We start from the raw sequence: 57,671 nt of genomic DNA, 5'->3' as shown, positions 1-57,671 counted from the left end.
TGGGAACTTGTCGGGCCAGGCACCGCAGGAGGGTTCGAAGGCACCATCAGGATCCGGCGTCGGTGCGTCGGCATTGGTACCGTGAACGCATGATTCGCGAACTGACGCCGAACGAACGCGAAGCGGCGCTGCTCATGATTCGCCGCGCCACCGCGTCCCCTGACGAGACCGATTACGCGAGCTTCACCGAGGAACAGCGTGAGGTGTGGGACCCGCCAGAGCCCATCAGAGACGAACAGCGGCGGCTCTGGGAGGACAACCTCGCCGAGGTGGTCGTGACGAACGAGTGCACATGCGGCTCCTGCCCGAGCATCGGCATGCGTCCTCGGTCGCGTGCAGACGATGAGAGTCGCGACGATGTCGGCGGCGAAGGTGACTGGTCGAAGCGCATCGTCCTCGATGCCGGCACGTCCGGCGCGATGCTTCTGCTCTTCATCGACGATGACAGCCCCGGCTACCTCGAATTGGCACCGATCGAGGATGGCGGCACCTTCGCCGAGTTCCCGCGCGCCGAGGATATGGACTTCTGAGCCCAAACGGACATGATGGCGATTAGGCTCGGATGATGGCGTACTTCGATGACCGCGGTCGGGCGGAATCCTTCGGCCAGGTGGCCGAGGACTATGACCGGTTCCGGCCGCGCTATCCCGCATCCCTCATCGCGGCGATCCTCGAGGCCGGTTAGGGTGCTCCAGTCGAACCTCCTCGGCGAGAGGTCCTGCGCATTCTCGATGTCGGCTCCGGAACCGGAATCCTCGCAACGCAGCTCGCCGCTGCCGGTGCCGACGTCCTCGCCGTCGAGCCCGATGATCAGATGGCGGCCATCGCCGCAGCCAAGGGTCTGCCCGTCGAGATCAGCACCTTCGAGCAGTGGCAGGCGGTGGGCCGGACCTTCGACCTCGTGACCTTCGGGCAATCCTTCCACTGGGTCAACCCCGCAATAGCCCTGCCACGTATCCGCGAAATCCTAGCCTCAGGCGGAAGATTGGCCCTGACCTGGAACGACGTTCAGGCTCTCGGAGAGGTGAGCGAGCGCCTGACCGCGATCGCCGATCGCTTTCATCCCGAGGGAGGAACCGCCACGCTCGGGCACGCCGCGGATTCGCAGGCAGACGAAAGCTCCTCCGGACCGGACCGCTTCGCCCCGGTCGACCACCCGGCGCTCGAGGACCTTCACAGGCACGGGTTCACCGCGAGTGTGCGTCATTTCGACGAGGCGCTGCACTTCACCGCGGACGCGTGGCTGTCGATGATCTTCACCCACTCGGCACAGCTGACCATGCCGGACCCCAGCAGGACGGCGATGCGCACCGAGCTGGCCGCGGCGATCCCGGAGTCCGGGGTTGAGGCACGCAATCATGCCCTGCTCATCCTCGCCGAGCCGCTGCACACCCCTCGCTGAGCGGTTGCGCACCCCTCGCCGAACCGCTGCGCACCCCTCAGCGAAGCTGACACACCTAGAACTGACACAACCTACAGGTGCTTCGGTAGGTTGTGTCAGTCTCACGTCGTTGTGCCGTTCTTACGTCGTTGTGCCGTTCTTACGTCGTTCAGCCAGTCTCACGTCGTTGTGCCGACATCTCGCAGTCTGACCCGCGCGGACTGCGCCGAAGACAGCGAGCGTAAGGTGTCCTGGTCAGGTCGTCGATCCCTCACCCCTGAGGCATCACCCCGAGGCGATCGCCGAATCACCTCCGAGCACAGTCAGGAGCAGCCGTGTCAGCACAGCCTGCCGAGGCCACCATCCGCGAAATCACCGAACTCATCGGATTCGATACGACCAGCCGGGACACGAACCTCCCGCTCATCGATCATGTCGAAGCCCGCCTCGAAGCGGCGGGACTGAGCTCGCAGCACATCCCCAATGCCGAAGGCACGAAGGCGAACCTCCTGGCCACGATTCCCGCCGCCGACGGCTCCACCTCCGGGGGCATCGTCCTCTCCGGTCACACGGACGTCGTCCCCATCGACGGCCAGGACTGGTCGAGTCAGCCGTTCACCCCCGACACCCGCGACGGCAAGCTCTATGCCCGCGGCAGCGCAGACATGAAGTCCTTCATCGGCGTCATCCTCGCCAAGCTTCCCGAGCTCACCTCCGCGAAGCTCGCCGAACCCATCCATCTCGCCTTCTCCTACGACGAGGAGATCGGCTGCGTCGGCGCCATCGACCTCGTCGACACGATCACCGAGAAAGGCCTGGCCCCGCGCGGCTGTATCGTCGGCGAGCCTTCGAGCATGCGCGTCATCCGCGGCCACAAGTCGATGAACGTCTTCCGCGTCGACTTCCACGGCGTCGCCGCCCATTCCTCGCTGACCCCGGAGGGCGTGAATGCGATCGCCTACGCCGCCGAGTTCGTCGCCTTCGTCCACGCCGTAGCCGCCGAATTCCGGACCGACGGACCCTTCGACGACGCCTATGTCGTGCCCTTCACGACGGTCACCGCGAACACGATCACCGGCGGAATCGCCATCAACACCATCCCCGCCGAGGCGAGCGTCGAGTTCGAATTCCGGTCCTTGGGTGCCGTCGACCAGCAGGCCCTCATCGCCCGCTTCCGCGCCGAGGCCGAGCGCTTGGGCAGGCAGATGGCTGCCGAGAACGAGGCCGCCGGCGTCGACTTCACGGTCACCGCTGCCGCCCCCGGCTGCGAGACCCCGGCCGATGCAGAAATCGTGTCCTTGGCTGCCAGCTGGGGCGGCATCGCCACCGATGACAAGGTCACCTACGGCACCGAGGCGGGCCTGTTCTCCAACGCCGGCATCCCGACCGTCGTCTGCGGCCCCGGAGACATCGCCCAGGCCCACGCCCCCGACGAGTTCATCGAACTGAGCCAGATCGCCGCCTGCGAATCCTTCATCGACTCCCTCGTCACCGATCTCAGCAGGAGCTGAGGCAAGCACGACCGCCTCGGCACGGCCCGAATCTCCTGAGCTCAGCTCCGGTCGACCGGTGCAGCACCGCCTCGGCGCCGGTGTGACCCGGGCGATCACCCCGCGAAGACACCGACGACGAGGTTGATCGCCGTGGCCAAGATGACCGCATTGAAGACGTAGGAGAGCAGGCTGTGGCGCAGCACCACGGCTCGGATCTCGGTGGTCGACACGCTCGTGTCGGTGACGCCGAAGGTCATCCCCACGGCGAAGCCGAAGTAGAGGAAGTCCTGGTAGTTCGGGGTGGTGCCCGTGTTGAAGTCGATCCCCGATGGCGTGGGGCGGTCGAAGTAGAGGAACGCATAGCGGGCCGAATAGAGCAGCTGCAGACCCGCCCAGGACATGAACACGCCGAGGAGGGCGATCGCGGCCGGCCACGCACCGGCATCCGATCCGCCCAGGATCAGCAGGCCGACGATGCCGCCGATGCCCAGCAGCTGAGCCACGGTGATGACGACCTCGTCGACGACGGGCCGGAAGTCCTCACGTTTCGCATTGGACCGGGTCGCCTCGGCGTCCATCGGCCACAGCACCACGGTGCCGAGGACGACGAACACCGTCGTGACCACGGTGATGCCGACCAAGGCGCCCAGGGCTGCTCCGGCCCCGAATCCGACGAGGATTCCGGCGATCACACCGAGAACGATCGAGGCGATCAGCCGATTGGTGGCGCTGATGAACAGCCTTCCCATGGGTGCTCCGTTCGTTCGTGCAAGGGCGACTCGGGCCCGGAAATGTCGCGTCATCCACTGTTGCACACCCGCCTGTCGACCGTAACCCCGGCCAACGATGTACACTGATTTCGCTGAAGCCTTAGGTAAGGCTAAATTCATGCAATTTATCTTGATCAATGGAACACCGAGGCGACACATCCCTGCCACCTCGGCGAACAGACAGAAGAAGGTCGGATGTTCGTCGCGAATCTCCTCATCGCCCTGCGTGAGGGCCTTGAGGCCACTCTCGTCATCGGCATCCTCGTCGGCTACCTCGTCAAGACCGACCGCCGGGATGTGCTGCCCAAGCTCTGGCTGGCCGTGGGCCTGGCCGCCCTGATCCCGCTGACCATCGGTGCCCTGCTGACCTGGGGTCCGAAGACGCTGACCTTCCAGGCGCAGGAGATCATCGGCGGCAGCCTCTCCATCGTCACCGTCGCTCTGGTCACGGGCATGATCTTCTGGATGGGCAAACACTCCCGGCATCTCAAGGGCGAACTCGAATCCTCGCTGGCCGGGTCCCTGTCGAAGCGATTCTCCGGGTGGGGAATCGTCGGGTTGGCCGTCCTCGCCGTGGGCCGCGAAGGCGCGGAGACGGCACTGTTCATCTGGGCCACGGTCCGCTCCTCGGTGGAGAACAGCGTCCTGGCCACCACCGCCGGGGTCATCGTCGGGCTGATCCTGGCCGTCGTCCTCGGCTGGATCATCTACCGCGGCTCCCGACGCATCAACATGAAGCTCTTCTTCTCGGTCACCGGCTACTTACTCATCCTCGTCGCCGCCGGCATCTTCTCCTACGGGATCGGCGACCTCCAGGAGGCGGGAGTGCTGCCGGGCATCATGAACCATGCCTGGGACTTCAGCGGCGCCCTGCCCGGTCCGGGCTCCCCGATCTACTGGCTCTACGTGCTCGGCCAGGCGATCTTCCAGGTCAACGTGCAACCGACAGTGCTGCAGACCATCGGATGGATTGTCTACATCGTCCCGGTCGTCGTCCTCTTCGCCCGCCAGGTGCACGGGCGCACGCGCCCCGCCGGCACCTCGGCGCCCGGTTCGACCTCTTCCTCGACTTCTCGTCCGACGTCCTCCTCGACCCCTCGCTCAACCACCTCCTCGACCCCCACCTCGGCGGGGGAATCGAGCACACAGACTTCTCCCTCACTCGCCACAAGCGAGAGCCGCGAGAGCCCGGTGACACCCTCGGCCGGCCCTCCGGACACCGGAGAGCCCCGACGGTGACCCGTCCGCCCCATCAGTCAATGCCCCACCACACCACTCAAGGATGACAATGAAACGTCACACCGCTCTGCTCGCCCTCCCGACAGCCACGCTCATGGCTCTCTCCCTGGCGGCCTGCACCGACAATCCCCAGAATCAGAAGTCCGCTTCCGGCGACGGAGACGGGGACGGTGTCACGGTGACCATCACCGACGACTCCTGCGATGTCTCCCCGGCCGAGTTCCCGTCCGGCAAAGTGACGTTCACGGTGACCAACAACGGCACCAAGCCCAACGAGTTCGAAGTCCTCGCCGAGAACAAGCTGCAGATCGAATCGGAACGGGAAAACATCGGCCCCGGCACGACCGCCACGCTGACCACGGCGCTGGACGAAGGCACCTACTACACGGCCTGCAAGCCGAACATGGTCGGCGACTTCGTCGGACTGGCCGAACTCGCCGTGACCAAAGGCCAAGAGGTTACGGTCTCCGATGACGTCCAGGCAGCCGAAGACGAGGCGATCACGAACTACACCGGCTACGTCAAGGACCAGGTCGGGCAGCTCGTCGATGCGACGAAGGAGTTCACCGACGCCTACACCTCGGGCGACACCGAGAAGGCCAAGGCCCTGTTCCCACTCGCGAGGCAGCACTACGAGCGCATCGAGCCGACCGCCGAATCCTTCGGCGTCAAGGAGGCCGGTGACCTCGATGGTGCATTGGACGCACGCGTGCAGGACCTGTCGGCCGACGCCGGCAAGAAGCCGAACGACCCCGAGGTCCTCAAGGACTGGACCGGTTGGCACCGCATCGAGGCCGATCTCTTCGCCGGGAAGTCCGAAGGGTTCGCCTTCGAATCCGAGGCCGACCGGAAGAAGGTCGCCGATCAGCTGGGCGAGGACACCCAGACGCTCTACGACCTCGTCTACGGCAAGGTCGACGGGGCCAGCGGCAAGTTCGAGCTCAAGCTCTCCGATGTCGCCACCGGTGCCTCCGACCTCATGGAAGAGGTGGCCCTGTCGAAGATCGGCGGCGAGGAGGAGACCTTCTCCCACACCGACCTCTACGACTTCAAGGCGAACGTCGAAGGCGCCGAGGTGGCCTACGGCAACGTGGAGAAGCTCGTCGAGGAGCAGGATCCGGATCTCGCGAAGCGCATCACCCACAACCTCGACAAGGTCAACGAGCTGCTCGAGAAGCAGACGGACGGCAAGGACGACGACGGCAACGTCCTCTACAAGGACTACTCGAAGGTCGCCAGCGTGCAGAAGGACGCCGGCGAAGCTCCGAAGGACACCGACTACACGAAGACCCAGCAGGAGTTCTCCGATGCGGTCAACGCCCTGAGCGAACCCCTGTCGAAGGTCAGCGGAACGGTCCTGCACTGAGGTCGAGAAGCGAATGACGAACAGCGACAAGTCCGACGAGGCGGAATCTGCGGGTTCCGCCTCGGCGGAGACCGCCGGACCCTCTGAGTCGGCCGAAGGACGGTTCCGCGGCATCGGTCGCAGGCGCCTCTTCGCCCTCGGCGGGGCCGCCGGAGCCCTCGGCATCGCCGGGGTCGGCGGTAGTGCCGTCGGGTACGGCGTGCGGGCCTCTCAGGAGCACAAACGCTCCGCGACGCAGCTGAGCTACCCTTTCCGGCAGGCGGTGCAGCAGGGAATCCTCACGCCGGCTCAGGACAATATGTACACGGCGGCCTTCGACATCGTCGACGAGGACATCGACTCCCTGACGTTCCTCCTCGAGGACTGGACCGTCGCGGCCGAGCAGATGACGGCGGGCGACCTCGTCGGCGGCACTCCGGACGCGAACACCGAACTCCCGCCGAAGGACTCGGGCGAGGTGTGGGGCTACCCGCCCAGTGGGCTGACGATCACCTTCGGGTTCGGACGCACCCTCTTCGAGTCGAAGTCGGGCAGGGACCGGTTCGGACTGAAGTCGAAGATGCCTGCCATCCTCGGCGATGGGGTGCCGAAATTCGCGAACGAGGCGCTGCGATCCGACGAATCCGACGGCGACCTCCTCGTTCAGGTCTGTGCGAATGATCCGCAGGTCTGCGTCCACGCCATCCGCAATCTCACTCGGATCGCCTTCGGCACGGCGAAGCTGCGGTGGGGCCAGATCGGGTACGGACGCACCTCCTCGACCTCGACGTCGCAGGAGACGCCGCGCAATCTCTTCGGCTTCAAGGACGGGACGAACAACCTCAAACGCGAGGACGCGCAGAAACAGCTCGCGGAGCATCTGTGGGTCCAGTCCGGCGACGATCCGGCCTCCGACGGGTGGATGGCCGGAGGCACCTACTTCATGGCGCGCAAGATCCACATGTTCCTCGAGATCTGGGATCGCGTCTCCCTGGGCGAGCAGGAGGACATCATCGGTCGCGACAAGCGCTACGGGGCGCCGCAGTCAGTGGCGGCACCGGACGCCGACGAGGAGTTCACCCCGCTCGATTTCGCCGTGAAAGACGCCGAGGGCGAACCGGCCATCGACCCCCGAGCCCATGTCTCGATCGTCGCCCCCGAGCACAACGACGGACGGTTCATGCTTCGTCGCGGATACAACTACACCGATGGAAATGATTCGCTCGGCCGCCTCGACGCCGGCTTGTTCTTCATCGCCTATGTGCGCGATCCACGGACGAACTTCTACCCGATCCTGAAGAAGATGGCGCAGAAGGACCTGCTCACCGAATACCTGCAGCATCAGGGCTCGGCGCTCTTCGCGATCCCACCCGGGGTGGCCGAGGGCGACACGATGATCGGTCAGAAGCTCTTCGCCTGAGGCCCACGTGCTTGGGCACTGGCACGTGCCCGGGTGCAAGTGTCTGACGCTGGCACATAACGCGTGCCGTAGCGTCCCGGCGCGCATCCCACGCGCCGTCGCGTACCGGGCGCGCATTACGTCCTACACTGCGTGACACAACGCCCCGTCCCTCCGGTAGGACGTGTCACTCCTGCGCCGATGTGTCACTCCCTGTAGGACGTAGCGCTCGAGCCCCGCGAGACGCTCACGTCACACCCCCCACGCCCACACGCCCCGCCCGAAAACTCCCACCCACACAGAAACGCCGAGGCGGCACCCTCATGGGGTACCGCCTCGGCGTTGTATAGCTGTTGATCACTGGGACGCAGCCCGGTGAGCAGACCCGATCGCTCGGGCCCACTCAGCCGATCCGGTGGATCAGGCCTTGCCGATGACCTCGAACTTGGCGTTCGCGGTGATCGAGTCGTTGACGCGGACGACAGCGGTGTAGCTGCCGGGCGCCTTGACGTGACCGGTCAGGGCGACCTGACGACGATCGAAGTCGTGTCCGGTCGCGGCCTGCAGGGCTTCGGCGACGAGGGCCGGGGTGACGGCGCCGAACAGGCGACCGTTCTTGCCGGACTTCATCTCGATGCGAGCGGAGCTGGACTCCAGCTCGCCCTTGACCTTGACGGCCTCGTCGTGGTCGGCGATCTGCTTGGCCTGACGAGCCTTGCGGAGAGCATTGATGTGCTTCTCTGCGCCCTCAGACCAAGCGGATGCCCAGCCACGGGGCAGCAGCAGGTTGCGTGCGTATCCGGCACGAACCTCGACGACATCGCCGGCGGCACCGAGGCCGTCGACTTCCTGGTTCAGAATCACTTTGCGGTTAGGCATGTTTCTCTCCCTTCGATCAGCGAGCTGAGCTCGAGTAGGGCAGAAGTGCCATCTCGCGGGCGTTCTTCACAGCCTTTGCGATGACGCGCTGTTCCTGCACGGTCACGCCGGTGACGCGACGAGCACGGATCTTGCCGCGGTCGGAAATGAACTTACGGAGCGTAGCGGTGTCCTTGTAGTGGATCGTCGCCGCTTCGCCCTTCTTGAGCGGATTAGCCTTCTTCTTGATAGGCTTCCGGATCTCTGGCTTTGCCATGAGTATCTCCTGTTTACGAAATGTCTAAGAACGTGGTCAGAACGGGGGTTCATCGGCGCCCGGGTTGCCCCAGCCGCCGTTGTCGTTCTGTGGACTCGATGATGCCCACGGGTCGTTCGCCGGTCCGTTGTTGCCCTGGCTGTAACCACCCTGGCGGCCGCCGCCCTGCTGCTGGCCGCCCTGAGGGCCGCCCTGCTGCGGGTTGCTGCCCCAGCCGGGGGACTGCTGCTGGAAGCCGCCCTGCTGGGAGCCACCACCCTGTCCTCCGCCGAAGTTGCCGCCATAGGAGTTGCCGCCTCCGCCACTCTGGTTCTTCGTCACCTGGGCGGTTGCGCGTCGCAGGCTGGGGCCGACTTCGTCGACGTCCAGTTCCATGACGGTGCGCTTTTCGCCTTCCTTGGTTTCGAAGGACCGTGACTTCAGCCGGCCCTGCACGATGACCCGGGTACCCCGCTGCAGGGATTCGGCGACGTTCTCTCCCATTTCACGCCAGACCGAGCAGCGCAGGAACAGGGTTTCCCCGTCCTTGAACTCGTTGGCCTGACGGTCGAAGATACGCGGCGTCGAGGCCACGGTGAAGTTTGCGACAGCAGCACCGTTGGGTGTGAAGCGCAGTTCGGGATCGCTTGTCAGGTTCCCGACGACCGTGATGACTGTTTCGCCTGCCATTGAATGCTCCTTGAAGCGAGGTAGCGTGACGCCTTACTTGGCGTCGGGGCGGAGGATCTTGGTGCGCAGGACGGACTCGTTGAGTCCGAGCTGGCGATCGAGTTCCTTGGTCGTTGCAGGCTCGGCGTGGAAATCAACCACGACGTAGTAGCCCTCGGACTTCTTCTGGATGTCGTAGGCGAAGCGCCGACGTCCCCAGATGTCCACGTTGTCGACGGTTCCGTTCTCAGCCGGGACAACCTTGATCAGCTTGTCCACGGTCTCAGCCAACGTCCGCTCTTCGAGTTCGTTGTCAAGAATGAGCATGAGCTCGTAATGACGCATGTGTCACCCACCTCCTCTGGTCTTTGCGGCCATGGTCGTTCCATGGCAGGAGGGTATATGCATGTCCGCTCCGTCCCCCGCGGTAGGCGCGAAATGGGAACAGACCTGCCTAGTCTAGTCGAATTCGGTCCGGCCTGTCATGTCCGATTCCCGTGCCCTTGCCCACCTCGGACGGCGTCGGCATCGTGGGCGCCGGTCTCGTCCGGGTCGCCGGCCACGGTCGCCGCAGATCCCCGCCGAGGCGGTTCGTCCGGGGACAGCCGATCACCGGGGAATGCGACGTCGGGGTGGGTTTCGCCGTCCCTGCGCCGAGGTGGTCCCACCGGGCGCAGGCAACCGCGGATCCGCCGTCGGTAGAGGTTCTCACCGGCGAAGATGACGACGAGGACCAGGGCGAGGAGGCGGAGCAGGGTGAAGAGGGCGACGAACGCCGGTTCGAGTCCCTTGTCGGTGTCGAAGCCGATGATGTCTCCGAGCTGGATTCCGATCGCGAAGACGGTCTCCGCGCACGCCCAGACGATGAGCACCCACCAGCGGTGGACGGCGAGGACGAGAAAGGGCAGGAGCCACAGACTGTCCCAGGGCATCAGGCCCGGGGCCAGAAGCAGGCAGCCGCCGATGAGCAGGCAGGCCGAGACTGCTGGGTCCAGCCCGGACCTGCGGACCATGAACAGTGAGATCGCGACCGCGGCCACCACACCGAGGCTGCCGATGATCCACACCGGTGCCCACACCTCGGCGTCGCCGAGCTGTGCCATGAGCAGGATCGCGGCGAAGGAGCCCCCGTCGACGGCGTCGGAGAGCCAGTGGATGACCCGGTCGATGGCGTCGCCGTTGAGGACGAGCAGGATCGCCGAGGTGATCGTTGCCGCCGCGAGCATCATCCGCGGGCTGCGCGGTGCGAGACGGCCAGCCGGGTGCGGACCCGACAGGGTCAGGGCGAGGAGGACGAGGAGTGCCAGCGGGTTGATGAAGGCCGCTACGGCGAGGAGCAGACCCGACAGCCAGGGACGAGGTCGCAGGGGCGGGGAGCCTGCGAAGAGCGCCATCGCCCACACTGCCAGCGCCAGAGCGACCGGGTCGAGGGTGGAGCCGAGGGTGAAGAGGATGAGCGGGGAGGCGAAGATCCCCACCAGCCAGGCGCGGCTCCGAGCGAGCACGAGGAGACCGGCGCCGAGCGCGGCGATGCCGAGGACGTTGAGCAGAAGGACGGCGACCATGAACACCGACACGTCGTCGGTCATCAGCCGCATGAGGTCGGCCAGTCGTGCCTCGAGGACCGAGAGACCGGCCATGCCGCCATGGGAGCGGCCGTCGACCTCGGGGTTGACGTGGCCGAGGAACGCTGTGGACAGCGGTCCCGCGCACATCCTCGCCGAGGCGGCCGGCTGTTCGTATCCCGAGCTCAGGCACGGACCCTGCAGGGCGAGGGCGAGGAAGGTCGTCAGGCCGAGCAGGCCGGCGAGGACATAGGCCTGTCCGCGGCGGAATCCGGCTCCGGCAGCAGCGAGGTGAATGCCGTCCGGACCGCCGAGCAGTGGCTCGGCGATCCGGGTGCTGGGCTTCGAAGGCATGACTCGATGCTAGCGGTCAGCGGGCGTCAGTCATCGCCTCCGAGCTCACCTTCTTTATTGTCGTTCGAACCGTTTGATGATCCACCGCCAGAACTATCGTTGGAATTGCCTTCGCTATCTTTCGGCTTCTTCGGTGGATCAGCGGGAACCGAAGGCGCAGGCTTCTCCTTGCCATCATCAGAACCCTTGTCCGAGTCCTTCGAGGAGCCGTTGTCCTCACGGCCGTCCTCATCCTTGGAGTCCTTGCCGTCGTCCTTGGAGTCGGAGTCCTTCTTCTTGTCCTCGTCGTCCTTGGGCTCCTCGACCGGCGCCTTGGTCTTCCCGGATCCGCTTCCACCGTCGCTGCCGCTGTTGCTTCCGCTGGGCGCGCGTGTCTTCGGCGGAGCCGCCGGAGCGTTCGTGTTCTCCGGCTTCGGCTTGTCAGGCAGGGTTCCGCGCTCGGGGAACTGTTCGACCTTCTCGCCCTCGAGCGCACCCTTCATATAGGTGGTCCAGACCTGGATCGGGAAGGAACCGCCCGTGACCTCGCTGCGACCGCCGTAGGCGCCGATGGACACAGACTTCCCGTCGACCTCACGGTAGAGGACCACCGAGGTCGCGAGATTCGGAGTGTACCCGGTGAACCAGGCTGCCTTGTTGCTGCTTGTCGTACCGGTCTTACCGGCTGCGGGACGACCGAGGTTCGCGGCGTAGCTGCCCGAGCCCCCGTTGACGACCTGCTGCAGAGCGTAGGACGTCTCCGCGGCCACGGCCTTATCGAAGACGCGCTTGCCCTTGGTCTCAGCCTTGTACACTTCCTTGTCCTCGGCGCCCTGCGTCACGTTCTTGATCGCATGAGTCTCGTGGTGAACGCCGTTGGAGGCGAAGGTTGCATAAGCGTTGGCCATGTCGATGGGCTTGACGCTCGGCGTTCCGAGCACGTTCGCCGCGTTCGGGGTGAGTTCGATCGTGCACTGGCCGGTGTCGCCCGAGGACATCTGCTCATCGGTGCAGTTGCCGCTCAGTCCGGCTCGCTGTGCGACATCGACGGTCTTGTCGGGTCCGACCTGCAAGTTGAGTGCGGCATAGGCCGTATTGATCGAGTTCTGCGTGGCCTTGAGCAGGCTTACGGGTCCATAGCTTGAGTTACCGAAGTTCTGCACCGGCCACGGCGTTCCGTCGTTGTTCAATGTCGTAGGATTGCCCGGGTAGGTATCGGTCAGTCGCACGCCGTTCTCCAGCCCGGCCACGAGGGCGAAGGGCTTGAATGTCGAGCCTGCCTGAACATGGCTCTGGGTCGAGGCGTTGAAGGCCTGATCGAGGTAGTTCTTGCCACCGTAGAAGGCTTCGATGCCGCCGTTGTCCGGGTCGATCGAGACGAGACCGGCCTGCATCCCCTTCGGCTGATTCGACGGCAGGGTCTGGATGGCCTTCTCGGCCTCCTTCATCCGATCCTTGTCGAAGGTCGTCACGATGTTATAGCCACCGCGATCGAGCTGAGCTTCGTCAATGTCGAGCTTCGCCATGGCCTCACGGCGCACGAAGTCCCACATGTAGCCCTTCTGACCGGAGAGCGAAGACTCCTTGTTCGCCTTCTTCACGTCGGGCATCTCGACCTTCGCGGCCTGCTCCTCGGTGATGAAGCCCTCGTCGACCATGGACTGGACGACATAGTCGAAGCGACCCTGGTAGGCCTCGGGGTTCTCAGAGGGATCGGCGACACCGGGTCGCTGGATCATCGCGGCCAGCAGTGCCGACTCGCTGACGTTGAGATCCTTGGCGGGCTTGTCAAAGTAGTTCTGAGCCGCGACCTCGATGCCGTAGGAACGACGACCCAGGTAGATCGTGTTGAGATAGTTCGCGAGGATCTCGTCCTTGCTCTGCTGCTGATCGATCTTCAGCGAGATGAACATCTCCTTGATCTTGCGATCGAAGGAGTGCTCATTCGTCAGGTAGAAGTTCTTCACGTACTGCTGGGTGATCGTCGAACCGCCACCGGCGTACTTGTTCGTCGCCACGCCGACGACGGCACGGGAGAGGCCCTTCATCGAAATGCCGCGGTTCTCGTAGAACGAGGTGTCCTCGGCTGCGATGGCAGCCTTCTGCATCGGCTCCGAGATCTCGTCGATCTGGACGGACTTGCGGTCCTCGACCTTGTACTGGCCGATGGGCGTCTTGCCGTCGTTGTAGTAGATGGTCGATGTCTGACCGGTCGCCTCGAGGTTGGGCTCAGGGACATCCGTGGTCGCATAGCCGATGGAGAACAGCACGCACAGTGCGATGATGAGGCTGAGTCCGCCGACGACGAGCACGCGGATGCTGGGCAGAAAACGAGTCCATCCGCTCACACCCGCACGCGGGTAGTTGAGAAGATTCTTTGTTTTCTTGCCTTTGGTTCTGGCTTGATTTTGTCCCTTAGCCACCCAAGGTCCTCCAGGTCAGTCAGCCTGCCGCATTGCGTGGCGACGAGGTTCGATAAGGTCAGAGATGCATTTCAGTGTCGCACGCGATCTTTAGTAGATCGTGAAAAACCGCTGAATCGACACCTGCGGCACCCCCTGTAGTTACTCGGCGGTATGGCCGGTAACATCCCGCAACCCTGCTCACCAGGAATTTTAGCCCCTCGGCGAGGAATCAACTACCCCGAGTGCGGCATTGCTCACATTCAATGACTTGCCCTTCCCTTACCTCCCGCGAAAACCCCGGTCAGTCGTTGCCGCAGACGGTCAGTCGACGCCCAGAAACCGGTACCCACCCGGACAGCAATGCGGAGCTCGAAAAAGTCGTCGCTGGTGACGACTTTTTCGAGCTCCGCGTTGATTGAGCCGAATCGACCGGCGGTGGGGCCCGCGAGCGCCGGGCTCGACAGCCTCCCGGGTTCAGCCCTTGAGGTCGAAATCGGTGTCGGCGTATTCCTTGCCTTCGACGGCCGGTTCTCCGCTGGACGGGTGGAGCTGGTCCTCACGGGCTCGGAGCTCGACGCGGCGGATCTTGCCGGAGATGGTCTTCGGCAGGTCCGAGAACTCGAGGCGGCGGATCCGCTTGTACGGTGCCAGATGCTCGCGGCAGTAGGCGAGGATCTCGCGCGCCGTGTCCGCATTCGCCTCGTACCGTTCGGAGACGACCACATAGGCCTTCGGCACCGCGAGGCGCACCGGGTCCGGCGAGGGGACGACTGCCGCCTCGGCGACCGCGTCGTGTTCGATGAGCACGCTCTCGAGCTCGAACGGGGAGAGCCGGTAGTCGCTGGCCTTGAACACGTCATCGGCGCGTCCGACGTAGGTGATGAAGCCGTTCTCATCGCGTTCGGCCACGTCACCGGTGTGGTAGACGCCCCCTTCGAAGGCCTCGGCGGTCTTCTCGTCGTTGCTCCAGTAGCCGCTCGTCAGTCCCAGGGGCCTGGGATCGAGGCGGAGGCAGATCTCTCCCTCATTGCCCTCTTCCCCGGTGGCCGGGTCGATAAGGACGACGTCGTATCCGGGCAGGACCTTGCCCATCGAGCCGTATTTGAGCTCCTGATCGGGGGAATTGCCGACCTGCAGGGTCGTCTCGGTCTGCCCATACCCGTCGCGGATGAGCACGCCCCAGTCGTTCTTCACCCGGTCGATGACCTCAGGGTTGAGGGGCTCACCGGCGCCGAGCGCAATCGCCGGCGGGTTCTTCAGGTGACCGAGATCCGCCTGGATGAGCATCCGCCACACGGTCGGCGGGGCGCAGAAGCTCGTCACGCCGACCCGGTCCATGGTCTCCATCAGCGCATTCGCGTCGAACCGCGTGTAGTTGTAGAGGAACACGCAGGACTCGGCGATCCACGGGGTGAAGATGTTCGACCACGCGTGCTTCGCCCAGCCCGGAGAGGCGACGTTGAGATGGATGTCTCCGGGCTGCAGGCCCATCCAGTACATCGTCGAGAGATGCCCGACGGGGTAGGAGACATGCGAATGGGCGACCATCTTCGCCTTCGACGTCGTGCCCGAGGTGAAGTAGAGGAGCAGGAGATCGTCGGCGCGGGACCTGCCCTGCGGATCGAAGTCGGTAGATTCCTCATCGGCTTCGGAGTAGGCGCAGTCCTGCTGTCTGGAAGCCTCACCACCGACGATGATGCGGACCACCTCGGCGTCGACATCATCGAACTTCGCGGCATCCGCAACGCCCGCGACGACGAATTCGGCCTGGCCGCGTTCCACACGGTCGCTCAGATCGATCGGCCCGAGCTGAGTCGTCGTCGGCAGCAGCACCGCACCGAGCTTGATGCCGGCGAGCATCGTCTCCCACAGTTCGACCTGGTTGCCGAGCATCACCATCACGTGATCACCGCGTTTGACTCCGGCTCGGCGCAGGAAGTTCGCGACCTGATTCGAACGGGCCGAGAGCTCGGCGTAGCTCCACTTGCCCTCGGAGCCGTCCTGCTCGACGATCCACAGAGCCGGACTGTCATTGTTCTCCGCCACCCGGTCGAACCAGTCGAGGCCGAAGTTGAAGTGTTCGAAGCGGGGCCATTCGAAACGCTCACGCGCGGCCTCATAGTCGCTGCGAAGCTCGATCAGCGTGTCCCTGGCCGCCCGGAAATCGTCGGTCACCGTCATTGTGATCTCCTCACGTTCTCGTCGACGGCACCGCATGTGACGCCGAGCACAGATTCATCTGAAACCGAAGCTATCAGCACCGCGTGAGCTTGCAACAGTCGGGGGTGAGAATTCAGACCTCGTTCGCCGCGGGAGTGTCTCAGTCCACAGTCCCCGCGAGATCGACTTAGTCCACAGTCCCCGCGGACCCGCCTTCTGCCGGCGCCCCTGACTCCGCGGGATCGTTCTCGGCCCACCAGGCCCGCAGCTCCGCCTCGGCGCGTTCCGGGCCCAGAGGTCCGTGCTCCATCCGCAGCTCGAGCAGGTGCTTGTACGCCTTGCCCACCAAGGGCGAGGGCGCGATGTCGAGGATCGCCATGATCTGCCGCCCGTCGAGGTCGGGGCGGATCGCCGCCAGCTCCTCCTGCTCGGCCAGGGCCTCGATCCGTGCCTCGAGATCGTCGTAGGCGAAGGCCAGCCGATCGGCCTTCTTCCTGTTCCGCGTGGTCACATCCGCGCGGGTGAGGATGTGCAGGCGGGAGAGCAGCGGCCCGGCGTCGGTGACGTAGCGGCGCACGGCCGAGTCGGTCCACCCGGCATCGCCGTAGCCGTAGAAGCGCAGGTGAAGCTCGACGAGGCGGCCGACCGCCTTCGTCGTGTCCTTGTCGAAGCGCAGCGCCTTCATCCGCTTCGCCGTCATCTTCGCCCCCACAGCATCGTGGTGATAGAAGGTCACGGCACCGCCCGGCTGGAACCTGCGGGTCGCCGGTTTGCCGATGTCATGCATGAGGGCGGCGAAGCGGACGGTGAAGTCGGGCACGCTCAGGTGCTGCGGGTCCTTCGGATCGAGTCCGGCCTCCCGCTGCCGCGCGGCATAGCGCTCCTCGAGTTCGACGGCCTGGCGCAGGACCGTCAGCGAATGCTGATAGACGTCCTTGTGCCGGTGGTGTTCGTCGGTCTCGAGCCGCAGTCCCGCAACTTCGGGGAGGACATGGTCGGCGACATCAGTGCGCACCAGCAGGTCGATGCCCGCGGCCGGGTCGATTCCGGTCATCAGCTTGACGAGTTCGACCTGCACACGCTCGGCGGAGATGATCGAGATCCGCTCGGCCATGTTCCGCATCGCCTCCTCCACCTCGGCGGCGGGGGCGAGTCCGAGCTGGGCGGTGAAGCGGGCGGCCCGCATCATCCGCAGGGGATCGTCGGAGAAGGAGTCGGCGGCGGCCCCGGGCGTCCGGATCACTCCGGCGATGAGGTCGTCGAATCCGTGATGCGGGTCGACGAAGGTCTTCGAGGGCAGGCGGATCGCCATCGCCCCGATCGTGAAGTCGCGGCGCACGAGGTCCGCGTCGAGATCGCTGCCGAAGCGCACCTCGGGCTTCCGAGAGTCGGATTCGTAGGCCTCGGCGCGGTAGGTCGTGATCTCGATCTGCACGCCGGATTTCATCGCCCCGATCGTGCCGAATTCGCGGCCGATGTCCCAGTGCGTATCGACCCAGCCGGAGATCAGGCTCAGGATGTCATCGGGACGGGCATCCGTGGTGAAGTCGAGGTCGGGCATCGGGCGGCCGAGCAGCGCATCACGGACGGAGCCGCCGACGAGCGCGAGCTCGAACCCGGCCTCGGAGAAGCGCTGCCCGAGCGGGCCGAGGATGTGCTCGAGCTCATCGAGCTTGTCATGCAGTCGGGCGTGCGCGGTCTGCGGATCCACCGAGCTCCTTCTTCTCGCGTTCTTCTCACAATTCTTCGACCCCGAAACTGAGGCCAGGGACCGGGGTGTGACCAGCCTACCGGGAGGCCGTGACACGAAACTTCCAAGAATCGCCTACTAAGGTAGGAGAATGACCATACCGATGCCCAAACCGGGACCCAGAGCGTCCCGTCGCACCACGGTGGAGGAGATCTCCGCCGGGGGCATCGTCGTCGACTTCTCACGCCCGGAGCTGAGCGTGGCCGTCATCGCCCGAATCAACCGGGCGGGCCGGATCGAATGGTGTCTTCCCAAGGGTCATCTCGAGGGAACGGAGACCCCCGCCGAGGCGGCCCGCCGTGAGGTGGAGGAGGAGACCGGGATCCTCGGCCAGATCATCTGCCCGCTGGGCACAGTCGACTACTGGTTCACCGTGACCGGGATCCGGATCCACAAACTCGTCCACCATTTCCTGCTGCGTGCCCGCTCGGGGACTCTGACCGTGGATAATGATCCTGACCAGGAAGCGATCGATGCCGCATGGGTTCCCTTCAATGACCTGCGTTCGAGGCTCTCGTTCGCCAATGAACGTCGAATCGTCGCCGCCGCCCGTCCGATGGTGTCCCGATTGGAGCAGTGAAACCCATTAGCCGTATGCGTTTCCTGACCGCCCTGCTGAGCTCGATCCTGTTGCTGGCAGGGTCGGTTTTCGCATTTCCGCTCCTCGGCGCGACTCCGGCAGCAGCGAGCGCCGCCGCACAGGCCGACACCGACGGCACGAACTCGGGCACAGGCACGGCGGATTCGACGGGCGGTGCCGACGATGCCGCTGACTCCGGCGATTCCTCGGGAGTCTCCATCACCCTCGACGAGGTGACTCCGTGGGTCGACGAGGACGGCACTCTCAAGGTTCGGGGGCTGATCGTCAACTCCACGGATCAGGCGATCGCCGATCCCAACCTCGGTCTGGCCATGTCCACCCGCAATCTCGATGCTGAGTACCGGATCGAAGCGTGGAAGACCGATCAGTCCCAGCATCGGATGATCGCCGATCTCGGCGAGAACGGCCCCGAGGCCCGGAAGGAGGCAGCGAAGGCGGCGAAGGACTCCGACGATGACGACAAGGACCCGGTCACCTCGGTGGATGCGACCTTCGATGACTCCATCGCCCCCGGCGCCTCCTATGAGTTCACGATCTCCGTGCCCGCCGATCAGCTCGGCCTGCCGAAATCCTCGCCGGTCTCGTCCTGGGGTCCGCGCGGACTGGCCGTGCAGCTCGCCGACGCCAGTGGCCTGCTCGCTACGGGGGTCGGCTTCTCCACCTGGTACCCGAGCCCGAAGTTCGACAAGACCAAGGTCAGCATGCTTGCGCCGGTGACCCTGCCCGGCCACACCGCCGACGGGATCATCGCCCCCGACGATCTCGACGAGGCCATCGGGGAGGGCGGCTCGCTGAGCACGATCAAGGATCTCCTCGACCACGATGAGCTGGGTCTCGCGCTCGATCCGCGGGTCATCGCCTCCTTCGAAGCCGCCGTGGCTGAACCGCCGCCCGAAGACGAGGCGGAGCAGCCGCCCAGCGAACAGCCCTCCCCGGAGGGAACGGATGAGGCCGTGACCCCACCGCCGGGACCGGAAGCGAACGCCGACGGCAGCGATGAGGGTGAAGAGAGCGCCGAGGAGAAGAAGGCCAGGGAAGACCAGCGCAAACGCCTCGACGACTGGTATCGGGACTTCCTCGAAGAGGCGCGCAAACACACAGTCATCGCTCTGCCCTACGGCGATCCCGACCTCGTCGGACTCAACGAGGGAGGGCTGGACAAGCTCGACGACTTCGCTCAGGACCAGCGAGAGATCGTCAAGGACGTCCTGCCGGAGGCCAAGACGGACATCGCCTGGCCGCTCGCCGGCACCTCCGACAGGAACTCCCTGCACGAGCTGCAGAAATCGGGCAACGCGGCGGCGATCATCGATGACCTCCAACAGCCCTCGATCACCGGAATCCGTGACGATGCGCATTCGCAGACACCGACCACCGGAGACGGCGAGACGACGATCGAGACCTTCGTCTCCGATTCTGCGCTGACGCAGCAGAGCGCCGAGGTGATCGATTCCAAGCATCCCGCTGCCGGGGTCTCGGAGCTCGTCGCGACCACGGCCGCGATCCAGTCCGAAGCCCCCTACCGGACGCGCCACCTGCTGCTTCCGCTGCCGCGGACGGCCGCCTCGGCGAACTGGGCCGAGACGATCGACGCTCTCTCCTCCACACCGTGGGTCGACCCGACCGGGGTCGACGAGCTGCTCGGCACCGATGCCGAACCCCGCGGCCTCCTGCAGACCGCCGACGATGCCGAGGGCATCGGTGCCGGTGCCCTGCAGTCGCTGGCCCGGACCCGCGCCACGCAGGCCCGCTTCAACAGCGTCTTCACCGACCCGGAGGGTGCCGATACGCGGATGGATCGCGAGCTGCTCAGCTGCACCTCGGTGGCCTGGACCTTGGGCGGCAGCGCCGACCGCTGTGCCTCCGAGGCCCAGACCGGAAGTCAGCAGGCGATGGACAGCCTCTACCTCGAGAAGGGGTCCTCGGTCCTCCTCGTCACCGGCGAGAAGACGACGATCCCGGTCACGATCGTCAACGACTCCACCGCCGAGGCGAAGATGCAGATCCGGATGAAACCGCAGACCCCGCAGCTGCGCGCCCAGACCACCGAGACCGTTGCGGTCCCACCTGCGGAGACGATGCGTGTGGACGTGCCCGTGGAGGGCCTGGCGAATGCCGATGTGCCGACGCGGATCGAAATGGTCACCGGCGACGGGACCGTCCTGCCGAAGGACGAATCGCTGCTGGTCAGGGTTCGCGCCGACTGGGAGAACATCGGCACCGCCGTGGTCGGACTGGCATTGGCCGCAGTATTCGTGATCGGCTTGGTCAAGACGATCAGGCGCGGTCGCCCGAAGATCCCCGAAGAGCAGCTCGCCGATGCGATGGCACGCGCGAAGAACGACGAACCGGAAAAGAGGTAGAGCTTGTCCAGCTTCTCATCCCTGGCCAGATCCTCGGCGATCATGACCGCCGGGACTCTGACCTCGAGGATCCTCGGCCTGGTCAAGGCCTCGATGCTGGCGACGGCGATCGGCGTCACCGCCGTCCAGGCCGACGCCTTCGACGTCGCGAACAAGGTGCCCAACACCCTGTACATGCTGCTGGCCGGCGGTGTGGTCAACGCCGTGCTCGTCCCGCAGCTCGTGCGCGCCTCGAAGCGCAAGGACGGGGGCGAGGACTATACGAACCGGCTGCTCACCCTGTCCTTCCTCATCCTGGCCGGGGTGAGCGTCATCGCCACTCTCGCCGCCCCGCTGCTCGTCTGGCTCTACTCCTCGGGCTGGAGTCCCGAGCAGATGGCTCTGGCCACGGCCTTCGCCTACTGGTGTCTGCCGCAGCTGTTCTTCTACGGCCTCTACACGCTGCTCGGTCAGGTGCTCAATGCGAAGTCCTCGTTCGGTCCTTACATGTGGGCACCCGTGCTCAACAACGTCGTGGCGATCATCGGCCTCGCCGCCTTCATCCTCGTCTTCGGCGTCAACGAGGCGTCCCCGCACACCTTGGCGACGTGGTCTCCGGACAAGATCGCGCTCATCGCCGGCACTGCCACACTCGGTGTGGCCGCCCAGGCACTCATCCTGATCTGGCCGCTCAAGCGCATCGGCTTCAAGTACAAGCCGACCTTCGGCTTCCGTGGGGTCGGGCTGGGTACGGCCGGCAAGGTCGCGTTCTGGACCTTCGCGGCCATGCTCATCGGTCAGCTCGGCTTCCTCGTCATCTCGCGTGTCGCCTCGGGGGCTTCGATTCCCGGCGACGGCAATGCCTCGAATGCGGCCTACACCAACGCCTACCTTGTGTTCATGCTTCCGCATTCGCTCATCGCGGTCTCACTGGCCACGGCGCTGTTCACCTCGCTGAGCAGGGATGCAGCGAATCAGGACACCGAGGCGGTCGTGCAGGACTTCTCGATGGGGGTGCGGATGGTCGGCTTGGTCAATGCCTTCGCCACCGCCGCGCTCATCGTTCTCGCCTCTCCGGTGGCCATGGTCATCGCCGGAGCAGGGCGCGAGCAGGCCATGGCGATCGGACTCGTCATCGTCACCATGGTCTTCGGGCTCGTGCCATTCAGCGCAAACTATCTGGCCCAGCGGGTGTTCTACGCCTATGAGGACGCGAAGACCCCGTTCCTCATCCAGCTGCCGCAGATCGTCTTCCAGTCCCTCGCGGTGCTCTCTGCCTCGATCTTCCCGAAGTCGGTGACGGTGGCGATCATCGGCCTGGTGATGAGCCTCGGGTATCTGTTCGCGATGATCCTCTCGTTCTCGATCCTGTCGAAACGCCTCGGCTCGATCGACCTGCGGACGATCCTGACCTCTCATCTCAAGTTCCTCATCGCCGCGATCGTCGCAGCGGGAGCCGGCTTCGGGCTGCTCTACTTCTTCCCCGACTTCTCGCTCGCCGGGCGCTGGCAGGCGTTCCTGAGCTCCGCACTCGTCGGTATCGTGATGCTCCTATTCTTCATCGGGGCTTGTTATTTGCTCAAAGTCAGAGAGTTGCATTCGATTATTGGCGTCGTTGCTGGAAAACTAAGGAAAGCAGCCTGAGCCCTGAATCCCCGCGGAGGTGGTCACCCTGATCGATATCGAACCCGGCATGGTCGTCGCCGGTCGTTACGTCGTATCAACGGTCGATCGCCGATGGCTCCTCGATAATCCCGACGTCGGTGCCGTCTGCACGGGCCTCGATGCGATCCTCGACGAGCCCGTGCTCATCCACGTCGCCGATGCCGATGGATCCACCGATGTCCTCGAGGCCGCCCGCCGCGTATCGATCCTCGGCGATCAGCGCATCGCACCGACACTCGACGTCGGCCATTCGAACGGACTCGACTACATCGTGTCCAAGCGCATCGCTGCGACCCCCTTGGGCCAGATCCTTCCCAAGTCCCCGCTGCCCGTCGATGCCGCCTGCGCGCTCATCGGCGAGATCGGGTCGGTGCTCGTCACCGCCGCCCGGCGAGGCCTGTTCCACATGTTCCTCCATCCCGGAGTCATCGGCCTGACCTCGAAGGGCGGGGTGCTCGTCTCCGGCATCGGGATCGACGCCGCTCTCGGCCTGGGCACCGAGGTGATCGGCCCCGAGGACCACACACCGACGAAGGCCTCACGCCAGGATGCCCTCGACCTGATCCGGCTCTTCTATGCGGCTCTGACGGGCTACTGGCCCGCCGATGAGCCGCTCGATGGGATTCCGGCCGCCGAGCGGGAGAACTCACGCATCGCCCGAGCGAAGTCGCTCAATCCCGAGATCTCCGATGAACTCGATGACTTCGTCAGCGGAATCATCACCGGCTCCGATCCCGGCCCCGGTTCCGTTGCCGAGATCCTCGGCTACATCGACGAGTGGGATGCCGGCCTGCTGCGGTACGTCAATCGAGCTCCGGTGGCGGAGAACGACACTCTGTTCGAGCAGTCGCCGCGCAGCTTCGATGAGGCCACCAGCCTGCCCGCCCCACGGTCGAAGACGATCGGCGGCAGCACCGCCAGTGAGGACCAGGTCCAGGCTGCGCTGGTGCGGATCGGCATCACCCGCCCCGGCACCCGCGGCCTGGCCGCCGGGGTCTCGGGCAACACCACCGGACGCTATGCGGATCGCATGCAGATGCGTGAGGCCTCGAGCTTCCCCATCGCCAAGGAGCAGCTCGACAACGCCGCCCAGGATTGGGATGAGTGGGAGCCCGAACAGACCTACTCCCAGTATTCGACCTATGCCGAGCGCGAATACGACGAGAATGTCACGACTCCGATCATGAATCGCGACGATGTGGAGTCCGACCCGACCACGCAGGCCATCGACATCGTCGCCGAGGATGACGAGGACGACAACGACACCCGAGTCATCATGGATGACGAAGATGACGGCTCCTGGTTCCTCGGCGGAATGTTCGAAACCAATGAACAGCAGCGCGAGCATCAACTGCGGGAGTACGAACGCGAGCGTCGCATCGCACGGGCGAAGGAAGAGGAGGCTCGCCGCCGTCTCGCCGCCCTCGAGGAGAGCTCGGCCGCCAGACAGGAAGAGGCGAACGCCGCCGCTCCGCCCAAACAGATGCGCCGACTCTCACCCGACTCCGTCGCGGACGAACCCGCAGACTCGAATGCCGACACCGGTTCGAGTGCCGACACCGGTCAGACAACGAACTCCCACCAGCCGAAGAATCGCACAGCGGCAGGCGTGCCGCGTCAGCAGCAGAGCGAACGCCCACGCGCTGAGAGGGACTCAACCTCGAACCGGGTTGCCGGAGATCAGCGCTCCGCAAGCGACGGCAGGGGCGCTGCAGCCGCTGGTGCGGGCGTTGCGGCAGGTGTCGCCGGAACCGCAGGAGCCGGAGTCGCAGCGGGCGCCTCGAGCTCGGGAGCCAACGGCAGTGCCGGTTCCGGAGCAGCTGCCGCCACAGCGTCCGCCCCGAGCACCGCATCCGCTGCAGGAAGCGGATCAGGCGGGTCTTCAAGCGGCGACTCGGATCGCGACCCCGCAGCTACGCGAAAGCCGTTCCTCTGGCTGGTGCTCGGACTCGTCGTGCTCGCAGCCATCGTCATCGGCATCGTCGCCATCAACCTGAAATCTGACGGCGGCGACTCGGGTCCGGTCGCCGAGACCTCAGAGCCGACCGAATCCGGCGACGACGCAGGCCAGGAAAAGGAAGAGCCGAAGGCGACCCCTCCGAAAATCGCGTCCGTCGAGGCACTCGACCCCGAAGGGGACGACGAGGAACACGATGACGAAGCAGAACTCGTCATTCCGGACACCAAGGGCGGATGGAACACCGACCGGTACAACTCGGCGGAGTTCGGCAATCTCAAGTCCGGAGTCGGACTCCTCTTCGAACTCGAGGACGAGACGACCGTGAAGGAGGTCAAGGTCAGTTCGGAGAGCTCGGGCGGAAAGTTCGAAATCCTCTCAGGCGATGACCCGCAGGAGGCGAAGAAGGTCGGAGAAGGGTCGTTCGACTCCGACGGCGGCGCGACCGTGAAGCTCGATGACGACGTCGAGACCGACAAGCTCATCCTCTGGATCACGGAACTGCCCAGTGCCTCCGGCGGATACAAGGCGACCATCAACACCGTCGAATTCAAATAGGCGCGAGCTCAACGAGCGTCGATCGGCGTGAGGCAGCGCCGGCCTCTCGCCAACGGAGCGGGCATGCCGCTTGCTGTGCGCCCCATTTGACTGCGGAATAGTCGCCAGCACCGTACGGTTACACATACGATAGACATTCCGCGCCGTCCCCAGTGACGGACCGAGAACAGCGAGCAGAAACAGGGATCCTTTCACATGACTGATACTCAACTGGTGATCATCGGGTCGGGACCGGCCGGCTACACCGCTGCCGTCTATGCGGCCCGCGCGAACCTCTCACCTGTCGTCATCGCAGGCTCCGTCACCGCCGGCGGCGAGCTGATGAACACGACCGATGTCGAGAACTACCCGGGTTTCCCCGCAGGAGTCCAAGGCCCCGAACTGATGGAGAGCATGCGCGAGCAGGCCGAGAAGTTCGGCGCCGAGGTCGTCTATGACGATGTCTCGACCCTCAAGCTCAATCCCGGTGCTCACGAGATCGAGACCGCTCTCGGTGCCCGTTACACGGCCAAGGCAGTCATTCTGGCGACCGGCTCTGCCTACCGCGAGCTCAACCTCCCCAATGAGAAGAAGCTCTCCGGACACGGAGTCAGCTGGTGTGCGACCTGCGACGGCTTCTTCTTCCGCGATCAGCACATCGCGGTCGTCGGCGGCGGCGATTCTGCTCTCGAGGAGGCCACCTTCCTCACCCGCTTCGCCTCCAAGGTCACTCTGATCCACCGCCGCCAGGAGCTTCGTGCCTCCCAGGCCATGCAGGATCGGGCGAATGCCGATGAGAAGCTCGAGTTCCTTCTCGACAGCGAGGTCGCCGAGATCCACGGAGACGATGCCCTGACCGGACTCACCGTGCGCAGCACGGTCACCGGTGAGACCTCCGAACTGCCGGTCACTGGTCTGTTCGTCGCGATCGGATCAGATCCGCGCACGAGTCTGTTCGCTGATCAGCTGTCCCTGCGACCCGACGGGTATCTCAATGTCGAAGGACGTTCCTCGAAGACTGCCGTCGAGGGAGTGTTCGCTGCGGGAGACGTCATCGACTCGGTCTACCGTCAGGCCATCACCGCAGCCGGCTCGGGCTGCTCCGCCGCTCTCGACGCCGAGCACTACCTCGCCGACGTCGAGGCCGCCGCGAAGCAGTCCGCTGACAGCCTCGACGAGACTGTCGTGGCGGCACCGATCGGATCCTGACAAACATCACTCGTATCAGAATCTGAACCCAGTGCGAAGGGCCGCCCTGTGCGCTGGGAATGAAACCGGAACCACCGCTGTTCTCGCTTAAGACCATCGTTTGAAGAAAGGTAGCTCATGTCGACAGAAGTCACTGATGCCACGTTCGAAGAAACCGTTCTGAAGTCCGATAAGCCAGTGCTCGTCGACTTCTGGGCTCCCTGGTGCGGCCCCTGCCGCATGGTCAGCCCGATCGTCGACCAGATCGCCGAAGAGAACAGCGAAAAGCTGTCAGTCGTCAAGGTCAACACCGACGAGAACCTCGAAACCGCGAGCACTTACGGGATCACCTCGATCCCAGCTCTCTACGTCTTCAAGGACGGAGAGGTGGCGAAGACCATCATCGGAGCGCGTCCGAAACCGGCACTTGAGGAAGAGCTCTCCGAGTTCATCTGATCAACTTCCAAGGCGCCTGTTGTACTATCAACAGGCGCCTTCGGTGTATCAGCACCGAGGCGCACGTTCTTAGGCATGCAGTACAGAAGATTGGCAAACCATTGACCCACAACCCGCTGCCGCGCTTCACGCGCGGGGACACCTCTGAGATGTTACCCAACATCAAATCTCAGATGGCACGACTGGGGCTCAATGTCGGCCGATCCGATTCGCCCGAATTCGACCGCTCCTTCGAACTCGGTGTTCGCCAGTTCCAGCAGATTAGGGGCATCCTCTGCGACGGTGTGATGGGCCCTGAGACCTTTTCAGAGCTCGAACGAGCTCGGTATCAAATCGGCGACCGTGTCCTCCGCTATGACCCCGTCAGAGTGCTCACAGGCGACGACGTGCTCAAGCTCCAGAGGAAGCTCGCAGGACTCGGCTTCTATCCAGGACGCATCGACGCCGAATACGCTGCGCTCACCGAACAGGCAGTCAAAGAGCTGCAGATGAGCCTGGGAACCAAGGTCGATGGCGTCGCCGGCCCGCAGACCCTGCGCGGAATGCGCGCGATCGACCGCGATCAGGACACGGGAAACCTCTTCGCACTCGAAGAGAGTGCTCGAGTAGCCGCGTCCGGCACGTCCCTGGCGGGACGGACATTCATCGTCGAAGCCGCCACTACAGTTGTAGATTTCGAATCCCTGCCGATGACCGAAGAGCAGGCAGACCTGGAACGACAGATCACCAGCGATATAGCAACCCGCCTTGCCGGGCGCTTGGAAGCGGTCGGAGCTGGAGCACTGGTGCTGCAGGGAGACGCGGCCGACGTGAACAAAGCCGATCAACTGGGTGCTTCCGCCGTCATCACGGTCACTGCCGACGTGAATAAGTCAAAGGACGCAAACGGAGTAGCGACATTCTTCTTCGGCCACGAACGGCAACCGGAGATGAACTCGCCCACTGGTGAACGACTGGCAGAGCTCGTGCAGAGCGAAGTCGTTGCCCGCACCGGAATGTCGGACTGCCGAACTCATGCACGAACTTGGTCTTCATTGAAGCGACTCCGCACTCCAAAGATCCATGTCGTCACTGGCTATCTCACCAACGAGAAGGATCGCGACAACCTCGAAAATGGCGAGGTCAGAGACGTGATAGCGGATGGTATCGCTGCGGCACTTCAGCGCCTCTACGTAAAAGAGGACGCGGACCCGGAGACGGGCACGCTCAACCTCGCAGCCATCAAAGCCTACAACTGAGTCGCCTCCCGTTTCTCGCGACTCGTTTCACGTGAAACAACTCCTTCTGACCGGCTGACAGCGCCTGCCGAACAACACACCGCACGCCTCGGGACGGCAGACTCAGTGCTTGCCTGATTAGACACCTGGCGAGCCGCCCCACCATCGATTAGCAACCTTCTCCTCAAAGTCAGACGGCTACAGCGTCTAAGCCTGTTCTTCCCCGAATCATTACGCTTGCTCTTTCGCCTCTTCTTAACCCTGCGCCTATGGCTGTGCCAATGTCACCGGCGTCACCGCTGGGTGGGCTCCCGATCACTCAACGCGAACCCAGCCAGCCGCCCTCGCTATTCCTCTGCCACAGCGAATCCCGGTCGCCACAAGTGTCGCGGACACATAGAACAATCACCACGGATCGATCGAGAGCCAGACCCTACCCACTCCGCTGTTTCACGTGAAACAGCCATCAGTCCCAAACTACTCATGCCGCTAGAAGCAAGAAGCATGAACTAGCCCTCGTCACTGAGCCCTATACAAGCAATCGTCTAGCGACAGCAATCACTGATCGCCTGACCGAGGGCGGTAGCACCACCGACCATCATCGAGGTGCGGTTGATGCGTCGCCAAACTATCGTGGGCCCGTCGCAAGCGTCATTGGGGGACGGTAGAGCGCCCGCGGCTCGGGCGGTGCAGCACCAGGCCCCCTATGGCACTTGAGATCGCCATCGTTCAGCACCATCAACTAAAAGAATTCGACTTGCGTAATGAGATAAGCCACATCTCGCCTCCCGACAACCGCGTTAGAGCCACCCCGCACTAGAGGGTCCCGGCCCTGGATCCCTTCGCGTCGGAGCCCCCACGTCGAATCCTCTCTCCATCACAGTCTCTGTGGACGGGAAAATGCAGACGTCACAGACCTCCCGTATCTAAAGGAACAGCCTGGATCCCAGTCCAGGAAGAGTATCGGCTTAAGATCGCGGAGCCGAGGATCGTTTCACGTGAAACAAGATCGACATACAGCTACACATGCGCATCAAGCGCTAGAACATCCAACACACCGAAACTCGATGCGTTCCCCGTGTTTCACGTGAAACACGGGGAACGCGTCCCGCTTCGAACGTGCCCACCCCCGAACCCTATTCGCGGGATAGCTCGGACACCCTCTTCTTCCACGTGCGGTGCTCAACTGGGCGCAGCCAACTCACTCTACTCACTAACCCAAACTGCGCTCGAGACAGCCAGGACACCAAGCCGGTCTAGTTCAGACGCATAATACAGACGATTGAGAACACCTTTCGACCACACAGCATGGGGACCCAGCGCTGCTTCCGATCTTGCCGCGATTCGTGGGACAGCTAGAGGGCATAACCCATTTCCCCCAACTAATAGATACAACCAGATGAATCAGGTTATCCCGCGCGTGCAGATACCCCGCCTCATACAGACTGTTGCCGACAACGAAGTTAGCTACCCGAGGCCCGCCAGAGCCCGCAATGGGATCCATCTAACCCGACCAGACATTACAATCCACACAACTTGTACCGAAGCAGAACAATACAATTGTTCCCATGTCGAGCTTTCGAACCATGCTTCTTCAACTCTTAGGTCAATGTTTCACGTGAAACATGCGAAATGCCGTTACAAGTCGAGCCCGTATCGGGGAGTCACGATACTACGAGAGATTCAAGAACAGGAGTTCCGCCTGCGTCCAAAGGTTCTGAACCAGCGCAATCGTGGTAGTTATGTTTCACATGAAACGGTGCCGTACCGGTACTTGACCATTTACAGCCATCCGAGCAACGCAGACTACTCATATGCGTCTGCTTCCGGCCGATCGGAGGACGGCGTCCCCAACTGGCCATAGCGGAGGACCCAGCACGATAGCGCGGCCCAGTTCCCGGGGAGTCGATGGCGCCAGCAAACAAGGACATCACCAGCGTTCCCAACACCAAGACGTGTCAACATCGGGGTGGTCACTACCGCGGAAACCGTTTCTACCTCCGTTTCACGTGAAACAAGTGGAACGGCTCTGCGCAAACATCACCCTACCCAGACCGCCAGCCGCGAATTCGGGATCGAGCAGGGGAAACAATGCTCGGAAGATGAAGGAATAGTCTCAAGTTGGATAGCAAAGCAAGATGACACCGCAGGTAGCCACATCGATTGATGACATCACGATCCTCCTGTCCAGGCGCCGACTCACAAGAAAACGTACGAAGCGGTCGGGGAGCACCTCTCGCGTTAGGCCACGCACTTAGTTCAATTCGCGCAGTTCGACTCCAATAACATCGGTCCGAGCAGCATGAGCACGATTGCGTTTCACGTGAAACACTACCCGTGGAATCCAACCCGATGCCTATCGCGAACCCGAGGTGTAAATGCAAAACAAACCGCAACCTCGATCAAGAGGCAACTTCGAGCAGGTGTCCTCGGCTCGACACCCATGGCCATCTGCTTACCAACACAACACCTTAGTTGGCCCAACATATCAGGCACTAAAGCGACAGCTCTCACTTACGCTCGGGCCAACGAACGCGACCATCAACGGCAAGAAGCATCACGAAGGAACCAACGAACAGCAGTTCTACGATCGGTGTCACCATCGAGGTAGGACCCGCAGATCGAGAACCGAAGCGTTCAGGTAGCACAGCAAAAAGCTCCCGTCGGACCGAATATGGTCCAACGGGAGCTCACCGCATCAAGTACGCCTACTCCTCGGCCTGCGAAATGCCAAGCAATGTCAGAATCCGATCAAGATCTTCCTGATTCGCAAACTCAACACTGAGCTTGCCTTTGCGCTTTCCGACAGTGATGTTCACCTTTGTATCCAGACGATCGCCTAGGCGTTCAGCGACCTCAAGGAACTCAGGCGAAACCTTCGATGTTGCACGTGAAACATTCACCGAGTCACCGCGATTGAGCAGCACAACGGCTTCTTCCGACGCGCGGACAGAGAGGCCCTCAGCAACGATACGCTGGGCGAGCACCTCCATATGTTCTGCATCGCGGAGCCCCAGGATCGCACGAGCGTGGCCGGCGGAAATTACGCCTGCCGCTACCCGGCGCTGCACGAGCGGGGGGAGCCGCAAAAGTCTCAGAGTGTTCGAGATCTGCGGTCGCGAGCGTCCAATACGCTCGGACAGCTCTTCCTGGGTGCATCCGAAGTCTTCCAGCAGCTGGCCGTACGCGGCTGCCTCTTCAAGGGGATTCAGCTCCGCTCTATGCAGGTTCTCAAGGAGTGCGTCCCGGAGAAGATCCGTATCCTCGACATAGCGGATGATTGCAGGAATCGACGACAGCCCGGCGTCCTTCGTCGCCCGAAGGCGCCGTTCGCCCATGATGAGCTCGAACCGACCCGGATCGCTCGGCTTCTGCCTGACAACGACAGGCTGCAACACACCGATCTCACGGATGCTGTGGACCAGCTCTGCGAGCATGTCCTCATCAAAGACGGTACGCGGCTGTCGAGGGTTGGCATCGATGAGCTCGACATCGATCTCACCGAACTCGGTGTCTGGGATCGACTCAACACCATCCAGCGCTCCTGAGCCACTGTCATCACTAGGATCGTCGTCCGCACCGCCATCAGAGGCCTCGGTGCCTGCTGAATCGTGCTCTGCGGGCGTTGGAGTCTCAGAAGCAGTCTCTGCCGATGCGTCATCGGTCACCGAAGACTCATTGGATTGCGGAGGCTCAGCGGAAGATGCAACTACGTTCGTAGTATCCTCAGAGTCATTGTCGTGCCCACTTGACTCGTCGAGTGCGGCGGCACCCGAAGACGTATAGACACCTGGATGTGTTTCGAGCACGTCGTCGGAGGATTGAGACGCATAGACGTTTGGAGAGGCCGTCGTTGCCCCTGCAGCGGACTTCTCTGACTCAGTTGTCCGCGACCCGGAGGCTTTCGAAACTGAGCTTGCGGTCGTACCAGCGCTCTTTGTCGTTGGAGTCGTCTTCGTAGCCGGTTCGGACTTCGCAGCTTGTTCGGACTTCGCAGCTTGTTCGGACTTCGCAACCGGTTCGGACTTCGTTGCGGTCCCAGTCTTGCTCGCCGGTTCCGCCTTCGAAGTATATTTCCGGGTGGTTGTCGACGAAGGAGTGCTCTTGGTGCTCGCGGCAGTTTTGGCACCGGCAGCGGGCCCTGTGCCGGAAGCAGTCTTGCTGGAGGCAGCAGTCTTTGTGTCTGCAGCTGCTTTGGCTCCGGCAGTGCTCTTGGTGCCGGCAGTGCTCTTGGTGCCGGCAGTGCTCTTGGTGCCGGCAGTGCTCTTGGTGCCGGCAGTGCTCTTGGTGCCGGCAGAATCCTTGGCGCCGGCAGCGCTCTTCGCAGCGGTCTGCTTTGCCGCTGGCTTCGCGGCCTTGGAACCGGAGGCCTTCGTCGCAGAGGTCTTCGAACCCGCTTCTTTGGGCTCCGAGGACTTCGCTGCGGCCCCAGACTTGGGCTTACGCCGCCGCGACGACTGCATCGACGCCGCAGGATCGTTCCTGGCCGCACGAGGGCTCTTCGCCTCGGTCTCTGCATCCTTGGACTGCTCGGAGTCGCCGCCGGAGAAGAAGACGTCCACTGGACGATCACTGGAGTTCGCGTCGGGGATCAGAGCACCGAGCCCACGTCCCAAACCCCGCTTCTTACGTTCAGCCACGGCTTACTCCTCGATTGGCGATTTCTTCGGCCGCTTCCCGATAGGACAAAGCGCCGCTGGAATGAGGGTCGTACGAGATCACGGTCTGCCCATAGCTGGGTGCCTCGGAGATCCGCACCGAACGCGGAATGGCGGTCCCCAGCACCTGTTCCGGGAAGTGGGTGCGCACATCATCGGCGACCTGCGCACTGAGGTTGGTCCGTCCGTCGTACATGGTGAGAAGAATCGTCGTGATCGCCAGCTCCGGGTTCAGATGCTTCTGGATCAGCTGAATGTTCTTCAGCAGCTGGCTCAGGCCCTCCAGCGCGTAGTACTCGCACTGGATCGGAATAAGCACCTCACGAGCGGCGACGAAGGCGTTGACGGTGAGGAGCCCCAGGCTCGGCGGGCAGTCGATGATCACATAGTCGACTCGGTTGCCGGCGGCGGCTTCCTCAGCGAGATAGATCCCCAAGGAACGCTGCAGCCGCTGTTCCCTGGCCACCAGCGACACCAACTCGATCTCCGCTCCCGCGAGGTCGATGGTCGCGGGCACACACCGCAGGGTCTCGAAGTCCGGGCACTGCGCCACCGCATCACGCATCGGCACATCATCGATGATGACGTCGTAGATGCTCGTGACCTCTGAGTAGTGATCGATGCCCAAGGCGGTGCTCGCATTGCCCTGAGGATCGATGTCGATGAGCAGGACGTTGAGCCCCTGATTCGCCAAGGCGGCGGCGATATTCACCGCTGTCGTGGTCTTGCCCACGCCGCCCTTCTGATTGGCGATCGTGAACACCCGCGTCGAATCCGGAGGCGGGAAGCTCGCCTGGGACAGTCGATCGGCACGACGATTGTCCCGTGCGATCGCAGCCCCTATGGGAGACGACTCGTCCATGATCGGCATTCGGCGCACTCCATCATCCATCGGGTTCACAAAGCTATATTCAGCCTAGACCAAATCTACTGGGTTCTATTTCTTCACGATCTCGACGACACGACTCGGGACATCGAGGATCCCGCCGCCGTCGACGAGGTGGATCTGCGGCTGGGAGAGTCGGTAGCGCTTGAGCATCTTCTTCGTCTTGGCGAGCTCCGCCTCCACCGAGGCCCCCTTGAGCGCGAGGATCCGGCCCTCGGGTCCGATGACCTCATGGGTCCACTCGATGAGCGTCGTCATCGCCTTGACCGCACGGGCAGTCACGACGCTGAACATCTCCTCGTCGACGAGCTCCTCCACACGGGCGCGAACGATGCGCACATTCTCCAGGCCCAGGTCATCGATGACCATTCTCAGCCACTCGACACGGCGCTCCATCGGCTCGATGAGAACAACCTTCGCCTCGGGCCGCAGCAGCGCGATGGGGATACCGGGCAGACCTGCACCGCTGCCCACATCGCCGACGACGTCACCGTCTTCGATGTATTCGGCCACGACGGCGCAGTTGAGGATGTGCCGAGTCCACAGGCGGTCGATCTCCCTGGGACCGATGAGCCCCCATTCGATCCCAGTGGTCGCCAGATGTTCGGCGTAACGCTGTGCAAGCGGATATGCGGCGCCGAAGTATTCTTCGGTGCCGACGGGCGGAACCTCGATCGCGGAAGACTCAGTCATCGGCAGGACGGATGACGACGTGCCGTCCGTCGCCCTCACCCTCAGACTCCGAGACCAGACCCGCCTGCGCGGCCTGATCATGGATGATCTTCCGCTCGAAGCTGTTCATCGGTGCGAAGGCGAACTCCTCACCGCTGTCCTTGATCTCCGCGATGGCACGCTGCGCCTTCTTCATGAGCTCATCACGACGGCTGTTGCGGAAGCCGTCGATGTCGAGCATCAGCCACGAACGCTGTCCCGTGCTCGTCTGCACGGCCAGACGGCTGAGCTCCTGGAGCGCTCCGAGGGTGCGCCCCTCTTTGCCGACGAGTGTGCGCAGGTTCGAATCCTCATCGTCTTCGCAGACGATCGACAGCTGTGCTCGTCCGTCGGCGACATCGATGTCGATGTCACCGTCGATGTCGGCCAGATCCAGCAGCTCCTCGAGGTAGTCTGCGGCGATCTCGCCCTCTTCTTCGAGGAGTTCGGCGCGCGTCGGCTTCGACGAGCTCTCCTCTGTCGATTCGGCTGCGGTGTCGTCGGAAGACGTCTTGACCGTGCTCTCGTCTGTCTCGTCCACGCTCGTGTCGAGGTTCTCTTCAGTCATGTTCTTCCTCAGCGCTTCTTGTTCTTCTTGCGGTTCTTGCTCACGGGCTGCTGTCGTTGGCCGTTCTTCTTCGGGGCCTCTTCGACAACGGGCTCACCGGCGGCGGCCTTGGCTTCGGGAGTCTTGGGAGCCTTGCCCTTGCGAGCCTTGCGCTCGAGCATCTCCTTCTCGGCCTTCGAACCGGGAGCGGGCATATTGCGGATCACCGTGTGCTGCTGGGCCATGGTCCAGGTGTTCGAGACCAGCCAGTAGAAGAGCACACCGAGCGGGAAGTAGATGCCGCCGATGCCGAAGACGAGCGGCATGATGTAGAGAAGCATCTTCTGTGACTGCATCATCGGGTTGGCCATCGCGGCCTCCGACATGTTCTTCGCCATCATCTGCTTCTGCGTGATGAACATGGTCGCGGCCATGATCACGATGAGGACACCGGTGAGCAGCTTGACGCCGATGCCAGGGCTTGTGAACGTCGCCGACAGGGAGATGCCGAAGACCGACGAACTCTCAGCCTGGATCGCGAGCTGCTGAGTGAAACCGCCGATTGCGCCGACTGATCCGTCGGCCACGTTCGGCATGTTGTGGATGACGCGGAAGAGCGAGAAGAAGATGGGCATCTGCACGAGGAGAGGCAGACACGAGGCCCAAGGGCTGGTCTTGTTGTCCCGGAACAGATTCATCTGCTCCTCGGCCATGGCCTGACGCGAGTACTGGTCCTTCTTGCCCTTGTATTTGGCCTGCAGGCGCTGAATCTCCGGCTGCAGGAGCTGCATCTTGCGCTGCGACTTGATCTGGTAGACGAAGAGCGGGATGAGCAGGGCACGGATGACCACGGTCAGCCCGGCGATGGAGAGCACCCACGTCCAACCGGCGTCGGCGGGCAGGCCGATCGCGGTGAAGATCTCGTGGAAGATCGCGAGGATCCAAGCAACTACCCACTGCAGCGGGTAGAGCAGCTTGTCCATCCAGTCCATTCAGTTCTCCTCGTTACAACGACTCTTGCGCGTCGTTCATTTTGCCATTGTTCACAGGTGTTCGCGACACTGGGCCGCCTTCGAGCGGCCCTCGCCGGGCCTCACTGTCCGTCATCGGTGTGCATCGTCTGGGAGCGGGCTTGACGAGCCGAACCGGGCACGTGGTCGACTCCGCCGTGGGAAAGAGGATTGCAGCGCAGTATTCGCCACCCAGTTAACACCATTCCCTTGAGAACTCCGTGTATCTCGAAGGCCTCGAGGCCGTACATCGAACAGCTGGGATAGTAGCGGCACACCTGACCGTAGAGCGGGGAGATGACGATCCGATAGGCCCGGATGAACCACACGAACGGCATCCGCGGCCCGATCCTGATCAGCCACCACAGGCTCGGCCAGAATCCTGCCGGTCGGCGCGGAACCTCCGACTCATGCTTCAGATCATGTTCGGCGTCCACGTCCCGCCAGCTTCTTCCCTGCCTTCGTCAGCAGCGTCTCGACCTCGGATTCGAGGACGGCGAACTCGCTCTCCCCGGCCTGCGGCAGGGCGCGGATCACGAACAGTGTTCCGGGTGCCAACTCGTCCAACCGGACTCGCATGATCTCGCGCAGCCGCCGTTTGACCCGATTGCGGACGACGGCGTTTCCCACGGCCCTGGATACGATGAAACCCACGCGGACAGCGTGGGAATCATCGGTTTCTCTGAGGCTGTGCGCCATCAGGTGCTCGGAGCGCACCCGGATGCCGGCTCTGAATACTCGTCTGTAGTCATCGCCGCTGCGGATCCGGTGTGCAGCAGTGAGCACGCTCAGGCCGAAACTTCGGAACGTCCCTTGCGACGACGTGCGGCGAGGATCGAACGGCCTGCACGGGTGCGCATGCGCAGACGGAAGCCGTGCTTCTTGGCGCGCTTACGGTTGTTGGGCTGGAAGGTACGCTTGCTCACTTCAGTCTCCGATTTCTAGGTTGCGGGCGAACGCCGATGCGTTCTCACAAAAAACGGCGGTGCGAGTCTCGACCGCCGAGCACTCCTGTGCATAAGAGCCAAAAGATATTCAAGATAATCGGATGAAGCCCGGTACACAGGACACTCCATCTTAGCGAGGCGCAAACCGGGCGGTCAAACCGATCGGGCATGTTTCAGATCACGGTTGTCAACCATTCACCGTGATTCACCTTCCCGTCGCCGATCGGCTTCCACAAGTCACAACCGTGTAGTTTTCCACATGCTTATCCACTCATGTGGAGTATTGCTCGGATCACTCGTCAGCAGTCCACAAACTGTGGAAAACTATGTGGAAGTCATGCACAGGTGTGGATTGTGCAGAAGTCGATTTCGAAACAGCAGAGGAAGAGTGACGGTGTCGAACTCCAAGAATGAGCTCATCAGCCAATGGCGAACGGTGGTCTCGACCCTGGATCAGGATGCCGATCTCAGTGCCCATCAGAAGGGCTTCCTGTCTCTGGCCGTGCCCAAAGCCTTGGTCGACAACGCCCTCGTCCTCCTCGCCGTCCGCGACGAACACACCCGCCGCACCATCGAGACTCGTCTGCTCGGACCCCTGACCAGAGAGTTCTCCAAGGTCCTCGGCTTCGATGTGACCTTCGGCTTCGTCGTCGACCCGGAACTCGACGTGCCGATCCGATTCGAGGACCTCATCGGCGAGCCCACCCCGGGCTCACCGATCGAGATCGACCCGGTCACCTCCACCTCGGCGACGCAGCCGGGGCAACAGTCGGTCGCGCAGCCTTCGGTGGGCGCACCCGGCTCGGTGCCGGAATCGATGCCCGCCGAGGTGGCCCCCGCCGACCACAGCACAGCGCCGGCCCAGCCCGCAGAGCAGGGGATCCCCGCGACTGCACGCACGACGACGCAGCCGAGGCCGGAATCCCCTGGGATCTCCGATCGGGAGGCCAAGATCGCCGAGGCGACCGCCGCCCCGATGAATCCGCCCGTCGACGTTCCCGGCGTCTCCCAGCTCAACCCCAAGTACACCTTCGACACCTTCGTCATCGGTGCCTCCAACCGCTTCGCCCATGCCTCGGCCTTCGCCGTTGCCGAAGCCCCGGCCAAGGCCTACAACCCTCTCTTCATCTACGGCGAATCGGGTCTGGGCAAGACCCACCTGCTGCATGCGATCGGCTTCTACGCCACACAGCTCTTCCCCGAGATCCGCGTGAAGTACGTCTCGAGCGAGGAGTTCGTCAACGACTTCATCAACACGATCGGATCCTCTCGGACCTCGAACTCCCTGCGGCCGGCCTTCCAGCGTCGCTACCGCGAGGTCGATCTCCTGATGATCGACGACATCCAGTTCCTCCAGGGCAAGGACGCCACCGTCGAGGAGTTCTTCCACACCTTCAATGCCCTGCACAACGAGGCCAAGCAGGTCGTCATCACTTCGGACCAGCCGCCAAAGATGCTCAAAGGCTTCGAGGAGCGGCTGCGCTCCCGCTTCGAATGGGGACTGCTCACCGATGTGCAGCCGCCGGACATGGAGACCCGGTTCGCTATCCTGCGGCGCAAGGCCGCCGGCGACCAGCTCGACGTTCCCGATGACGTGCTGGAGTACATCGCCTCGCGGGTGTCCTCCAATATCCGCGAACTCGAAGGTGCACTCATCCGCGTCACCGCCTTCGCCAATCTCAATGACCAGCAGGTCGATGTGTCCCTGGCGGAGACCGTGCTCAAGGACTTCATCACCCAGGACGACACCCCCGCCATCACGGCAGCCGACATCATGGGCCAGACCGCCGCCTACTTCAGTCTCACCCTCGATGACCTGTGCGGCACCTCGCGATCCAGAACGCTGACCACGGCCCGGCAGATCGCCATGTACCTCTGCCGCGAGCTCACCGATCTCTCGCTGCCGAAGATCGGGCAGGCCTTCGGCGGCCGCGATCACACCACGGTGATGCATGCGAACAAGAAGATTCGAACTCAGATGGCCGAACGGCGGGCCGTCTACACGCAGGTCACCGAACTAACAAACCGCATCAAACAACAGCACCGCCTCTAGAACGCGTCGTACACATCTGTGGATAAGCCTGGGGAGAAATGCTCCTGACTGGGGATAAGATGGTGGACAACTCGAGACTTCGAGTGGACGGATGTGAACTACATGCTTGTGCTTACACAAGGGCGCACCGAGGACGACCTCGGCCTGCACAGGGGATCCACAGGCAGCCAAGGCGCTCCTTCCCTTGATTACTCAGGCGTAAGAAGAGGTTATCCACACACTCCACAGGTGCTGATACTTCTACCAAGTGAATTCAACTCTTAAGAGGGCGACCGCCACCGACTGCTCGGCTCGACGATGAGCCTCGAGAGCGAATTGCTCTCGAGTCACACAGGCACGCTTCGACTATTCGAACATCCCGTCGGGATCGATTCTCGAATCCGAGATTCGGGAACTTCCGAGCCTTCTCAGCACCGCCTCGGCGAGGTGCTGGCACGGGTTCTGTGAACTTTTCCTGCCCCTGCTCCGGTGGGCAGATATCGGATAGGCTGTGTAAAGTTTTCCGAGCAACGCCAGCCCGTGTCGTCAGCCAGAGTCTTGAGTAGGTCGGGTGGCCGCCCCGAAGGAGTAAAGTGAACGCCGAAGCATCCCCCCTGAAGTTCAAAGTCAACCGCGACGTCCTTGCCGACGCGGTGACCTGGGCGACCAAGACTCTGCCCAACCGTCCCTCCGCACCGGTGCTGACCGGAATCCTCATCACCGCCGAGGCGGGCGGAACCGTGCGTCTGGCCGTCTTCGACTACGAAGTCTCCTCCCGGGTCGAGATCGCCGCCGATGTCGTCACCGCCGGGACCGTTCTCGTCTCCGGTCGTCTCCTCGCCGACATCTCGAAGGCCCTGCCGAATCAGGAAGTCACCCTCGAGCAGATCGACTCCAAGGTCGACGTCACCTGCGGATCCTCCCGGTTCTCGCTGATGACGATGCCGGTGGCCGAATACCCGGCGCTGCCGCAGGTCCCCGACGACTCGGGCACCGTCTCCGCCGGAGAATTCCAGAATGCCGTCTCCCAGGTCACGATCGCGACCTCGAAGGACGACACCCTGCCGATCCTCACCAGCGTGCGCGTCGAGATCGAGGGCGAGAAGGTCACACTCCTGGCCACCGACCGCTACCGCCTGGCCGTCCGCGAATTCACCTGGAACCCCGGACGCCCGGACGTCTCGGCCGTCGCCCTGCTGCGCGGACGCACGCTCTCCGACGTCTCGAAGTCCCTCGGCGGAGATGTCACCATCGGTCTGAGCACCGATGCAGGCAAGGACCTCATCTCCTTCACCTCAGCGGGACGAGTCACCACCTCCCTCCTCGTCGAGGGCGAATACCCGAAGGTCCGCTCGCTGTTCCCGGACTCGGTGCCGATCCACGCGATCGTCGAGACCGGCGTTCTGCGTGAGGCCGTCCGCCGTGTCTCCCTCGTCGCCGAACGCAACACCCCGCTGCGCTTCGAGGTCAGCGACGGCATGCTCACCCTCCACGCCGGCACCGGCGACGATGCCCAGGCTTCCGAGGCCGTCGAGGCGACCCTGCAGGGTGAGGCGATCACAGTCGGCTTCAACCCGCACTACATCGCCGAAGGCCTCGCCGCCATCGAGAGCCCCTACGTGAACTTCTCCTTCACCCAGCCGATGAAGCCCGTCATCATCTCCGGGCAGCGGGAACTCGATGCCCCGGCCGACGAGTCCTACCGATACTTGCTCATGCCCACCCGCATCTGAATGTGGATATCGCGGCTCTCACTGCGTGACTACCGGTCCTATCCTGAGCTCGATCTCGAGTTCGCACCCGGAGTCACCACCTTCGTGGCCGACAACGGCACCGGCAAGACGAACATCGTCGAGGCCATCGGATATCTGGCTCATCAGCGCTCGCACCGGGTGGCCTTCGATGCTCCGCTGGTCCATGAGAACGCTCAGACCGCGACCGTCTCCGCCCTGGTCAATCGCGACCAGCGGCATGCCACCGTGGAAGTCTCGATCCAGTCGAAGGGCGCCAACCGGGCCCGGGTCAAACGCTCCCCGGTCAAGCTCAAGGACATCCTCGGCCTCGTCTCCTGCGTGGTCTTCGCCCCCGAGGACCTCAGTCTCGTCCGTGGGGAACCGGCCGAGCGCCGGTCCTGGATCGACACTCTCGTCGTCGCTCGGAATCCGCGCTTCTCCTCGGTCATCACCGACTTCGAGCGGGCACTCAAACAGCGCAACGCCCTGCTCAAACGGCTGCGGGAGGATCGGGACCCCGGCCTCGAGGCCACACTCGATATCTGGAACATGGCCTACGCGGATTCGGCGGCCGAACTCGTCTACGGCCGCCAGCGGATCCTGGCCGACATCGTCGAACCGCTGCAGGAGAACTTCGCCTATATCGCCGCCGACGCCCGGCTCGAACGCCAGGGGATCCGGGCCCGCTACGATTCGCGCATCGACTACTCGCAGGCCGAATCGGCGGCCGAATGCCGCGAACTGCTCCTGGCTGCCCTCGAACGACGCCGGACCACGGAGATCGAACGCGGACTGACCCTCCACGGACCCGGCCGGGACGACCTCGCCCTGACCATCGGCGACCATCCGGCCAAGGGCTATGCCTCGCACGGCGAGACCTGGTCTCTGGCCCTGGCCATGCAGCTGGCCGGCTGGGACCTGCTCAGCGCCGATGCCGGCTCCGTCGCCGAGCAGCCGATCCTCGTCCTCGACGACGTCTTCGCCGAACTCGATACCGGACGGCGGAACCGTCTGGCCTCCCGGATCACCTCGGCGGAGCAGGTCTTCGTCACCGCGGCCGTCGACGGAGATCTGCCTGATGGCCTCGAGGGAAGGCGCATCGGGCAGGAGACGCTGCGCGCTCCGACCGACGATGAAGGAGCTCCGCGGCAGTCCGAGGGTGCGGAGACTCCGTGAGCGGGTTCGAACGTGACTTCTCCACCCCGGTCGCCGCACTCGAGGCACTCGACCGGGTCCGCCGGATGGAGGTCAGCGAGGCGAAGTTCGTTCGTCACCGGCGACGCTCACGTCTGCGCGGGGAAGCCGTCTACTCGGGATCGGGCAAGGACCGGCGGGATCCGGCAGCGGTGTCCTCGGTGCTCGACTCGCTGAACTCTGAGCGCGGCTGGTCGTCCTCGATCGATATCGGCAAGGTGCTCGGCAGGTGGCCGCAGCTCGTCGGGGCGCAGGTCGCGATGCACTGCACTCCCGTCGACTTCTCCCCGCCCCTGCTCATCATCGCCGCGGACTCGACGACCTGGGCGACCCAGCTGCGCGTGCTCAAGCCGACGATCCTGAAGAAGCTCGAGGCCGGACTCGGTTCGCAGACGATCACCGAGATCGAGATCCGCGGTCCCGCCGGACGCAGCTTCAAGCGGGGCCGCCGCTCGGTCGCGGGTCGGGGGCCGCGGGACACCTTCGGCTGAATCACCTCCGCGAAATTTCGGGCCACCTCGGCGAGGAGATCGCGCGAACCACAGAGGCCCTTAAACGGCGACAGCCGCTCCCTTTCGTGCCCGGGGGTACACCGGGCGCATGAAAAATCCGGAAATGCACCTTCTCAGGCCTCTTACGGGCATTTGAGCTCCCGGCGCGGTAGAATGGTGAGCTGATAGCGCCCAGCCGGACAAGGAGTCATATGACGACCGAGGATCAACCCCATTACGATGCCGGGGACATTACGGTACTCGAAGGACTCGAAGCAGTTCGCAAACGACCTGGCATGTACATCGGTTCGACTTCGGAACGCGGTCTCCACCACCTCGTGCAGGAAATCGTCGACAACTCCGTCGATGAGGCCATGGCCGGCTACTGCGACCATATCGAGGTCACGATCCTGGCCGACGGAGGAGTGAAGGTCGTCGACGACGGCCGCGGAATGCCGGTGGCGATGCACCCGACCGAGGGCAAGCCCACCGTCGAGGTGATCCTCACCGTGCTCCACGCAGGCGGCAAGTTCGGCGGCGGCGGCTACGCCGTGGCCGGTGGCCTCCACGGCGTCGGCTCGACCGTCGTCAACGCCCTGTCCGAACGCCTCGAGGTCGAGGTCAAGCGCGACGGCTACACGTGGAACATGGACTTCGTCCAGGGTGTTCCCACCGGTGATCTGCGCCAGGGCGAGGCAACTTCGGAGACCGGAACCACCGTGACCTTCTGGCCGGACGGCTCGATCTTCGAGACGACCGACTTCTCCTACGAGTACCTGCGGGCGCGCTTCCAGCAGATGGCCTTCCTCAACAAAGGCCTCAAGATCAGCCTGACCGATGAACGTCACGTCCAGGTCGACGACGACGAGGTCCAGATCGATGAGAACGAGGAGACCGAATCCAAGCCGCGTGAGGTCACCTACCTCTATGAGCACGGTCTGCTCGACTACGTGCAGTACCTCAACTCGACGAAGAAGGCCGAGCTCGTCAACCCCGATGTCATCGTCTTCGAGGCCGAGGAAGAGGAGCAGACGCTGGCGCTCGAGATCGCCATGCAGTGGACGACGGCCTACAGCGAATCCGTCCACACCTACGCCAACGTCATCAACACGCATGAGGGCGGCACCCACGAAGAGGGCTTCCGCACCGCACTGACCTCCTTGGTCAATGCCTACGCCCGTGAGCAGAAGCTCATCCGGGAGAAGGACCCCAACCTCACCGGCGATGACATCCGCGAAGGTCTGACCGCGGTCATCTCGGTCAAGCTCGGCGATCCGCAGTTCGAAGGCCAGACGAAGACGAAGCTCGGCAACTCCGAGGTCAAGGGCTTCGTCCAGCGCGTGGTCCGCGACGAGCTCGGCCACTGGTTCGAATCCAACCCGGCCCAGGCCAAGGATGTCGTGCGCAAGGCGCTGCAGGCTTCCCAGGCCAGGCTCGCCGCCCGCAAGGCCCGCGAAGCCACCCGCCGCAAGGGACTCCTCGAGTCCTCGGGAATGCCCGGAAAGCTCAAGGACTGCCAGTCGAAGGACCCGACGATCTCTGAGGTCTTCATCGTCGAGGGTGACTCCGCCGGCGGTTCGGCGACGCAGGGACGCAATCCGAATACGCAGGCGATCCTGCCGCTGCGCGGAAAGATCCTCAACGTGGAGAAGGCTCGGCTCGACCGGGCTCTGGGCAACAACGAGGTCCAGGCCATGATCACCGCCTTCGGCACGGGCATCGGCGAAGAGTTCGAACTCGAGAAGCTGCGCTATCACAAGATCGTGCTCATGGCCGATGCCGACGTCGACGGTCAGCACATCACAACGCTGCTGCTGACGCTGATCTTCCGGTACATGAAGCCGCTCATCGAGCACGGCTACGTCTACCTCGCCACTCCTCCGCTCTACCGCCTCAAGTGGTCGAACGCTCCGCACCAGTTCGCCTACACGGACAAGGAACGCGACGGACTGCTCGAGACCGGTCGGGCCGCGGGCAAGCGTCTGCCCAAGGATCTCGCGATCCAGCGCTACAAGGGTCTGGGCGAGATGAACTACGAGGAGCTGTGGGAGACCACCATGGATCCCGATCACCGTCTGCTCAAGCAGGTCTCGCTCGACGATGCGATCGTCGCCGACGAGATCTTCACGGTGCTCATGGGCGACGACGTGGATTCGCGCCGCCGGTTCATCCAGGAGAACGCGAAGGACGTCCGCTTCCTCGACATCTGATCCGAACCGACGGAATCCGGTGGCGCTGCGCCCACTGGCAATGCTCGGATCCGACGCCCCCACAGACTCAGAGAAATCCACTCACCGCCGTCCCACACGGTTAAGACACAAGGGAAGAGCCCACATTGGCTGACGAGAACGATATCGGCACCGAGATCAACCGGGTCGAACAGGTTGATCTCAACCTCGAGATGCAGAGGTCCTACCTCGATTACGCGATGAGCGTCATCGTCGGTCGTGCCCTGCCTGATGTCCGGGACGGCCTCAAGCCCGTCCACCGGCGCGTGCTCTACGCGATGTTCGACGGCGGCTACCGCCCCGATCGCAACTTCTCGAAGTGCTCGCGCGTGGTCGGCGATGTGATGGGCCAGTACCACCCGCACGGCGACACGGCCATCTACGATGCCATGGTCCGCCTCGTGCAGCCGTGGACGATGCGCTACCCGCTGGTCGCAGGCCAGGGCAACTTCGGCTCCCCGGGTGACGACGGAGCCGCCGCTCCCCGTTACACCGAGTGCAAGATGGCTCCCCTGGCCCTCGAGATGGTCAGGGACATCGAAGAGGGCACCGTCGACTTCCAGGACAACTACGACGGCCGCAACCAGGAACCTATGGTGCTGCCCTCCCGGTTCCCGAACCTGCTGGTCAACGGTTCCTCGGGCATCGCCGTGGGCATGGCCACTAACATCCCTCCGCACAACCTCGGCGAGGTTGCCGCGGGCGCTCAATGGCTGCTGTCCCATCCGGAGGCGAGCAAGGAAGAGGCCCTCGAGGCGCTGCTGGGCATCGTCAAAGGCCCGGACTTCCCGATGGGCGCGACGATCCTCGGCCGCAAAGGCATCGAGGACACCTACCGGACCGGTCGCGGATCGATCACCCAGCGCGCCGTCGTCGAGGTCGAGGAGATCCAGGGTCGGACCTGCCTCGTCGTCACGCAGCTGCCCTATATGGTCAATCCCGACACCCTGGCCGCGAAGATCGCCTCCTACGTCAAGGACGGCAAGGTCGCGGGCATCGCCGATCTGCGTGATGAGTCCTCGGGTCGCACCGGTCAGCGTCTGGTCATCGTGCTCAAGCGCGATGCCGTGGCGAAGGTCGTGCTCAACAACCTCTACAAGCACACCTCGCTGCAGGAGAACTTCTCCGCGAACATGCTCGCACTCGTCGACAGCGTGCCGCGCACGCTCAGCCTCGACTCCTTCCTGCGCCTGTGGGTCAAGCACCAGATCGAGGTCATCGTGCGGCGGACCCAGTTCCGCCTGCGCAAGGCCGAGGAACGCGCGCACATCCTGCGCGGCTACCTCAAGGCCCTCGACGCCCTCGACGAGGTCATCGCCCTGATCCGTCGGTCCCCATCCTCGGACGAGGCCCGGTCCGGACTGATGGAGCTGCTCGAGGTGGACGAGGTCCAGGCCAATGCGATCCTCGATCTGCAGCTGCGCCGCCTGGCCGCCCTGGAACGTCTGAAGATCCAGGAGGAGGCCGCGAAGATCGAGGAGCAGATCGCTGAATACAAGCACATCCTCGAGACTCCGGCCCGCCAGCGCGAGATCGTCTCCGAGGAGCTCGACGAGATCGTCGACCGCTACGGCGACGACCGCCGCACGAAGATCCTCGCCGGCTTCGACGGGGATGTGTCGATGGAAGACCTCATCCCCGAAGAGGAAGTCGTCGTCACCATCACCCGCGGCGGCTACGCCAAGCGCACCCAGAGCCACCTCTACCGCGCCCAGCACCGCGGCGGCAAGGGCATCAAGGGAGCACAGCTGCGCGGCGACGACGTCGTCGAGCAGTTCTTCGTTACCTCGACGCACAACTGGCTGCTGTTCTTCACGAACACCGGTCGCGTCTACCGGGCCAAGGCCTATGAGCTGCCCGAGGGCTCACGCGACGCCAAGGGCCAGCACGTCGCGAACCTGCTCGCCCTCCAGCCTGGCGAGACGATCGCGAAGGTGCTCTCCATCCGCGACTACGAGGTAGCCGAATTCCTCATCCTCGCCACGAAGTCCGGTGTCGTGAAGAAGACCCGCCTGAGCGAATACGACTCGAACCGCACCGGCGGGGTCATCGCGATCAACCTCCGCGAGTACAAGGGTCAGCCCGATGAGCTGGTCTCGGCTCGGATCGTGGGATCCGAGGATCACCTGCTGATGATCTCCCGCAAGGGCATGTCGATCCGCTTCGCTGCGGACGACGATTCGATCAGGCCCCTGGGACGCGTCACCGGCGGTGTCACGGGAATGAAGTTCAAGGACGATGACGAGCTGCTGACCATGGATGTCGTCCAGCCCGACACCTACGTCTTCGTCGTCACCGAGGCCGGCTATGCGAAGCGGACCCCCGTCGAGGAGTACCGCCTGCAGGGTCGTGGCGGTCTGGGTATCCGGGTTGCGAAGATCACCGAACAGCGCGGAGACTTGGTAGGCGGACTCATCGTCGATGAGGGTGAGGAAGTCCTCGTCGTCATGGAGAAGGGTAAGATCGTTCGGTCGAGCATCGACGAAGTTCCGGCGAAGGGACGCAACACGATGGGTGTGGTGTTCGCGAAACCGGGCAAGAATGATCGTATTATCGCTGTAACGCGTGGACCCGAGACGGCGGTCGAAGAGATAGACGATGACGAAGCTGAGGTACCGGAGGCCGAGGTCGATCAGCCTCAGACCGGCAGCGAGGATGTGGAAGAGTGAGCGATAGCAAGCAGCCAGGCTCAGGAAAGATCATACGCACGTCGAGCGGTTCCACCCGCCTGACGGCAGGCGGATCGAAGAACGAGGACAAGACCTCGGGAAGCTCGGGATCGGCAGGGAATTCGGGTTCGTCGAACTCGGCGAAGTCCGACGCAAATGGATCCGGGCAGTCCGCGCAGTCGTCGCAGGCCTCCGAGAAGGCCACCGTCGTCGCCCCACCGGCACCGAAGGCCTCCCCGAAGCCCAATCGTGCGCCCTCGACGGGATCCGCTCCCCGAGGCGGCTCTGCCCCCGGTGGGTCCGCTCAGAATCAGGGCGGCTCGGCACCCTCAGCCCAGTCGGGTGCGCAGGGGTCACAGGGAGCGACCGGCGGTTCCCAGGGGTCCACGGGAGGATCCCAGGGCTCCTCGGGCGGAAACCGCACGGCCACCTCGGTGATGGGCTCTGCGGCCAACACCGTCCGCGCCAGCTCCGGCGGCGTGAAGATGGGCGTGAAGAACATGGTCGAGAACGGCAAGGGCAAGAAGAAGAAAGGCCCACGCACCGTTCGCCTGACCGTGGCCGCCGTCGATCCGTGGTCGGTCATGAAGATGTCCTTCCTCATGTCCGTGGCCATCGGCATCGCCACCATCGTCGCCTTCATCGTGCTGTGGGTCGTCCTCCAGGCCACGGGCGTGATGAGCGGTCTCGAGACCACGATGAGCGAGCTGGCCGGTGCGGAATCGGCCGAGCGCATCGTCGGCATCTTCGGCTTTGGTCGCGTCGTCGCCGCGGGCTTCATCATCGCCGTGATCAACATCGTGCTGATGACCGCCCTGTCGACGCTGGCAGCCTTCATCTACAACATCGGCTCACTCATCGCCGGCGGCTTCCACCTGACGCTGACCGACGACTGAGGCTTCGACCCTCTTCCGTCCGTATCGGGCGTTGAGCAGGTTTCGGGCGTTGAGCTGGCCGAGTGCGGCCTGCTCAACGCCCGAACGCTTCCCAGGTGATTGGGGCACGGATGTTGTGAGAGGCGTCACTGACGGCGGATTTGTGTTTGTCGTTGCTGGTTGGGTACAGTTTTACTTCGGGTTCACCCCCGGAAAAGGGCCTATAGCTCAGGCGGTTAGAGCGCTTCGCTGATAACGAAGAGGTCCCTGGTTCAAGTCCAGGTAGGCCCACTTCCTTTCGAGGAGGATCATGAAAAGGTGGATTCTCGGCGGTCTCACGCTAGTGGGGCTCGGAGTGTTCTTCAGGTGGCGGCAGCAGAACCAATCTGCCCAAGCCGAATGGTCCAAACACACCGACTCGGTGTGAGGGTGAGAACCCAATGGGGGTATGGCGCAATTGGTAGCGCATCTGCTTTGCAAGCAGAGGGTTAGGGGTTCGAGTCCCCTTACCTCCACTCGAGCGTTTTGAGACAGCACTCGTGACTCAGGCTCCGAACCACTGCGGTTCGGAGCCTGAGTCGTTTCACGGCGGTGCCGGTTGAACTATCAGAATGTTAGTCATGGAGACCTCTATTACCAGGGTGATCAGATGATCGTCGGAAGCACCCCGCCATCGGCGCGCAGCGCAGCTCCGTTGATCGCCGAAGACTTCTGGCCGGCGAGGAACGCGACGAGGTCAGCGATCTCGGTCGGGTCGATGAACCGGTCGATCAGGGACATATTCGGGACGAGCTGTGACTTGAGTTGTTCCGTCTCGATCGACCGTGCTGTGGCGATCTGCTTGACGGTGGTGGCAACCCCATCGGTGTAAGTCGGACCGCCTAACACCGTGTTCACCGTCACTTGAGTTCCGCGCGTCAGCTTAGACAGACCGTTGGCCACCGCGAGAGCTGCCGCCTTCGTCGCGCCATAGTGGATCATGTCAGCAGGCACATTGACGGCGGATTCTGTACCAATGACGATGACTCGTCCTCGATTTCGCTCGAGCATTCCCGGCAGCAGCCGCCGTGCGAGCCGCACACCAGCCATGACATTGAGCTGAAAGTACCTGTCCCATTCAGCGTCGGTGATCTCGCCGAACGGTACAACGTCGAAGCTGCCTACATTGCTGACGAGCACGTCCACCTCGCCGAGGCGATCGAGCAGGCGAGTCGTCTCCCCTGGTACAGACAGGTCGGCCGCGATTCCGCTGACATCGGCCCCCTGCACCTCGTTCCGCAGCCGTTCGACCGCCTCGGCGACGGTTCCCGTGGTCCTCCCGTTGAGCACGACTTCGGCTCCGTCGGTTGCGCAATCCCGTGCCACGGCGAATCCGATTCCCTGTGTCGATCCCGACACGAACACCCTGTCCCGTCCGCGGTCCTCTTTCACATCGGCTCTCACTGATGGTCTCCTCTCCTGAGCGCTGCGGGCGCTTCCACGAGGATTCCTGAAGGCAAAGCGGTCACTCGTGTTAAATGATTTCCTGAGCAAGTGATCTTATGCACAGATACTTTCTCAGTCAAGCAGTGCGATACGATGTGGCAATGGCAGTGCCCCATAAAACACCATCGGTTTCGCCCCATGGGGACGCACCCTCCGTAGGCCCGTTGTCGGGTGACGAACTCGCGACGTGGTCGGCATTGGCCACGGTCCTCGAATGGCTGCCTCCCGTCCTCGACGCGCAGCTGCACAGCAGATGGGGTCTGACTCACTTCGAGTTCGGCATCCTCTACGCCCTGTCTCGGGCAGAGGGTCGGGCCTTGCCGATGAGCGCGCTCGCCGGGTTTGCCAACAGCACTCTGTCCCGGCTCTCTCGTGCGGTCTCTCGGCTCGAGAAGCGCGGGTGGGCTCACCGGGCGACCGACCCTGACGATCGGCGCGTGACTATCGCCGGTCTCACCGACTCCGGTGCCGAACTGGTCGTCTCGGTCGCTCCAGCGCATGATGATCTCGTCCGTCGCCTCGTCTTCGATTCCCTCACCGCCGAGCAGGCAGACTCACTCCGCGAGATCAGTCTCCGCGTGACCCAAGCGATCAGTGCTGAGGGCGGATGGCGGCCGGGCCGGTGACCCGAGGGTCGACGCACGGCAGGAAGACGACAGCGAAGCGAGCGGCCGTCACCGGTGTGCTGTTGCTCTGCTTCGGTCCTGCGATCGTCGGATGCAGTGGATCGGTGCTAGACACTGTCGAGGCTGAATCCGTGGATACGGCGGGCAGAATCACACTTCCGCCGACCTCGGGGACTTTCGACCACCAGCTCGGTGGCGCGTACGACGAACTCCCCGGCGACGGTGCGAATGGCGTCGAGGAACAGGGCAACCTTAACGTGGTCGTACGCGACTCCGAGGCTCATCCGCCTCCCGGCAACTATTCCGTCTGCTCCGTCAACGGCTCCCAGACCCAAGCTGACCAGGCAGACTTGTGGGCAGACGACGAAGACGTGCTTCTTCATGATGACGATGGCGACCTAGTCGTTGACCCGGACTGGCCCGACGAGTACATCTTCGACCCCACGACCGAGCGCGCGCGAGGTCATCCTCGGCCGCCTCGGCGGGGTCATCGATGACTGCGGCTCGGCTGGCTTCGGCGTCGTTGAGATCGACAATCTTGACGCGTCGGAACGATTCGACGGGATTGCCGAAGGCGGCGCGCACGCCCTTGCCCGCGCTCATGTCGAGCGGGCACACGATTCCGGCTCGGCGATTGCGCAGATGAACGCCGCCGAGCTCACCAGCATCGGCCACCATAACCTCGGCCTCGACTTCGCCGTGACCGAGGAATGCGCGGCAATCGACGAATGCGATGCGTACATCGGTGTCTACGGCGTCCATGTCCTCGGAATCGAATATCCGGAATCTCTCGCCAAGGCCGGGCTGGAGTTGGCCGATGTGTGCGCCCGTGACGACCGTGCTCCGCTGACGATACTGCGCGATAGTGATCTCGTCGCCGGTGGGGAGACCGGCTACAGCTACGAATCGTGCCCTGGAGAGGGCAACAGCTGACGGGAGCGCGTGTCGACCCAATGTGTGATGTGTCGAAGAACAACAAGAATATGGGGTTCTCCCCATATTCTCACCATCGCGGAATAAGCTAACGTTGATTGCCGTTGACTGCTTTGTCTGCCAGCGTCAGCGATCGCGGCAGCACATTCCGCCCAGGCCGGGGCGATATACGACACTTCCGATCGGAGCACCTCCTTGTCCAGCGACGCCACTCATTCACGCGCGCCCGAGTCGCACAGCGATGCCATCGATCCTGCCGGCATGCGAGTCATCTGGCTGCTGCTGGTGGCCGCCTTCGTCGCCATCCTCAACGAGACGACGATGGCGATCGCCATCCCAGAGCTCAATGCCACCCTCGGCATCCCGCCCGAGCTCGGACAATGGCTGACCAGCGCCTTCATGCTCACCATGGCCGTGGTCATTCCGACCACCGGCTTCCTCATCCAACGCTTCTCCACGCGCCACATCTTCCTGGCCGCGATGATCCTCTTCTCCACGGGCACGCTCATCTGCATGGTCTCGCCCGGGTTCTTCCTGCTCCTCGTCGGCCGGGTCGTCCAGGCCGCAGGCACGGGCATCATGATGCCGCTGCTGATGACGACCATGATGAATGTCGTGCCGGCTCACTCGCGCGGACGGATGATGGGCCGTGTCGGACTCGTCATCTCCCTGGCGCCGGCGATCGGACCGACGATGTCGGGAATCGTGCTCGACTCCCTCGGGTGGCGCTGGCTCTTCGGCATCATCCTGCCCATCGCTCTCGTCGCCCTCGGCCTCGGAGCGAAGTGGATGACCAACCTCGGTGAGTCCACCCACGCACCCATCGATGTCGTCTCCATCGTCCTGTCCGTCTTCGCCTTCGGCGGCATCGTCTACGGCCTCAGCCAGTTCGGCGGAGGCCACGGCGGCGAATCCGGCGGCGGCTCCGCGGCAGGACTGGGCTGGGCGATGATCGGCGGCGGAATCGTCTTCCTCGGACTCTTCGTCTGGCGGCAGCTTGTGCTCCAGCGCGGTGACCGGGCGCTGCTCGATCTGCGGGTCTTCAACTCGCGCAACTACGTCCTCTCCGTCATCATCATGGCCGTGGTCGCCCTGTCGATGTTCGGCACGTTCTCGCTGCTGCCGCTCTACCTGCAGAGCGTGGTCGGCCTCGGAGCCACCCAGTCCGGGCTGGTGCTCCTGCCCGGTTCCGTGCTCATGGGCCTGCTCGGGCCCGTGATGGGTCGGATCTACGATGCCAAGGGCCCGAAGACGCTGTTGGTGCCGGGCACGATCATGATCGCGGCCGCGATGTTCGCCTACTCGAACGTCGGTGTGGGCACATCGATCTGGCTGCTCATCATCATCCAGATCGTCATGTCCCTGGGCCTGGCCGGATCGTTCACCCCGCTGTTCTCCGCTTCCCTGGGATCGCTGAGACGGCACCTGTACTCGCATGGTTCGGCGGCGCTGAACACGCTCCAGCAGGTCGCGGGCGCGGCCGGAACGGCGCTGCTCATCTCGATCTACTCCGCGGCCCTGCATTCGGGGCAGGCCGCCGGGCGCTCGATCCCGGAGGCCGGTGCTCCTGGCGGGCACTCGGCCTTCCTGCTGGCCACGATCATCGCGCTCGTGCCGGTCGTGCTCGCGTTCTTCATTCGCAAGCCAGAAGACCAGGACGACACCCCCGCCGAGGTGGTCGAACCGGTGGAAGGCTCACCCGCCGAGTGATCTCGGCAGGTGATACCCCCGGCTGATCCCAAGCGATCACGCCGGTGATCCGAAACACATCGGAGACCGGCTGAGGCCCCGCTGTTCCGCGCAGATACGCGGAACAGCGGGGCCTCGGAAATTGTTAGGCGTGTCTAAGTCTCAGTTGTGCGTAGACACACCGGGACCGGGTTCGACAGCCTTGATGTCGAAGGGGAGTAGTTCCGCCCCGCGCATTCTTGAGAGCGAATGAGTGGGACGCGCTTCGTCGACATACTGGCGATCACGATGATCCGCCCGGCGACGCACCTGCCACCGGCAGGCGAACGAGACCTTCGGCCGCTTGTCGTGTCCGAGGTCTTCCCCGGGATGCGGCACGTCCCTGGAGACTGAATGCCTGCAGCAATCGTGAGACGAATCGTTCTGTGCCTCGTCATCGCATCACCCGCCCTGATCCTGCGGATCACCGGCATCGAACTCGCACCGCCGCTGGAACTCCTGGCCTTCGGAGCCGCGATCGTGTCCGCCGCGTTCCTGCTGGCCTGGGCCGCCGAGGCGGCGCAGAAGGACATCTCGGGCGCTCTGGCCATCGCCCTGTTGGCGCTCATCGCCGTCCTCCCCGAGTACGCCGTGGACCTCTACTACGCCTTCCGCTCGGGGTCCGATCCCGAGTATCTGCACTTCGCCGCGGCGAACATGACCGGATCGAATCGGCTTCTGCTCGGCTTCGGCTGGCCGCTCGTCGTCGTCATCGCCCTTCTCGTCGCCCGCCGCATCGCCAAGCGTACGAAGTCACCGGTGCAGACCTCGCTGCGTCTGGAATCCGGCAGCCGCATGGACATCGGGTTCCTCGTCATCCTCGGCGTCATCGCCTTCGCCATCCCGCTGCTCGGGAGCATTCCGGTCTGGTTCGGCATCGCACTCATCCTGATCTTCATCGCCTACCTGTGGCGGGCGGGTTCGGCCGCCGGTGACGAGAACGAGGAATTCGTCGGGGCCGCCGCCCTCATCGTCGAGATGCCCACCCGGGCCCGTCGGATCACCGTGGTGGCGATGTTCCTCGTCTCTGCCGCGATCATCCTCACCTCCGCCGAACCCTTCGCCGAGGCGCTCGTGGCCTCCGGGTCGGCGCTGGGCATCGACAGCTACTTCCTCGTCCAGTGGCTGGCCCCGCTGGCCTCGGAAGCACCCGAGTTCATCATCGCCGCGATGTTCGCCCTGCGTGGAATGGGCGGGGCCGCCATCGGCACCCTCATCGCCTCGAAGGTCAACCAGTGGAGTCTGCTCGTCGGCTCCCTGCCGGTCGCCCACCTGTTCGGCGGCGGCGACGTCATGCTGCCGCTGGACGGTCGGCAGATCGAGGAGTTCACGCTCACGGCCACGCAGACCATCCTCGGTGTGGCGATCATTCTGGCCCTGCGCTTCCACTGGGTGCCCGCGCTCGGGCTCGCCGCACTGTTCGGGCTGCAGTTCTTCATCACGGACACGACCGGACGCTATGTGCTCTCGGCGATCCAGGCTGGACTGGCGATCGTTTTCCTCATCATCCATCGTCGGGACATCGTGCCGACCCTGCGTGCTCCGTTCCGGCGTCCGGAGCAGGCCATCGCCGTGGTGGAAGAGGAGTCGGAGACATCCGAACGGGTGCGCGCGTAGAATGAGCACGATGCCGCGCCCTCCCGTCACCCGGATGGTCGAGGACTACGTCACCCTGATCTGGAAGGCCTATGAGTGGCCGGGCGGTCGCCCCGCCACCACGGACCTTGCCGAGCAGCTGGGAGTGACCGCCTCGACGGTCTCGGCGAACCTGAAAAAGCTCGCCCGTGACGGCTACATCGACTACGAGCCCTACGGTCAGATCACGCTCACCGACGAGGGCAGGCAGATCGCCGTGGAGATCGTCAGGCGCCATCGCATCGTCGAGACCTACCTCGTCGAGGCGCTCGGTCTGACCTGGGATCAGGTCCATGTGGAGGCCGACCGGCTCGAGCACGCGGTCTCGGATCTCGTGCTCGAGCGGATGAACATCGTCCTCGGCAGGCCGGCCCGCGACCCGCACGGCGACCCGATCCCCGATGCCGAGGGACATACCGCCGAATTCCCCAGCCGACCGCTCGCCGACTCGGACTCGGGAGTTGATGTCGAGGTCGTCCGAGTCTCCGATCGCTCTCCCGAGCTGCTGCGTTACCTCGACGAACGCGGCATCGTCATCGGTACGAAGCTGCGGGTGGTCTCGGTGAGCTCCGCGGCCTCGTCGATTGCCGTGGACATCGCCGGGGAGAGCATCGAACTCGCTCTCGATGCCGCCGAGGCGATTCGCGTCGAACCTGAGCTCGACTGACGGTCAGAGGGCGTCGGCTGACGGTCAGAGCATCGGCCGACCGCTCGTCTGGCGTGCCGAGCGACGAGCGTGCCGGGATCAGACCGAACTGGAGACTCGGTCGCCCTCCTCGACTTCCGCCGCCTCTCTTCCGGCACGCCGCAGCTCTCCACCGCGAGCGACCCCCGCGAGGAGCAGAACCGCGATCCCGCCGACGGTGACCAGTGCCCCGGCCCACAGCGGCGAGGCATAGCCGAGACCTGCGGCGATCGTCAGTCCGCCGATCCACGCGCCGACGGCATTGCCGATGTTGAAGGCGGCGATGTTGGCACCGGACCCCAGCGTCTGGGCGTCACCGGAATGGCGCATGATGCGCATCTGCAGCGCCGGCACCGTTGCGAAGCCGAATCCGCCCATGAGGAACAGCGCGATGATTGTCGCGACCTGGCTGCCGGCGACCTGCGAGAATACGGCGAGGATGACGGCGAGTCCGATGAAGAGCGTGAGCAGGGTGGCTCCGAGGTTCCTGTCCGCGGCACGTCCCCCGAAGAAGTTTCCGATGAACAGTCCGACCCCGAAGAGGACGAGCAGCCAGGGCACGGCCGCGCTGGAGAAGCCGGAGACCCCGGTGAGCGTGAAGGCCATATAGGTGAAGGCTCCGAACATGCCACCGTAGCCGAGAACGGTGATGGCGATGGAGGCCCAGACCTGTCCGGAGGCAAAGATCCGGAACTCGCCGAGGATGCTCCCGGTCCTGTTCGCCTGAGTCGTTGCGGCGGGGATGAGAACGGCGATGCCGATGAGGGCGATGATGCCGATGACGGAGATCGCCCAGAAGGTCGAGCGCCAGCCTGCGGCTTGGCCGAGGAAGGTACCGAGCGGCACTCCGAGCACATTGGCGCTGGTCAGGCCCGCGAACATCATCGAGATGGCGGAGGCCTGCCGGTTCGGTGCGACGAGTGAGGCCGCAACGACGGAGCCGATGCCGAAGAAGGCGCCGTGGCAGAGTGCCGCGACGATGCGTCCGAGCATCATCGCCTCGTAGCTCGGGGCCAGAGCCGAGAGGGCGTTGCCGATGATGAAGAGGATCATGAGTCCGATGAGGGCGAATTTGCGGTTGACGCGGGTCAGCGCCACGGTGACGAGGATGGCGCCGATGGCGACGGCCAGGGCGTAGCCGGAGATGAGGTAGCCGGCGACGGTTTCGGTGACGCCGAAGTCGGCGGCCACCTCGGGCAGCAGACCCATGATGACGAACTCCGTGAGTCCGATTCCGAACCCGCCGATGGCGAGTGCGAGCAGTGCGAGTGGCATGGTGATGCGAACCTTTCAGGCGAGGCAGATGCCGTCGGAGACTTGGCGGCGCGGACGATGACTATGCGAATGGTGACTGTGCGTACGCAATATGCCGCGTGTGCACTAATTGCAGACGCAACGGTATAAATAGTTGCACACGCGGACTATGTGCGCAAGTGGTGTATTCTGGAGAGAACAGGAAGCGAAGGAGAATCACGTGGGCATCAGGGATGACGCGGTCGAAATCAGAGCCCGCGGTTGGCGCACATTGGCGGCTCTGCACGGTCTCATCGAGACCGAGCTCGAGCGTTGCCTGCAGCGCGAGCACGGACTGTCCGTGGTCGAATTCACCGTTCTCGACGCGCTCAGCCGGCAAGACGGCTGGCATATGCGGATGCGACAGCTCGCCCGTGCCGCGGCGTTGTCCTCGAGTGCGACGACCCGTCTGGTCACCCGTCTCGAGGATCGTGGTCTGCTCACCCGTGTTCTCTGCGACGACGATCGGCGCGGCATCTACACCGAGCTGACCGATACCGGGGAGAAGCTGCTCGCCGAGGCTCATCCGACCCATGACCAAGTGCTCGAGGAGACTCTCGCCGAGGCGCGGGAGACCCCGGAACTCGCACCTCTGGTCTCGGCTCTCTATGCTGAAGTGAGCGTCTGAGCCGAGTGCCCTTCTACGTCCTCGACAGTTCCGTTGCGGGAGTCTTGGCGGCCGAGTAAAATCTGCCAGTACCCGGGGGTATGGCGCAATTGGTAGCGCATCTGCTTTGCAAGCAGAGGGTTAGGGGTTCGAGTCCCCTTACCTCCACTCGAAAAGCTCGTAAGACAGACCTCGCACAAGAAGATCCCGCCGACAGCGCTGTGAACGCTGTCGACGGGATCTTCGTCTGTGCTCGGTGCCCGACTAGGTCAGGCGTGCACGCGGATGAGGTGTTCGTTGGTGAACGCCTGGAACGCCCACTGGGCGTTCTCGCGGCCATAGCCCGAGCGGTTGATGCCGCCGAACGGGTACTCCGGTCCCGACTCCATGTGGGAGTTGATCAGCGTCATGCCGGCGTTGATCTTCTCGGCGAAGGCTTCACCCTTCTCCAGGTCATCGGTCCAGACCGAGCTCATCAGGCCGTATTCGGTGTCATTGGCCAGACGCAGAGCATCCTCTTCGTCCTTGGCCCGGTAGACCATGACGGCGGGTCCGAAGAGCTCGTTGCAGCCGAGTTCCGACTTCGGGTCGATGTCGGAGATCACGGCCGGGGACATGAACCAGCCCGGACGGTCGAGCTTCTTGCCGCCGGTGTGCAGCGTGGCGCCGTCGGACACGGCCTTGTCGATCATCTCGACGATCTCGTTGAGAGCACCCTCGGAAGAGACCGGGCCCATGCCGACCTCGGGGTCGTCGAAGTCCGAGACCTTCGTCCCCTCGGCGGCCTTGACCGCCTCGGCGAGGAATTCGTCGTAGAGATCATCGACGACGATCATGCGCTTGGGCGAGGTGCAGACCTGACCGGCGTTCGCCAGGCGCAGGCCGACGAGCTTATGGGCCAGGGCCGGCACGTCCTTCGAATCGAGGACGACGGCGGGGTCGTTGCCGCCGAGCTCGAGGACCGCGCGCTTGTAGTACTTCGCGGCGATCGCGGCCACCGAAGCACCCGCACCCTCGGAGCCGGTGAGCGAGAAGCCCTTGACGCGGAAGTCCTTGAGGACCTCCTCGGCGTGGGAGGAATCGAGGTAGATGTTCTGGTACACGCCCACCGG

46 protein-coding genes, 3 tRNA genes and 1 pseudogene (1 of these 50 cut by a window edge) are annotated in these 57,671 nt (G+C 63.8%); 29 read left to right on the top strand and 21 right to left on the bottom strand.

Going from position 1 to position 57,671, the window contains the following annotated elements:
* Positions 1-89 precede the first annotated feature (89 nt).
* The 3 genes and pseudogenes from ACH82I_RS11465 to argE all read left to right on the top strand — a co-directional run bounded on the left by ACH82I_RS11465 (position 90) and on the right by argE (position 2,892).
* On the top strand, positions 90-530 hold the full coding sequence (locus ACH82I_RS11465) for a hypothetical protein (RefSeq protein WP_413332703.1): 441 nt from the start codon (positions 90-92) through the stop codon (positions 528-530).
* 185 nt (positions 531-715) lie between these two features.
* A pseudogene (locus ACH82I_RS11460) lies at positions 716-1,402 on the top strand (class I SAM-dependent methyltransferase); the annotation flags it as partial.
* A gap of 314 nt (positions 1,403-1,716) precedes the next feature.
* On the top strand, positions 1,717-2,892 hold the full coding sequence (gene argE, locus ACH82I_RS11455; protein ID WP_413332702.1) for an acetylornithine deacetylase: 1,176 nt from the start codon (positions 1,717-1,719) through the stop codon (positions 2,890-2,892).
* 95 nt (positions 2,893-2,987) lie between these two features.
* Here argE and ACH82I_RS11450 read toward each other — a convergent pair whose 3' ends face one another.
* Positions 2,988-3,623 carry a DUF1345 domain-containing protein gene (locus ACH82I_RS11450; RefSeq protein ID WP_413332700.1) on the bottom strand — a complete coding sequence of 212 codons (636 nt, stop codon included), beginning with the start codon at positions 3,621-3,623 and terminating at the stop codon, positions 2,988-2,990.
* Between the two features lie 216 nt (positions 3,624-3,839).
* Here ACH82I_RS11450 and efeU point away from each other — a divergent pair, with 216 nt between their 5' ends.
* Genes efeU through efeB form a run of 3 tightly spaced genes read left to right on the top strand, consistent with a single transcriptional unit; the run spans position 3,840 to position 7,648 of the window.
* Positions 3,840-4,883, top strand: coding sequence for an iron uptake transporter permease EfeU (gene efeU / locus ACH82I_RS11445; RefSeq protein WP_413332699.1), 1,044 nt, complete (start codon positions 3,840-3,842; stop codon positions 4,881-4,883).
* Between the two features lie 49 nt (positions 4,884-4,932).
* Entirely contained in the window at positions 4,933-6,249 is a 1,317-nt protein-coding gene (gene efeO, locus ACH82I_RS11440; protein WP_413332697.1) for an iron uptake system protein EfeO, read from the top strand.
* A gap of 13 nt (positions 6,250-6,262) precedes the next feature.
* Complete coding sequence (gene efeB, locus ACH82I_RS11435) at positions 6,263-7,648, top strand: iron uptake transporter deferrochelatase/peroxidase subunit (RefSeq protein ID WP_413332695.1); 1,386 nt, start codon at positions 6,263-6,265, stop codon at positions 7,646-7,648.
* A 399-nt stretch (positions 7,649-8,047) separates the two neighbouring features.
* Here the strand turns inward: efeB and rplI are convergent, their stop codons facing one another.
* From rplI to ACH82I_RS11395, 8 genes are all read right to left on the bottom strand, one after another.
* Entirely contained in the window at positions 8,048-8,506 is a 459-nt protein-coding gene (gene rplI / locus ACH82I_RS11430; RefSeq protein WP_230745739.1) for a 50S ribosomal protein L9, read from the bottom strand.
* Between the two features lie 16 nt (positions 8,507-8,522).
* The gene (gene rpsR, locus ACH82I_RS11425) at positions 8,523-8,762 is read right to left on the bottom strand and encodes a 30S ribosomal protein S18 (protein ID WP_135537718.1); all 240 of its coding nucleotides are present in this window, start codon (positions 8,760-8,762) and stop codon (positions 8,523-8,525) included.
* A 36-nt stretch (positions 8,763-8,798) separates the two neighbouring features.
* Positions 8,799-9,431, bottom strand: a complete 633-nt coding sequence (locus ACH82I_RS11420; protein ID WP_413332692.1) for a single-stranded DNA-binding protein — start codon at positions 9,429-9,431, stop codon at positions 8,799-8,801.
* 33 nt (positions 9,432-9,464) lie between these two features.
* Positions 9,465-9,755: a 30S ribosomal protein S6 gene (gene rpsF, locus ACH82I_RS11415; protein ID WP_230745735.1), complete on the bottom strand. Its 291-nt coding sequence runs from the start codon at positions 9,753-9,755 to the stop codon at positions 9,465-9,467.
* 137 nt (positions 9,756-9,892) lie between these two features.
* Positions 9,893-11,329, bottom strand: a complete 1,437-nt coding sequence (locus ACH82I_RS11410) for a hypothetical protein (protein ID WP_413332690.1) — start codon at positions 11,327-11,329, stop codon at positions 9,893-9,895.
* 26 nt (positions 11,330-11,355) lie between these two features.
* The gene (locus ACH82I_RS11405) at positions 11,356-13,656 is read right to left on the bottom strand and encodes a transglycosylase domain-containing protein (RefSeq protein WP_413332688.1); all 2,301 of its coding nucleotides are present in this window, start codon (positions 13,654-13,656) and stop codon (positions 11,356-11,358) included.
* Between the two features lie 531 nt (positions 13,657-14,187).
* Positions 14,188-15,894 (bottom strand): AMP-binding protein, encoded by a 1,707-nt coding sequence (locus ACH82I_RS11400; protein ID WP_413332686.1) that lies wholly within the window; start codon positions 15,892-15,894, stop codon positions 14,188-14,190.
* A gap of 166 nt (positions 15,895-16,060) precedes the next feature.
* Positions 16,061-17,584 carry a CCA tRNA nucleotidyltransferase gene (locus ACH82I_RS11395; RefSeq protein ID WP_413332684.1) on the bottom strand — a complete coding sequence of 508 codons (1,524 nt, stop codon included), beginning with the start codon at positions 17,582-17,584 and terminating at the stop codon, positions 16,061-16,063.
* A gap of 130 nt (positions 17,585-17,714) precedes the next feature.
* Between ACH82I_RS11395 and ACH82I_RS11390 the strand changes: the two genes are divergently transcribed.
* The 7 genes from ACH82I_RS11390 to ACH82I_RS11360 all read left to right on the top strand — a co-directional run bounded on the left by ACH82I_RS11390 (position 17,715) and on the right by ACH82I_RS11360 (position 27,607).
* A complete protein-coding gene (locus ACH82I_RS11390) occupies positions 17,715-18,203 on the top strand; it encodes an NUDIX domain-containing protein (RefSeq protein WP_413332682.1) in 489 nt (162 codons plus the stop codon).
* Positions 18,204-18,217: 14 nt separating this feature from the next.
* A complete protein-coding gene (locus ACH82I_RS11385) occupies positions 18,218-20,587 on the top strand; it encodes a DUF6049 family protein (RefSeq protein WP_413332680.1) in 2,370 nt (789 codons plus the stop codon).
* 3 nt (positions 20,588-20,590) lie between these two features.
* Complete coding sequence (murJ, locus tag ACH82I_RS11380) at positions 20,591-22,210, top strand: murein biosynthesis integral membrane protein MurJ (protein ID WP_230745727.1); 1,620 nt, start codon at positions 20,591-20,593, stop codon at positions 22,208-22,210.
* Positions 22,211-22,229: 19 nt separating this feature from the next.
* Positions 22,230-24,746: a virulence factor MviN gene (locus ACH82I_RS11375; protein ID WP_413332678.1), complete on the top strand. Its 2,517-nt coding sequence runs from the start codon at positions 22,230-22,232 to the stop codon at positions 24,744-24,746.
* 195 nt (positions 24,747-24,941) lie between these two features.
* A complete protein-coding gene (gene trxB / locus ACH82I_RS11370) occupies positions 24,942-25,934 on the top strand; it encodes a thioredoxin-disulfide reductase (RefSeq protein WP_413332676.1) in 993 nt (330 codons plus the stop codon).
* A gap of 117 nt (positions 25,935-26,051) precedes the next feature.
* The gene (gene trxA, locus ACH82I_RS11365; RefSeq protein ID WP_230745724.1) at positions 26,052-26,369 is read left to right on the top strand and encodes a thioredoxin; all 318 of its coding nucleotides are present in this window, start codon (positions 26,052-26,054) and stop codon (positions 26,367-26,369) included.
* 149 nt (positions 26,370-26,518) lie between these two features.
* Positions 26,519-27,607 carry a peptidoglycan-binding protein gene (locus ACH82I_RS11360; RefSeq protein ID WP_413332674.1) on the top strand — a complete coding sequence of 363 codons (1,089 nt, stop codon included), beginning with the start codon at positions 26,519-26,521 and terminating at the stop codon, positions 27,605-27,607.
* 2,687 nt (positions 27,608-30,294) lie between these two features.
* On the opposite strand, the gene ACH82I_RS11355 is transcribed toward ACH82I_RS11360, so the two are convergent.
* The 8 genes from ACH82I_RS11355 to rpmH all read right to left on the bottom strand — a co-directional run bounded on the left by ACH82I_RS11355 (position 30,295) and on the right by rpmH (position 36,324).
* A complete protein-coding gene (locus ACH82I_RS11355; protein ID WP_413332672.1) occupies positions 30,295-32,226 on the bottom strand; it encodes a ParB/RepB/Spo0J family partition protein in 1,932 nt (643 codons plus the stop codon).
* The gene (locus ACH82I_RS11350) at positions 32,219-33,115 is read right to left on the bottom strand and encodes a ParA family protein (RefSeq protein WP_413332670.1); all 897 of its coding nucleotides are present in this window, start codon (positions 33,113-33,115) and stop codon (positions 32,219-32,221) included. Before ACH82I_RS11350 ends, ACH82I_RS11355 begins: the two co-directional genes overlap by 8 nt.
* Positions 33,116-33,181: 66 nt before the next feature.
* Positions 33,182-33,823 (bottom strand): 16S rRNA (guanine(527)-N(7))-methyltransferase RsmG, encoded by a 642-nt coding sequence (gene rsmG, locus ACH82I_RS11345; protein ID WP_413332668.1) that lies wholly within the window; start codon positions 33,821-33,823, stop codon positions 33,182-33,184.
* On the bottom strand, positions 33,816-34,409 hold the full coding sequence (locus ACH82I_RS11340) for a protein jag (protein WP_230745716.1): 594 nt from the start codon (positions 34,407-34,409) through the stop codon (positions 33,816-33,818). Before ACH82I_RS11340 ends, rsmG begins: the two co-directional genes overlap by 8 nt.
* 8 nt (positions 34,410-34,417) lie before the next feature.
* On the bottom strand, positions 34,418-35,380 hold the full coding sequence (gene yidC, locus ACH82I_RS11335; protein ID WP_413332666.1) for a membrane protein insertase YidC: 963 nt from the start codon (positions 35,378-35,380) through the stop codon (positions 34,418-34,420).
* Between the two features lie 101 nt (positions 35,381-35,481).
* Positions 35,482-35,835 (bottom strand): membrane protein insertion efficiency factor YidD, encoded by a 354-nt coding sequence (yidD, locus tag ACH82I_RS11330; RefSeq protein ID WP_413332664.1) that lies wholly within the window; start codon positions 35,833-35,835, stop codon positions 35,482-35,484.
* Positions 35,819-36,184, bottom strand: coding sequence for a ribonuclease P protein component (gene rnpA / locus ACH82I_RS11325; RefSeq protein WP_230745711.1), 366 nt, complete (start codon positions 36,182-36,184; stop codon positions 35,819-35,821). Before rnpA ends, yidD begins: the two co-directional genes overlap by 17 nt.
* Before the next feature lie 2 nt (positions 36,185-36,186).
* Positions 36,187-36,324 (bottom strand): 50S ribosomal protein L34, encoded by a 138-nt coding sequence (gene rpmH / locus ACH82I_RS11320; protein WP_166975345.1) that lies wholly within the window; start codon positions 36,322-36,324, stop codon positions 36,187-36,189.
* 415 nt (positions 36,325-36,739) lie between these two features.
* Here rpmH and dnaA point away from each other — a divergent pair, with 415 nt between their 5' ends.
* The 9 genes from dnaA (at position 36,740) to ACH82I_RS11275 (ending at position 48,082) form a co-directional block, all read left to right on the top strand.
* The gene (dnaA, locus tag ACH82I_RS11315; protein ID WP_230745709.1) at positions 36,740-38,398 is read left to right on the top strand and encodes a chromosomal replication initiator protein DnaA; all 1,659 of its coding nucleotides are present in this window, start codon (positions 36,740-36,742) and stop codon (positions 38,396-38,398) included.
* A 572-nt stretch (positions 38,399-38,970) separates the two neighbouring features.
* Positions 38,971-40,110, top strand: a complete 1,140-nt coding sequence (gene dnaN, locus ACH82I_RS11310; protein WP_230745707.1) for a DNA polymerase III subunit beta — start codon at positions 38,971-38,973, stop codon at positions 40,108-40,110.
* A complete protein-coding gene (recF, locus tag ACH82I_RS11305; protein WP_413332661.1) occupies positions 40,111-41,286 on the top strand; it encodes a DNA replication/repair protein RecF in 1,176 nt (391 codons plus the stop codon).
* The gene (locus ACH82I_RS11300) at positions 41,283-41,795 is read left to right on the top strand and encodes a DUF721 domain-containing protein (protein WP_230745703.1); all 513 of its coding nucleotides are present in this window, start codon (positions 41,283-41,285) and stop codon (positions 41,793-41,795) included. The genes recF and ACH82I_RS11300 overlap by 4 nt, the downstream gene beginning before the upstream one ends.
* Before the next feature lie 212 nt (positions 41,796-42,007).
* Positions 42,008-44,005: a DNA topoisomerase (ATP-hydrolyzing) subunit B gene (gene gyrB, locus ACH82I_RS11295; RefSeq protein ID WP_413332659.1), complete on the top strand. Its 1,998-nt coding sequence runs from the start codon at positions 42,008-42,010 to the stop codon at positions 44,003-44,005.
* 125 nt (positions 44,006-44,130) lie between these two features.
* Positions 44,131-46,692, top strand: a complete 2,562-nt coding sequence (gene gyrA, locus ACH82I_RS11290) for a DNA gyrase subunit A (protein WP_413332657.1) — start codon at positions 44,131-44,133, stop codon at positions 46,690-46,692.
* On the top strand, positions 46,689-47,588 hold the full coding sequence (locus ACH82I_RS11285; protein ID WP_230745699.1) for a DUF3566 domain-containing protein: 900 nt from the start codon (positions 46,689-46,691) through the stop codon (positions 47,586-47,588). The genes gyrA and ACH82I_RS11285 overlap by 4 nt, the downstream gene beginning before the upstream one ends.
* 196 nt (positions 47,589-47,784) lie before the next feature.
* Positions 47,785-47,858, top strand: a tRNA-Ile gene (locus ACH82I_RS11280).
* Positions 47,859-48,009: 151 nt separating this feature from the next.
* Positions 48,010-48,082, top strand: a tRNA-Ala gene (locus ACH82I_RS11275).
* A 130-nt stretch (positions 48,083-48,212) separates the two neighbouring features.
* Here ACH82I_RS11275 and ACH82I_RS11270 read toward each other — a convergent pair.
* Complete coding sequence (locus ACH82I_RS11270) at positions 48,213-48,965, bottom strand: SDR family NAD(P)-dependent oxidoreductase (protein WP_413336756.1); 753 nt, start codon at positions 48,963-48,965, stop codon at positions 48,213-48,215.
* A gap of 188 nt (positions 48,966-49,153) precedes the next feature.
* Here ACH82I_RS11270 and ACH82I_RS11265 point away from each other — a divergent pair, with 188 nt between their 5' ends.
* On the top strand, positions 49,154-49,678 hold the full coding sequence (locus ACH82I_RS11265) for a MarR family winged helix-turn-helix transcriptional regulator (RefSeq protein ID WP_413332655.1): 525 nt from the start codon (positions 49,154-49,156) through the stop codon (positions 49,676-49,678).
* A gap of 107 nt (positions 49,679-49,785) precedes the next feature.
* Here the strand turns inward: ACH82I_RS11265 and ACH82I_RS11260 are convergent, their stop codons facing one another.
* Complete coding sequence (locus ACH82I_RS11260) at positions 49,786-50,061, bottom strand: hypothetical protein (protein WP_413332653.1); 276 nt, start codon at positions 50,059-50,061, stop codon at positions 49,786-49,788.
* A 22-nt stretch (positions 50,062-50,083) separates the two neighbouring features.
* On the opposite strand from ACH82I_RS11260, the gene ACH82I_RS11255 reads away from it, so the two are divergent.
* From ACH82I_RS11255 to ACH82I_RS11240, 4 genes are all read left to right on the top strand, one after another.
* A complete protein-coding gene (locus ACH82I_RS11255; protein ID WP_413332651.1) occupies positions 50,084-50,611 on the top strand; it encodes an endo alpha-1,4 polygalactosaminidase in 528 nt (175 codons plus the stop codon).
* A 261-nt stretch (positions 50,612-50,872) separates the two neighbouring features.
* On the top strand, positions 50,873-52,321 hold the full coding sequence (locus ACH82I_RS11250) for an MDR family MFS transporter (RefSeq protein WP_230745695.1): 1,449 nt from the start codon (positions 50,873-50,875) through the stop codon (positions 52,319-52,321).
* A 372-nt stretch (positions 52,322-52,693) separates the two neighbouring features.
* A complete protein-coding gene (locus ACH82I_RS11245; protein WP_413332648.1) occupies positions 52,694-53,956 on the top strand; it encodes a sodium:proton exchanger in 1,263 nt (420 codons plus the stop codon).
* Positions 53,957-53,966: 10 nt separating this feature from the next.
* Positions 53,967-54,641, top strand: coding sequence for a metal-dependent transcriptional regulator (locus tag ACH82I_RS11240; RefSeq protein ID WP_413332646.1), 675 nt, complete (start codon positions 53,967-53,969; stop codon positions 54,639-54,641).
* Between the two features lie 78 nt (positions 54,642-54,719).
* Here the strand turns inward: ACH82I_RS11240 and ACH82I_RS11235 are convergent, their stop codons facing one another.
* Positions 54,720-55,934, bottom strand: coding sequence for an MFS transporter (locus tag ACH82I_RS11235; RefSeq protein ID WP_230745690.1), 1,215 nt, complete (start codon positions 55,932-55,934; stop codon positions 54,720-54,722).
* Between the two features lie 199 nt (positions 55,935-56,133).
* On the opposite strand from ACH82I_RS11235, the gene ACH82I_RS11230 reads away from it, so the two are divergent.
* Both ACH82I_RS11230 and ACH82I_RS11225 read left to right on the top strand, forming a co-directional pair.
* Complete coding sequence (locus tag ACH82I_RS11230) at positions 56,134-56,580, top strand: MarR family winged helix-turn-helix transcriptional regulator (protein ID WP_230745688.1); 447 nt, start codon at positions 56,134-56,136, stop codon at positions 56,578-56,580.
* 74 nt (positions 56,581-56,654) lie between these two features.
* Positions 56,655-56,727, top strand: a tRNA-Ala gene (locus ACH82I_RS11225).
* 101 nt (positions 56,728-56,828) lie between these two features.
* On the opposite strand, the gene ACH82I_RS11220 is transcribed toward ACH82I_RS11225, so the two are convergent.
* On the bottom strand, positions 56,829-57,671 hold the 3' portion of the coding sequence (locus ACH82I_RS11220; RefSeq protein WP_413332643.1) for an aldehyde dehydrogenase family protein. Its footprint extends 561 nt past the window's final position; the window shows 843 of its 1,404 coding nt (coding positions 562-1,404); its start codon lies off the right edge, out of view — the gene reads right to left on this strand; it ends in the stop codon at positions 56,829-56,831.

The organism is Brevibacterium sp. GP-SGM9, assembly GCF_047300845.1.
In the GTDB taxonomy this organism is placed as follows: Bacteria; Actinomycetota; Actinomycetes; order Actinomycetales; family Brevibacteriaceae; genus Brevibacterium.
The sequence above is the reverse complement of the archived record's forward strand: the minus strand, read 5'-3'. Positions and strand labels throughout refer to the sequence as shown.

Excerpts from the sequence above, each read along its gene's own strand:
- ACH82I_RS11465 (WP_413332703.1), top strand. The coding sequence starts at position 90 with ATGATTCGCGAACTGACGCCGAACGAACGCGAAGCGGCGCTGCTCATG.
- ACH82I_RS11450 (WP_413332700.1), bottom strand. The coding sequence starts at position 3,623 with ATGGGAAGGCTGTTCATCAGCGCCACCAATCGGCTGATCGCCTCGATC.
- efeU (WP_413332699.1), top strand. The coding sequence starts at position 3,840 with ATGTTCGTCGCGAATCTCCTCATCGCCCTGCGTGAGGGCCTTGAGGCC.
- efeO (WP_413332697.1), top strand. The coding sequence starts at position 4,933 with ATGAAACGTCACACCGCTCTGCTCGCCCTCCCGACAGCCACGCTCATG.
- efeB (WP_413332695.1), top strand. The coding sequence starts at position 6,263 with ATGACGAACAGCGACAAGTCCGACGAGGCGGAATCTGCGGGTTCCGCC.
- rplI (WP_230745739.1), bottom strand. The coding sequence starts at position 8,506 with ATGCCTAACCGCAAAGTGATTCTGAACCAGGAAGTCGACGGCCTCGGT.
- rpsR (WP_135537718.1), bottom strand. The coding sequence starts at position 8,762 with ATGGCAAAGCCAGAGATCCGGAAGCCTATCAAGAAGAAGGCTAATCCG.
- ACH82I_RS11420 (WP_413332692.1), bottom strand. The coding sequence starts at position 9,431 with ATGGCAGGCGAAACAGTCATCACGGTCGTCGGGAACCTGACAAGCGAT.
- rpsF (WP_230745735.1), bottom strand. The coding sequence starts at position 9,755 with ATGCGTCATTACGAGCTCATGCTCATTCTTGACAACGAACTCGAAGAG.
- ACH82I_RS11410 (WP_413332690.1), bottom strand. The coding sequence starts at position 11,329 with ATGCCTTCGAAGCCCAGCACCCGGATCGCCGAGCCACTGCTCGGCGGT.
- ACH82I_RS11400 (WP_413332686.1), bottom strand. The coding sequence starts at position 15,894 with ATGACGGTGACCGACGATTTCCGGGCGGCCAGGGACACGCTGATCGAG.
- ACH82I_RS11390 (WP_413332682.1), top strand. The coding sequence starts at position 17,715 with ATGACCATACCGATGCCCAAACCGGGACCCAGAGCGTCCCGTCGCACC.
- ACH82I_RS11385 (WP_413332680.1), top strand. The coding sequence starts at position 18,218 with ATGCGTTTCCTGACCGCCCTGCTGAGCTCGATCCTGTTGCTGGCAGGG.
- trxB (WP_413332676.1), top strand. The coding sequence starts at position 24,942 with ATGACTGATACTCAACTGGTGATCATCGGGTCGGGACCGGCCGGCTAC.
- trxA (WP_230745724.1), top strand. The coding sequence starts at position 26,052 with ATGTCGACAGAAGTCACTGATGCCACGTTCGAAGAAACCGTTCTGAAG.
- ACH82I_RS11360 (WP_413332674.1), top strand. The coding sequence starts at position 26,519 with ATGTTACCCAACATCAAATCTCAGATGGCACGACTGGGGCTCAATGTC.
- ACH82I_RS11350 (WP_413332670.1), bottom strand. The coding sequence starts at position 33,115 with ATGCCGATCATGGACGAGTCGTCTCCCATAGGGGCTGCGATCGCACGG.
- rsmG (WP_413332668.1), bottom strand. The coding sequence starts at position 33,823 with ATGACTGAGTCTTCCGCGATCGAGGTTCCGCCCGTCGGCACCGAAGAA.
- ACH82I_RS11340 (WP_230745716.1), bottom strand. The coding sequence starts at position 34,409 with ATGACTGAAGAGAACCTCGACACGAGCGTGGACGAGACAGACGAGAGC.
- yidC (WP_413332666.1), bottom strand. The coding sequence starts at position 35,380 with ATGGACTGGATGGACAAGCTGCTCTACCCGCTGCAGTGGGTAGTTGCT.
- recF (WP_413332661.1), top strand. The coding sequence starts at position 40,111 with ATGTGGATATCGCGGCTCTCACTGCGTGACTACCGGTCCTATCCTGAG.
- gyrB (WP_413332659.1), top strand. The coding sequence starts at position 42,008 with ATGACGACCGAGGATCAACCCCATTACGATGCCGGGGACATTACGGTA.
- ACH82I_RS11265 (WP_413332655.1), top strand. The coding sequence starts at position 49,154 with ATGGCAGTGCCCCATAAAACACCATCGGTTTCGCCCCATGGGGACGCA.
- ACH82I_RS11260 (WP_413332653.1), bottom strand. The coding sequence starts at position 50,061 with ATGAAGAAGCACGTCTTCGTCGTCTGCCCACAAGTCTGCCTGGTCAGC.
- ACH82I_RS11250 (WP_230745695.1), top strand. The coding sequence starts at position 50,873 with ATGCGAGTCATCTGGCTGCTGCTGGTGGCCGCCTTCGTCGCCATCCTC.
- ACH82I_RS11245 (WP_413332648.1), top strand. The coding sequence starts at position 52,694 with ATGCCTGCAGCAATCGTGAGACGAATCGTTCTGTGCCTCGTCATCGCA.
- ACH82I_RS11240 (WP_413332646.1), top strand. The coding sequence starts at position 53,967 with ATGCCGCGCCCTCCCGTCACCCGGATGGTCGAGGACTACGTCACCCTG.
- ACH82I_RS11235 (WP_230745690.1), bottom strand. The coding sequence starts at position 55,934 with ATGCCACTCGCACTGCTCGCACTCGCCATCGGCGGGTTCGGAATCGGA.